Origin of the sequence: Roseivirga sp., assembly GCF_034669765.1 — a bacterium.
GTDB lineage: Bacteria > Bacteroidota > Bacteroidia > Cytophagales > Cyclobacteriaceae > Roseivirga.
The window spans coordinates 346,030-403,700 of sequence record NZ_JAXMOQ010000002.1 but is presented as its reverse complement, the minus strand read 5'-3'; the positions used below and the strand labels follow the sequence as shown (position 1 = coordinate 403,700).

Here is a 57,671-nt window from a genome sequence, read left to right as displayed (position 1 = left end):
ATACACCATGGTTAATTTCGTGATCGAAAAGGTATTGGCTGATGCGCTCGATGGAATCTTTAAAGTTGCAGAACACAATGCCCGGCTGGTCGCCAAGGCGGTTGAGGGTATCTACTAAAGTTTCTAGCTTATCTCTATCGGGCGAAAGCACCAGTTGAATTTCAAGCGAAGAATCGCCTTTATCTGCGAAATCAAGAATTTGGGGTGACTTAAGTTTTACAAAGTTAGGGATCTCAGTTTCGTTGGTGGCCGAAGTCAAGATCTTCTTCTGTACATGCGTAAGCGAAGCGATGATCTCCAACATTTCCAGTTCAAAGCCCACTTCTAAAGACTTATCGAATTCATCTAACACCAATGTTTTGATGTCTTTTACAGGGAAAACTTCACGTCTTAAATGGTCAGCTACACGGCCGGGAGTTCCCACAAGGATAGCGGGCCTGTGTTTCAGCTCCATTCTGTCTTTCGAAGCAGGTCTGCCGCCATACACGGCATTGGCTTTAAAGCCCGTTCCCATTTCTCTAATCACTTGTTCAATCTGAATGGCCAATTCTCTTGAGGGCACCAAGATCAAAGCCTGTATTTCTGTGCAGTTGATATCTAAGGATTGAAGGATAGGAAGCAAAAAGGCCAAGGTTTTCCCTGTGCCCGTAGGGGAAAGCAACACTACATCCGGATGCTGATGAATGGCTTCTTGGGCCGCTTCTTGCATCGGGTTGAGTTTTTCTATACGAAGCTTGGCGAGGATTTCCTCTTGGTTTTTAGGGGCAGTTTGCATGGTGCAAAACTACTTGTATTTCAGGTATAAATAGAAAAGTGAGACGCTTTTACGCTTTTATATTTTTCTAAATTGCCGAAATGAAAAAAGAATGTCCTTCATGCGCCATGCAAATCGATAAAGCAGCCAAAGTTTGCCCTATCTGTGCTTATGAATTTCCTGCGCAACCCAAAGCACTGAGTTGGATAGCGGTAGTCTTAATTGTAGCCTTGTTGTTATGGCTGGTAATCTAGGTTAGCTGGCTTCCTTTACTTTTTCCTGGTCTTTTCGGGTTAAGAATTGCTCTAGTAGAATCAGGCCAGTACCAATCATTACTGATACATCGGCAGCATTAAAAATTCCTGTTCTAAAAACTCCACCTAAATCTATATGCACCATATCGGTGACCGAACCATATAGAATACGGTCATACAGGTTGCCAATACCACCACCAACGATAAAAGAAAGTCCCACAATCGCCAATTTGGTCAGGTCTTTCTTAATAAGTAAAAACACTAAAAGGCCAAGCATGACCAGGCCTGGTAAACCAAGCAAGAGAATGTTTTTGAAAATAGGAGACAGGTCAGAGCCCATACCCAAAAACGCACCTGAGTTTTCAACCTTGGTAAGAATAAGGGTATCACCGATTACCTCAATACGCTCATTGTATTGAATTTGCTCGCGTGCCATTTCTTTGGTGACTTGATCGCAGCCTATATTGACAATGATAATGGCGAGAATAGCGATGATACGGTTAACGTTTGACTTCATGGGATTCTTTTCAGGCTGCTAAACTAATCAATAGCTTATAAAATGAGGGATGGTAGTGATGAAAATTATTGGTTAAGACGATTTTGGTGAGGGGGGAGGTGCTTATGAAGTTGAAGTGAGAGACTGTACGGTTTAGCTAAACTGTGATTTAATGAAGTTTAGGTTTAATGTTGTTAGTTAAATATTCTAGTCAGTTTGGATTCAATTATCGGAAAATCTACCTCATATTTTTTAATTGTCTGTTTAACATTTGACTTGTGCCAATCACTAGCTTGTGGATGAAAGATTAATTCAAAGGGCATATTTTTGAAATTCTCAAATAGAATATAAATGATGTGCTGGTCTAATTTCCTATTTAAGTCTTCAATTTGTTCATCTAAAATCATTGGCTTTTTCTCTGCTCTCTTTCTTTCATTTTCTTCTACAGAGAGAATAACTCTGAACTCGGATTCATGACTAAAGCTTTTGTCTTTTAAGAATCCTTGAATATTTTCATTTGTTACAAGTTGACTAAGTGAGCCTATATCATCAAATCTATAATACTTTACTGAGCCATATCTGATTTTCTTGTGGTTATAGCCAGTTAAATCAAAACGTTTGGAATCAAGTTCACCTAAAAATGAGTTGACAGGAATTTTAATAGCTATACTATCAGGGCTTGAATATAGTTGCCACATGGCTACAGATTCATGATCGTTAACAAACCAGCAGCTTGCAAAATTGTATTTCTGAAAATCTAACTTTTGTCTTCTTAATGAGTTCCTTTTTATTGGATTAATATTCAATGTAATGTGATTAACAATTTCACCAATCCAAGGAGCTATTTCTTTACCAATTTTATCGCTTGCTAGGTTTAATGATAAATTTTGGGGTGTAATGCCTTCCAGCTTATCTTCAAATAAGTTTAGGCGAGTGAGGGGAAACCTTTTATTCAACAGACAATCCATCAACTTGTCAATCGTGATATATCGATATAAAAATAATTTGTCACTTGGGACAATATCTAACTTTTCTATTTCTATTGACGATTTCATTTAATCCTAATTAACAGCAGCGTTAGCGACCAAATACGGTGCGCTATACGCACCTATTAACAAGTTATAAGTTTAGCGAAATTAATTTTAGAACAGTAACATTCGTTGGCTATTTAGTATTTAACAACTAATAAAGCTTAAGTGAGTAATCAACCAATCTAAGGTGTTCGTTATCTGGACGGTGAGATTGCTTCACGTCAATATTATCACTCCGAAAAACTGTAGCAGGTTCGCAATGACGGTTAAATCATCCTTGTTTCACTACGCTCAAACTCTTCCAGCCACCTTAATCGTAAACTCAGTAGTGCCCTTGCTTTGATCTACAGTAAAGCCGATTTCTCCTTTATGGGCTTGCACGATTTGTTTGACTAAACTAAGCCCAACCCCAGAACCACTGGACTTTGTGGTGTAGAAAGGAATGAAAATATTTTCCTGAATTTCCTCTGGAATGCCACCACCATTATCGGTAATAGAAATTTGAAAGCTGCCTAACTTTTCTTCTAATAGGCTTGGCTTTTTCACGGCCAAGCGGACGGTACCCGTATTGGCTTCAACGGCTTCTTTTGCATTTTTTAATATGTTAATCAGTGCTTGCTCCATCAAATCCGGGTCAATGTGTAAGATGAATGCTTCTTTGGGCAGCTCCATATGGAATTGAATGTTGCTTTGGGCCAGCGTAGGCTTAAAAAGCGAAGCAATGCGCTGGAAATACAGCAGACCCTCAATAGGCTTAAGGTTTGGCAAAGGCACACGCGTTAAGCTTCTGTAGGCTTCAGTAAAGGTCATGAGCCCTGCACTGCGGTGCTGTATGGCATCGAGTCCTTCTTGTAGAGATTGGAGTTGAGCTTCAGTCAATTCATTTCCGGACTTTCTTGATTGACTAACAAAATGGTTGAGCGTTGAAGAAAGGGAAGTAATCGGAGCCACTGAATTCATGATTTCATGGGTCAGCACACGAATCAACTTTTGCCAAGCCAGCATTTCATTATTGTCCAGTTCGGTATGGATGTCGTGAATAGAGACCAAGGTGAATTTTATTCCCCTCAATTTGAAAACAGAAGCCTTGATGGAAAGCTGAAACTCCTTGCCATGAATAGTCACTTTCAGTAATTCACTTTGCCCACTTTCTAGTTGAAGTATTGTATCGTAAATTATTGAACTAATTGTTTTTATACTGTTCAATGTGATCAGTTCTTCTTTGCCCAATAACTGCTTTAGGGCTTTGTTCGCTAAATGAATTCTTTCCTTATCATCGTAAGAAAGTACACCAATTTCGAGCTGCTGCACCAATAACGAGAGGTACTGATATTCGTTGGCTTCGCGCTGAGATACCTCAATGAATTTTTGATTTACTTGATTGAAACTGTCGTAGAGCCTGCCAAAACTCTTGCCTTTATGATCGGCAGAATACTTCAGGGTGAAATCATTATGAAGAATGGCTTCAAGAAAGTTCTTGGTGTCCTTGTTCGCTCGATTGATGTAATAAAAAAGCTCAATAAGTGCCGACAGGATAAAAATGACAATAAAGAACAAGCGGATGTAATTGCGGTCTTCAAAGAAGTAGAACAGCAAAAAGCCCAAACCCACCGTGATGAGGAGCAGTCTTACGATGATCTGAATCTGGAAATTTTTAGAGTTCATATTTCTCCATTCTACGGTACAAGGCGCCACGGCTCAGCCCTAATTCTCCAGCCGCATTACTAATGTTTCCTTGGTGCTTTTTGATACAGGTCTCTATCGCCCATTTTTCCAACTCTTCTAGGTTATAGCTCTCCACCTGTGCATTATCACTGGTGTTTTGGCTGCTTAAGTTGAAATCCTGAACATGGAGTTGCTTGCCATCACTCATGATTACCGCACGTTCAATACTGTGCTGAAGTTCCCTGATGTTGCCGGGCCAGTCGTATTTTTCTAGTTTGGCAATGACGTATTCGGGTACAAAAAGCCCTTTCTTTCCATATTTAGTTTTATACAAATGGATGAAGTGCTCGGCCAATACCGCAATGTCTTCTTTGCGTTCGCGCAGGGGAGGAAGGTGGATTTCGATGGTGTTAATTCGAAACAGTAAATCTTGCCTGAATTCACCTTCATTCACCATTTCGGGAAGATTGGCGTTGGTTGCGCAAATCAAACGAACATCAATGGTCCTGGAATCATTTGACCCAACAGGCACAATTTGACGGTCTTGAATCACCCGTAACATTTTGGCCTGAAGTGGTTTGATCAGGTTGCCGATTTCATCCAAAAATAAAGTGCCTTCATTGGCGGCCTCAAACTTCCCTATGCGGTCGGTTTTAGCATCGGTAAAGGCGCCTTTTTTATGTCCGAAGAGTTCGCTCTCAAAAAGAGTTTCGGTAATAGCACCCATATCAACATTCACAAAAATGGATTTAGAGCGGTTGGAAGCCCGATGAATCGCCCTAGCGACCAATTCCTTTCCCGTACCATTTTCGCCAGTAATGAGAATATTGGCATCCGTATGGGCTACCTTTTCAATTTGTTGAAAAACCTGCTTGATCTTTTCCGATTCACCAATAATTTCAGCGAATGGCGCATCAAGCATGTCATTCAATACCCTTTGTTTCGAACTAAGTTCTTTGACCTTATGGTTCGACTTATTCAGTTGAAAAGCAGCCGAAACAGTACTCAGTAGCTTTTCGTTTTGCCATGGCTTGGTAATGAAATCGAAGGCGCCCAATTTGATCGCTTCCACGGCCAAATTGATTTCACCATAAGCCGTAATCAACACAATAGAAGTTTCTGGGGAAATGGTCTTAATCTGATTGAGGTAGTATAAACCGTCCTTTCCAGAGCTTTCGCCTGCCTTAAAATTCATGTCCAGAATAACAAGGTCATAATCGTTTTCGGCCAAGGCCGTTTCAATTTGAAGCGGATTGTTAATGCCCCGGACATCGTTATAATGCTGCTCCAACAAAATGCGGATGGAAAGCATTACATAATTGTCATCGTCTACAATCAGAATTCGACCTTTGTTTTTCATAATCGTTAAAGCACCAAATTTATACCAAGCTCACAATATGCTGATTCATTTACTTTTAGTAATATGAATGTATTGAAAAGTGCCCAATTTTGGGCACTCCTGTTTTACTGATGGACAATTGAAGTCGATTAAATACGAGATAGAGTTGCTAACTTACTGATATACAATGAACTGTGATGTTGGTTCAAAATTGGCCAGTAGAACATTGTCAAATACTCAAGATATGATTAAGAATTACTTCAAACTCGCTACTCGGAATCTCTGGAAAAATAAACTGGTAACGGGCACTAACCTCATTGGTCTTACTTTAGGTATTTCTTGCAGTCTGCTTTTATTGCTTTATGTGCAGTATGAGTACGCAATTGATGATTTCATTCCAGAGAAAGAAAACACTTATTTTCTATATGGGGCTCAAACGGGTGCCAATGAAAGAATGGTTGGTCTTTCAATAGAGGATGACTTTAAAGATTTGTCGAGCAATTACGCAGGAGTTAAAGAAGCTGCGATTATCAGAAATAATAGCGGTGATTTTTATCCAGACGATAATTCAGTCAAAAAACTAAGCATCGACTATTGGTATGCTAGCAGTAACTTCTTCGAGTTTTTTGGCTTCCCTTTAATAGAAGGAAATGCAGCGCAAGTACTGAGTGATCCTTCTTCCATAGTCATTACTGAAAGTACGGCCATCGCCTTATTTGGTACTTCCAATGCCATTGGAAAAACAGTAACCATGGCTGGGGTTTCGTCTGACAAAGCATTGGTAGTGAGGGGTATTGCTGCTGATGTAAAGAACTCACACATCAAATTTCAAGCAATTATTCCTTGGGAAATGACTTTTCCTAGTGGTTCTCAGCCTGCCAAAGGTTATGCCTACTCACTTTATACCTATTTAAAAACCACAGCAGGTGCTAGTATTGACGAAATTCGGACTTTAAAGAATGAAAAATTAGCGAAGGATCCAGACTTTGATGGCAATATGAGCTATGAGTTTCTTCCTGTAACGGACATGTACTTAAAATCTGGAGATATACAGTTTATGTCTTTCTCTTCGGGCAGTGCTTCGGCCATTCAAACACTCTTGTTTATTGCCATTATAATTTTGGTGGTGGCTTGTATCAACTACATCAATTTACAGACTGCAAAAGGGGCAAGACGCTCTTTGGAGGTTGGAGTAAGAAAAGTAATGGGGGCGCACCGAGGTCAATTGATCCGCCAGTTCTTAGGCGAAGCCATTCTGATTACGGTCATCTCCGCAATCTTCTCCATTTTGTTGATCGATTTAGGCTTATCGTCTTTCAACCAACTTACGGGGAAAGAATTCACCACAGCTGCCTTAATGAATGAAGGTTTGATTCCGGTTCTACTAGGGATTGTGCTCTTTACTTCCCTGTTCTCAGGGCTTTATCCTGCTTTGGTGCTGTCGTCATTTCAGCCTTCTCAGGCATTGAAGGCATCTGCACGTGAATCTTTAAAAGGAGGAAGGGCGCGTAAAACATTGATGTTTGTTCAGTTTGTGATCTCGCTCTTTTTAATTGCTGTTACGGTGATTGCTATTAAGCAAAACCAATTTCTGCATCAGAAAGATTTAGGTTTTAACAAAGACCAAGTCATCACTTTTAGTGTTTCCACCAAGAACTTAAGTAGAAATTATAGATCGTTTAAAAGTGAAATTGATGCCTATCCCGGCATTGTGGCATCGTCTGTAAGCACAGATGTTTTGGGAAACGGTTATACCAACAATTCAGGTCCAATGATGTCCAAGACGAACCCCGACTTGAGTGCAGTAACTACGATTTTTGGAGTCGACTTCGACTTTATCAAAACCTATGATTTGAAGCTTGTAGACGGTAGGGATTTCGATATGCAATCTTCATCCGATTCGAGCGCACTGATTGTTAACGAAGCTTTTGTTAGCCAACTCGGTATAGATAACCCAATGGAAGAAGAAGTAACGCTTTACAATCCTAATAATAGAGGAATGAAGATTATAGGCGTGGTAAAAGACTTCCACTTTCAAAAGCTTCATCAAAAAATTAGTCCTGTAGCTTTTAGAATTGCCAACAGAAATCTATGGAACCTATCAGTGAACATGAAGGCTGAAAATATCACAGAAACGCTCGCATTCTTAGAGAGCAAATGGGCGGAGTTTGAACCAGATCAACAGTTTGCCTACAGCTTTGTGAATGATGACTTTGCGAGGTTCTATGCCAATGAAACTAAACTATTAAAAGCAATTAGCTTCTTTTCTATTATCAGCATCGTGCTCACTGCTTTAGGCTTATTCGGAATGGTCACTTTCGTGATCGAGCGAAAATTAAAAGAGATCGGTATTCGTAAAGTGTTGGGAGCTTCTGGCACCAACATCAATTTCATTATTCTTAAAGAGTTTTTAATGGTTTTGGCCATTGCTGCGGTCATCTCGATTCCATTGGCACTTGGCGCGGGAAAAGAATGGCTCTCCAATTTTGCTTATAGTACCAATATTGGTGTAATGCCTTTTGTGGTTGCCTTGGTCATTTCTCTAGCAATTATACTATTTACCGTTGGTTTTCAGGCGATTAAAGCGGCTAAGGCCAACCCTATAAACGCTTTGAAAAGCGAATAACTCAAAACAAAAACAACACAACATGCTTAGAAACTATTTCAAAATTGCCTTTCGTACCCTTGCCAGAAGTAAGGGCTACGCATTTATTAATATCCTTGGCTTGGCCATTGGTATTACTGGGGCTACACTTTTGCTTACTTATGTAAAAGACGAAACTTCCTTTGATCAGTTCCACAGTAAGGCGGATGATATTGTACGGATAATTGCTGTAGATAAAACGGGAGAAGCTCCAAGAAAATTTGCGGTTAACGCTGCTATTTTCGCTTCTACTTTGGTGGAAGAATTACCAGAAGTAACCAATGCGACCACCTTGTTTATGCGTGGGGGACATATGAATTTCACTATTGATGGGGTTCGTTTTGCTCAACGGAATTACTTTATCACCGATCCCTCTTTTTTCGAAGTCTTTGATTTTGAATTTTTGGAAGGGGATAAGGCTACCGCATTGGCTGAACCTAACTCCGTGATTTTAAGTGAAAATGAAGCCATTCGATACTTTGGTAAAATGGATGTGATTGGTGAAATCATAACCTCTCCATTTGCTGGTGACTTTAAAGTAACTGGCATTACTAAAAACACTTCCGCCAATTCGCACATTAAATTTGATGTGCTGATTTCGCAGAACTATTCTGATCCACAGTGGCAGCAGATGCTGAACAGTTGGGAACAAATTGGCCCTAGTTCATACCTAGTCTTGGCCAAAGGAGCAGATATGGACGAAGTTCAAAAGAAAGCTGAAGCCATTGCTAACGAAAGAATGGGAGCGCCTATGGCCGATATGGTAGACTATGAATTTCAAGCCCTCACTGACATTCATTTTAACTCTGCCAATATTGAGCGAAGTATAGCGCAAACGAGTGGTGACAAGAGTTATATATTGATTTTCATTTCCATTGCGGTGTTCTTGGTGGTCATCGCCTCAGTGAATTATATGAATTTGGCGACTTCCAGGGCCGTTTTTAGGGCCAAAGAAATTGGAATTAGAAAGGTAGTAGGAGCCGTTAAAAAACAGTTGGTCACTCAGTTTTTAATGGAATCGCTGTTGATTACCACAATCTCACTCATCATTTCAATAGGTCTTACAGATTTAAGCATGCCATTCTTCAACCAGCTTACGCAGAAGGATTTCGATTTTAGCTGGGCCACCTTGGGAGAATATTTACCGATGCTCCTTGGGCTTACCGCTGTTATCGCATTGCTTTCTGGGGTGTATCCTTCCTTTTTCATGACCCGCTTTAAAACGGTGGATGTACTGAAAGGGGAGCGTAACACGAGTAGTCCATTTGCCTTGCGTAAGGTACTAGTCATCGCACAATTTGCCCTTTCTATTATCATGATTATTTCCACCATTGTGGTGACCCAGCAAATGGATTATATCAAAGACAAAAATCTTGGTTTTGACGATAGCAATTTAGTAGTGATTGATATTAACAACGCGAATGTTAGGACAAACTTTAAAGCCATGCGTACCGAATTGGCCAATGTACCCGGAGTCGAGTCGGTATCAGTTTCAAGCCGAGTGCCTGGTGAATGGAAAACCATCAATGAAATTACTGCTGTGACCAACAATGTAAAGCAACAAACCCGCGATTCGGTCGATGTGTTTTTTATGGGCTTTGACGAAAATCTGATTGAGACTTTCGGTTTTAAATTAAAGGATGGAGTCAGTTTTACAGGCATTGATGCTACAGACAGCACTAAAATATTACTGAATGAGGCAGCTGTGGCTACTTTTGGTTTAGAAAACCCAATAGGGGAAACCATAGAATTGACTTCACGTGGTAGAAGTTTACGTGTGCAGATTATTGGTGTGGTTGAAGATTTTAACTTTCAATCACTGCACAACAAAGTAGCCCCTATCATATTGGGGTACTGGAATAACCCTGCAGCCTCTATAGATTACTTTACGGTAAAGGCTTCAGGTAACATGGCGAATGTGGTGGCTGGCCTCACAGAAGTGCACAATAAGTTCGATCAAGCTACGGCCATGGAATCACACTTTTTAGATAGCCAGTTGGCTAATTTTTATCAAGCAGAACAACAGGCCAGCGTGATTTATAAGGTAGGAGCAGGACTCAGTATTTTCGTGGCTTGTTTGGGCCTATTTGGTTTGGCTTCCTTTACGGTTGAAAAACGAATCAAGGAATTAGGCATTCGTAAAGTGCTAGGCGCAAGCCAATGGAGCTTGTTCTATTTGCTTTCATCCACTTTCGCGAAGCAAGTACTCGTGGCTTTTGTGATTGCCAGCCCCTTTGCCTTTTGGATTATGCGAAACTGGCTCAATGGATTTGTGTACCATGTGAATATCAGTCCTGTCGCATTTATAGCAGCCGGTTTGGTAACTGTAATCATTGCCTTATTGACGGTAAGTTACCGTTCAATTATAGCCACCAGATCTAATCCAGTGGATTCCCTAAGGAGCGAATAAAAAAAGAAGAGGTATTTGAAAACAGCCATTTAATGATGATTCATTAAATGGCTGTTTTTTTAATTGAAGTTAGAACTACCAATCTATTGGTCTGTAGTCTTTTAAGAATTTTCCGCACCAGTGTTTTCCTGTGTTGATTCCGTCAAATAAAGGATCCATTACACGGGCTGCACCATCAACAATATCCAATGGAGGTTGAAAGTCGTGTACCTCTTGCTTCGCTTTAGAAAGCTCTGCAGGATCTTCATCAGTCACCCAGCCCGTATCCACAGCATTCATATAAATACCATCCTTTGCAAAGTCAGAAGCCGAAGTGTGCGTCATCATGTTCAGGGCAGCTTTGGCCATGTTCGTATGCGGATGTCGGTCTTCTTTATGGAAGCGATGGAACTTGCCTTCCATGGCCGAAACGTTAATGATGTGCTTTATGCCCGTGTTTTCTTTTCGCATTAAATTTGAAAGGCGATTACACAATACAAAGGGCGCTACGGCATTTACCAGTTGCACTTCCACCATTTCAGGTGTTTCAATTTGACCCAACTTTAAACGCCAGCTATTGGTCTTCCTTAAGTCAACTTGCTGCAAATCAGCATCTAATTGACCTTCAGGGAATACTTCTTTGGTAGGAAGCGAATTATCGAAACTGTATGGAATCTGGGATAATTGCGCAGAGGCCCTAATTCCAATACCCGGTTCTGGTGCGTGCCAAGTGACCGAAAGGGCGTTGTTCTTCTTGTCCGAAGCACCTGAAGAAAGTGTTCTCAATTCTTGCAAACAGTAATGGTGTTCGGCCAAAAGGTCTTTCACATAAGGCGTGAGTTTCTCGATAGGTTTCTCCTCGTTCTCCATCAGGTGATGGTAAAAACCAGAAGGTCTTCTTACGGTTTGTGCTGCGTTATTAATCAGAATATCAAGTCGGTCGTATTTCTGTTCAATGTAATTGCAGAAGATCTCCACGCTGGGAATGTGTCTTAAATCTAAACCGTGAATCTTCAAACGATCACCCCAGTCGGTATAATCTGCCTCTTTTGAAAAGCGAATGGCAGAATCAACGGGGAATCGGGTGGTGGCCACTACAGTAGCGCCCGCCCTTAAGAGCATTAAAGTAATGTGGTAGCCAATCTTCAACCTAGAACCAGTAACCAAGGCTACTTGACCTGTAAGATCAGCGGTTTGAAATCGTTTGGCATAATTGAAGTCACCGCAATCGGTGCACATGGTATCATAGAAATGGTGCACTTTAGTGTATACCGCTTTGCATACGTAGCAGTTTCTTGGCGACTCTAGTTCAGGTGTGTCCAGCTTTTCTGGTTCAACCAATGAAATTAATTTTGGCGCTTCGAAAATAATTTGCTCTCTCGCACTTCTAATCCCAGTGGTTTTTCGAGCGTGTTTATCGCGCTCAATCATTTTACGTTTAGCGGCCTTTTTAGCGTCCTTTCTGCGCCTGGCAAACTCCTCTCGGTCGGGACGAGTTAATTTTCCTGCAGCCATAAATAAGGCCACACGTTGCTCTTCTGGCATTTCAAAGAGTTGGTTGGTGTCGCCAATAAGGCTTTCCATTACTTCAATACAGCGCTGAATTTCTTCTGGACTTAGCTGTTTATCGGCCTCTTCTTTCATAAAACAAAGGATTGAAAATTATGGCTGCAAAGGTATGCATTAAACCTGATTTCAACTTTATAAAGAAGGAACTCCCTAATGCGCTATGCATGAAATTATAAAAAATTGCGTCCTTGTGTAAGAAACCCATTGCCTATTGGTACTAGTAGTTTGAGAATAAGGCAAAATGACGGAAAGCGAAATCAATCACATTTTTCAAACCTGGTTAAAGCAGCATAAAGCTTTACTATTTAAGATAGTAAGGTCTTATGCCTTTAACGAAGAAGACAGAGATGATCTTTTTCAAGAAATCGCGATTCAGGTTTGGAGATCGGTGACGAGTTTTAAGCAACAATCAGCGGTAACCACTTGGCTCTATCGCGTTGCACTAAACACGGCCATTAAATGGACTACCAAGGAGCGAAAGCACCAAGATAGACATGAGTCGATTGATATTAGTCAGCACATCATTGAAAGTCATCAACCGCCAGACGATCGGCTGGCTTGGTTGTATGAAGAAATTGCCAAACTCAATGAGGTAGATCGTTCACTCACCCTCTTATTATTGGATGGGTTCAGCTATAAAGAGATGTCCAAGATTTTGGGGATTTCCGAAAGTAACGTAGGAGTGAAGATCAACCGGATCAAGAAACATTTAACCACTAAATCAGAAAAATCATGATCGCCATGGAATTTAAGGAAATGAAAAAAATATGGGATACGCAGAACGATGAGGCACTTTATGTGATCAATGAAGATGCCTTACACAGAAGGATTAAAGCCAAGAAAATGGGCACAAAGAGAACAACCACTTTTGCAGAAATCATACTTATCGCCTCTAATCTTATTGGAGGAGGAGTAGTAATTATATCGCACCTACTGAAAAATAGCGGCAATGTAGCTTCGCTTACTATGGGGGTTTTAATGATGATGGTAGGGGTTTACATTTTGTTCATACGTTCACAAAGAATTAGAAGAGATCAGCAAACGGACGTTTCAATTTTGGGAGATTTAGAGAATGCGATTGAAAATATCAATTATCGCATTAAGCTATCTCAATCCATGATTTGGTTCTGCCTAATTGTTATTGGGTTTAGTATGTACACAGTGCTTAACAGCGAAAGATCTGTATTCAACATTATTTTAATCTCTGCTTTCTTTATTGTAGGCTTTATTATGAGCCGCTGGGAGCATAAGCACTTTAATCTTGGGAAAAGGAAACAATTGCTGGACCTAAAGGAAAAATTGATCAACGAATTTGAGATGTAATCTCAATCATTCTATGAATAAAAAGGCTTCTCTATTCAATAGAGAAGCCTTTTGTGTGTGATTACGAACTATTTGAAAAATTCCACTGAAAGGATTGAAGTGTTTTATATCCAGCCACTTCAGGGCTAATAGGTAGAGTGATTTCTATTTTAGATTTAATGCGTTTCACCACAAAAAAGCCCCAACGGGGCGGAATATCATAGGAATGGGTGCACCCCATTCCTATGTCCAACATATAATTAATAAGCCCTGAAGGGGCGTTATAACAAGTGATTAGCTTCTTATATCAAGAAAGGGTGATCAGTTAAACCAGGTTATCCTTAAAGAACTTGATGGTTCGAGACCAAGCTAAAGTAGCAGCAGCTTCATCATAACGAGGTGTGGTATTGTTATGGAAGCCATGATTTGCATCCTCATAAATAAATACCTCATACTTCACATTATTTGCTTTTAATACTTCCTCGTATGCAGGCCATCCCGCATTCACTCTCGTATCTAAACCGCCATACTGTAACATTAGTGGTGCTTTAACTTTAGCAGCATCTTCTGCCGAAGGCTGTCCACCATAGAAAGGAACTGCTGCGCCTAAAGTAGGTACTTTTACCGCCATCATATTGGCAATCCAACCTCCGAAACAGAAGCCGACAACGCCAATTTTACCATTACAATCTGGGTGATTACGCAAATGATCATAAGCTGCAATAAAGTCTTCAAGCATTTCATCGCGGTCACGTTTGCTTTGCATTGCTCTTCCTTCATCATCATTGCCAGGATAACCACCCAGCGGGGTGAGGGCATCTGGCGCCAAGGTAATAAAACCATCTACAGCGGCTCTACGGCCTACATCTTCGATATAAGGATTTAGTCCACGGTTTTCATGAACTACGATAATTCCCGGAAGTTTTCCAGAAGCATTATTTGGCTTAGATAGCAGTCCTTTAATGGTTCCACCACCTTTTGGCGATTCATAATTGATATAATCAGAACTGATTCTTTCATCATCTGGCGCTACCAACATGGTGTCTTTATAATTGGGCATCATAAAGCCCATAAGTGAGGTTATCGTGATACCACCAATCGCATAAATGGAAAGCTTCTCCATAAACTGCCTTCGATCAATTTTACTATGGGCATAATCATCATACAGATCATAGATTTCTGGATTGACTTCTTCTTTGGTGAGCTTTTTCATGAGATTATAGATTTGATAATTTAATTTTATTCCTTGTTCAAGATAGTTGAAAATGAGAGTTGAGACAAGTGGCTTAGGACAATCGGTTGAGCAGCTTCAGGTTATTCATCAAAAACCATTTAATCAACTCAGATTTATGCCTTATCTTCATTCCGAATAAAAGACCCCAATGATGAAGAAATTGATAGCCCTCCTTTTTGTGACTTTCTTAAGCATTAACCTTGTTGCCCAAAAGGTCGAGGTTGAAAAAGCATATACAAAAGAAATTAAGAACCTTACTTTGGAAAAGCAGCTTGAAAAGGCTTTTCAGGTCATAGATGAACTTGAGGCTCTATCTCAAAGTGATTTGGTGTTATTGACAGAAATTGAAGCGCCTCCATTTAAGGAAACCAAACGTGCCTTAAAGTATAAGGAAATGCTAGAAGAAGCGGGTGCTGATCGGGTGTGGATTGATGAAGTCGGCAATGTATTGGCTTTAAAGAAAGGCAACAAAGGAGGTAGGACTGTCGCTTTAGATGCACATTTAGACACTGTTTTCCCTGAAGGAACGGATGTAAAAGTAAAATACAAAGGCGACACCATGTATGCACCCGGAATCGGTGATGATACTCGAGGTTTGATTGTAGTGTTAACCACTTTAAGGGCTTTGAATAAAGCTGAAATCCAAACTGAAGCGGACTTGCTTTTTGTAGGCACTGTAGGCGAAGAAGGCTTGGGCGATTTAAGAGGCGTTCGTCATTTATTCGAATCAGGCGAAGTAAAAATTGACTCATGGATTTCGATTGATGGAGGTTCTATTGGTCGTGTCAATAATCAAGGTTTAGGCTCAAAAAGATACAAAGCAATTTTCAAAGGGCCAGGCGGACACTCTTGGGGTGCTTTTGGTTTGGGGAATCCTCATCATGCCATTGGAAAGGCGATTGATTACTTCACGCAAGATGCTTCTAAATTCACAGCAGATGGGCCAAGAACAAGCTTTAATGTAGGCCGAATGGGCGGAGGAACTTCGGTGAACTCTATTCCTTTCGAATCATGGATGGAAGTAGATATGCGTTCGGTAAGTCCTGATCGATTAGATCAAATTGATAAAATCTTTAAAGACGCCATGAACCGTGCCTTAGTAGATTACAATAACAGCGGTATCAAAGGCGAGAAACTTACTTTGGTGTTAGAGCAAATCGGAGATAGGCCAAGTGGCGAATTGGCAACAAGCCTTGCTTTGGTACAACGCTCTATGGCAGCTACTCAGTTCTTTGGTGAAGAACCTTCCTTGACCAGAGGTTCTACCAACTCTAATATCCCAATCGCCTTGGGGATTCCAGCGGTTACTTTGGGGCGTGGTGGTGTAGGGTCAGACGGACATGCATTGACCGAATGGTGGTTAAACAAAAATGGCGCTGATGCTATCAAGTTGGCCTTATTAGTGACTGTAGCCGAAGCTGGCTTGGATAAAAATAGAAAGATCAGTAATAAGTAAACACATTGCTTAAGGAGTTACTGTCACCATTCTCGATTGTATTGAGTTTTTAACTCCGAGCCTTCCTAAGAAGCATATATTACCCTGAAGCTTCTGGGTTTCTTTATCTGATCCTGTAGTTCAGGAAGAAATGTATACCTGTTAATTGTAATTTCTTCCTCCGAAGTCTCAGGATCAGGGTAAAAACTATAGATCAGTTTGATTAGATAATCAATCGGTTGGCAACTAAGCACATGCTATCATAAATAGATCATTCAGACTACTTTAACCCACTCGCGGTGTGCGGGTTGCTAAGCAAGCTCTTAAAGATTGCCCATCGTTGTTCAGGATGGTCTGCGGTTCCTCCTTGGGCTTTGATATATTCATCAACTAGGTCTCTACCGAGGTTGTAATTGATTACATAGCTTCTGTATTGATCGAAAAAACGAGTGCGTTGCAAAGCACGTTCTGGTTCGTAGAGCAAATATTTTTCAAGCCATATGGCTGCTTCTTCTCTACTGATTTCTTTGTTCAAGTATTTTCTAGCCGCTTCGTTTCCTGCATAGTCTAGCTTAGAACGCAACTCTTGAATTTCGTAATATTGTTCTGCCATGTTAGGATCAATGCCTGCTAATGGAAAAAGCACTTCCTTTTCAAAATTGATTCTTTCTTCGCCCGGAAAAGCCACGTCAATTCCGTAGTTGGCACTTCCCTCTGCAATTAGTGACTGTGGAGAAAAAAGTGGATACACTGAAAACTCTATCCATCCTTTACCATTCACTAAGTTTTGTTCTAGCAGGGCGTTAAAAACATGATGACCAGGGTAGCCTTCATGGCAAGCCAAATCGATGGCTCTTTCAATATAAATAGGTAGATCGGTGTTTAGTTGAATCAAACTCTTGCCTTGGCCCTGATAATAATTGTAACCTGACCAAGACTTATCGTTCACATATTCCAGAGCAAAATTCTCATTTTCAGGGAGGTTGAAGTGCAAATCGGTACGTTTACGAGCTTCCGTAATGGCTGCTTTAAATACAGCATCTAATTTATTCCTTGGTATAATAAAATGACTGGAGTACGCTACAAATCGCTCAGAAATAGAGCCTTCCCCCTCAAGTGCATGGTCTAGGTAGTTTAATAAACTATCGAAATGAGATTGAGTATAGTGGGGTGGTTCTGCATCGTATAATAGTTTTGCTTCTTCATCAAAGGTTAAGGATTTTCCGGCCAACATTTCCACTTTGGTTTTTACAGATACCAACTGCTTATTCATCATGTTCAGTCGAGACTGTTCAAGCTCACCAAAACCATCACTATTTATCATTTCCAACTGATATAATAGAGCAGAGGCCCTCTCAATAAAATCTTCTGAAGGAAGTTTTGCTAATCTTTCGCCTTTTGGTTTCCAATCTTCTGGGCCATGGTAGGCATCCACAAAGTCTGAATCGTATTGACCAATTTCCAACACCAGCTTTACATAGGCTTCGGCAATGGAGTTCATTTCAAGTGTAGGTGTACTTGTTTTCTCGCAAGAAAGACAGAGGAAAATTGAAATGGTAAGTAAAAAAGCTTGCTTTTTCATGGTTTCGTTGTTATTCAGGGAATCAAAGATAATAGATTCATAAAAGTGGTTTAAAATTGGCCATAAAAAAAACGCCTTATTTTTAATATATAAATATAAGGCGTTCCTAGCAAATTTGTGGCATTCTAAACTTTAAAGGTTTTCCATTTTCCTTTTTTGAACCAATACCATGAAACCGCTGCAATTAGGGTCTCAGAAAGGGTAATGGCCAAGTAAACTCCCAATGGGCCCCAGCCAAGCACCAGTGCGGCAATATAAGCCACCGGGATTTGGAATAACCAAAAGCAGAAGAAATTAATTACCGTAGGTACTTTCGTATTTCCGGCCCCATTAAAGGACTGTGTAAGCACCATGCCATAAGCATAGAATACATAACCAGCCGCGATTACTTGTAAACTTAAGGCTCCAGCTTCTACAACGGCAATATCACCTTTAAACCAACCCACAATGGTTTTAGCGAAGAGCAGGTAGATCACAGAAATACTGACCATAAAAATGGCATTGTATTTTGCTGTTGTCCAAACTGACTTCTCCGCCCTTTCGGGTTGGCCTGCTCCTAAATTTTGACCAACCAGTGTTGCCGCAGCGTTGCTCATTCCCCAAGCGGGCATCATGGTAAACATCATTACACGAATGGAAATACCGTATCCTGCCAATACATCATTTCCAAATTCAGAAATTATTCTGGTGAGAATTACCCAAGAAGAGGTGCCGATAATGAACTGACCAATGCCTCCTAGGGAAACTTTGATCAAACCCCACATGATTTTACCACGAAAGACCAAATCTTTAAGACCGACTTTAATGCGACTGCCCCCCATAAAGAGTACCACGAGCTGCCCAACTACGGCTACTCCACGACCTATATTGGTGGCAATGGCTGCACCTTCCACACCATAGGCTGGAATAGGGCCAAAGCCGAAAATGAACATTGGATCGAGAATAATATTGATACCGTTGGAGAGCACTAAGGTCCACATAGCGATAGAGGCATTTCCTGCGCCACGAAAAACCGCATTAATTAAGAATAGGAGTACTACCGTTATATTTCCGCCAATCATAATTTGGGTATAACGATAGCCTTCTTGTATCAAATCGGGTTCTCCGCCCATTAAACCAAGAATTTCCTTAGGATAAATAATACCAAAGGCCCCAATAAGAATGGCGATAAACGTTCCTAGAAATATGGCTTGTACTGCTGTTTTGGAAGCACCCTCCATGTCTTTTTCGCCAGTTCTGCGCGCGACTACTGCTGTGGCCGCCATGCTTAAACCAATCGCTAAAGCATAAACCAAAGTGATTACTGACTCTGTGAGCACTACCGTGGCAATGGCATTAGTGCTTACTTGCGACACAAAAATCATGTCGACCAAAGCGAATGTTGACTCCATCAACATTTCCAAAATCATAGGAATGGAAAGGATGAAGATGGCTTTGCGAATACTACCCGTAGTGAATTCTTCTTCTTTACCGGTGATCGCTATTTTGAAATAGTGTATAAACTTCTTAATAGAAGATTTTGTAAAATCTGTCATTGTTGTCTTGAAAAAAGTAGTGTAAAAATATGAGTAATAGGGGTACGAGCTTTTTTACTTGCTCGCTTCTGCGACCAGTGCACTGACGGCTACTATGGTAAACACAATTCTCATAACTTCATGATGACGTAAAAGTGTGAGTTTTTTTTCTTTTTACAAAACTCAAATGTGATCCTTCAGCAAAATTTCTTTCAAACGCCCCATTCCAGTAGTGGCTTTTTCCTGAATAAAATGGTGATTTGATCTTCGGCTGATTTCTGGTTGATGTGGGTCTATAATAAATATAGGCACATGATTGCCCACATAATGCACCAAACTGGCGGCAGGGTACACCACGAGCGATGTGCCTACAATCACGAGGATATTGGCTTGTTGGGTAATTTCGGCTGCTATGTCCATCATGGGAACTGCTTCACCAAACCATACAATGTTCGGACGCAACTGATGGCCTTTTTCGCAAAGATCCCCGAGTTTCAATTCCCAATGATCCATATCATAAATCAATGATTCATCGGCCACGCTACGGCTCTGAAAAAGCTGACCGTGCAAGTGAATCACCTCGCTTGAACCCGCCTGTTCATGGAAATTATCTACGTTTTGAGTAATGATGCTTACTTCGAAATGAGCTTCTAATTCTTTGAGGACTTCATGCGCTTTGTTGGGCTTGGCTTCCAAAGCCTGCTTTCTGCGTTGGTTGTAAAACTCCATCACCAGTGCTGGGTTGTTGCACCAACCTTCAGGGGTGGCTACTTCGGTTACAGAATGGCCTTCCCAAAGTCCATCTGCATCGCGAAAGGTTTTTAAACCGCTTTCGGCACTTATGCCTGCCCCTGAGAGTACAATTAGCTTTTTCATTAAATATTCAGCTCTTTTCTATTCTCTTCCAACACCTTGATAATGAATTCAATGTGCTCGTTGAGGTCAATACCTAAGAGTTCCACGCCTTTTTCTATTTCATCGCGCTCTACCTTGGCAGCAAAGCTTTTTTGCTTGAGTTTTTTCTTTACCGATTTAGCCGTTAAACCCTCAATGCTTTCTGGTCTAACCTGACAACAGGCAATAGTAAACCCTGTCAGTTCATCGCAGGCGAGTAAGGCTTTGTCGAGTTTGGTTTCGTATGGGACATTCCACTTGGTATAGTGGGCAGAAATGGCATGTGCTATTTTCTCTTCCCCCATTTCCCTAAGCATGTTTACAATTCGGTTAGGGTGTTCTTCGGGATAGGCTTCATAATCGGCATCGTGTAACATGCCAGTAATGGCCCATTCTTCAGGGTCTTCCCCAAAATGCTTTCCGTATGCTTCCATTACCAATTCTACACTTCGGGCATGACGTAAAAGGCTGTCACCTTTGGTCATTGATGCTAGAATATTTCGTGCTTCTTCTCTGGTCATGGGGTTAAAATACGAGCAAAAGCCTGATTTTAAAAATGAGAAGGCAAATAACTAACCCTTATTAAACCACAAAGAACGCGGAGAAACGCAAAGTCCTACAACCTTGCGTCACTCTGAGGTTGAGTTTGAAAAACCATGCCGAATGAGTCCGGCTGGTTGAAGGGGGAGTGCTAAGTACTGACACTCCTAGGTATCAGAGCTCGCACTCGTTCACCTTGTGTAACTATAAATGAATTCCCTCAGGATCCGTTTGCTAATATAAAATAGCTGAGGAAAAAGTTAGTATGTATTCTGATTTTGGTTACAGAAGAAAGTGGACTGAGTCCTTTGTTAATAGTTATTCGCAGTTTGGGAGAACCTGTGGTAGTGGTTTTAATAAGGAAGGCAACTAAGTTCTATTAAACAGTAAAGCAAGGAGGATTTAGATTGGTCTGACCACTTCAAGTGGTCAGACCAATAGATATGAAGTTGCGAACCCCCAACAAGGATCGAGGTTTTCTGCTCGCTATTTCTTTTTCAAAATCTTCCCTAATACAAGGTCTTTGTCAAGCTTCTTGGTACAGAAGAACCAGTCTTTACAATCAATATCACTGTCTTCCATTCTGTCTTTTGCTGTACCGCAAGAACCAGCAGGACCAATAATCACATCGTCACCAGGATACCAGTCGGCAGGAGTTGCAACTTCAAATGCATCTGCGGTTTGCAAAGCAATGATTACTCTGTACAATTCATCAAAATTTCTACCCAGACTAAGTGGATAGTATATGATAGTTCTTATGATTCCTTTTGGGTCAATAAAGAATACGGCCCTAACGGCTTTTGTTGAATCTTCATTGGGCTGAATCATTCCGTATTTCTTGGCAACATCCATTGTGATGTCCTCAATCAAAGGGAAGTTTACTTCTACGTTCTTCATTCCCTTGTATTCTATCTTTTCTTTGATGGTTCTTAACCAAGCAATGTGGCTGTATAAGCCATCAATTGAGAGACCCACTAGTTTACAATTCGCTTCAGCAAATTTGTCTTCCATTGACGCAAAAGTCATAAATTCTGAAGTACATACCGGTGTAAAGTCGGCAGGGTGACTAAATAGAATAACCCAGTCTCCAGCGTAATCAGCAGGAAAATTGATGTCCCCTTGTGTGGTCACAGCTTTAAACTCTGGTGCGGCATCGCCAATTCTTGGCATGCTAATGATTTCTTGTTCTTGAATTTGTTCCATGATTCTCTGTCTATGATTATGGAATAAAGGTAACTCCCCAGTTTTGGCTTTTTTGTGACTAATGTTACACATTGTGCTAATCAAGAAGGGTTTTTACTAGCATAAGAACTTATTGAATAGCATGACGCTCCGATGAGGCTCTATTGAACCCGTCACCCTGTAAGGGGCTTTTTCAGAAACACAGAGGGGGAGAACGCTGCGAATTGGCTTCATCACATGATCAAAAACACTAAGTCGCCTAGGGTAAGTGTCTGCAAAACGAAAATTAGTGCACTCATTCTTTTTCCATGCTGATAAGCGAGCCCCATAACCAAGAGCACAAGCAATGGAAGGATAAGGCCAGAATACCGCCTAAAAGAATCCGTGTGAATGCTTTCAGTTGCGCTTAGGTGATAGCGATTGACCTCTTTGAATATGCGCGAAAGACGGTAATTGACTGTATCACCTTCATTGACTGTTTCTGCAAATTCTTCCGATACAGAAAAATCGTGTTGGCCAGTAGTTAGCTTGTATGAATAGTGGTAGTTCTGAGCTGCGTTAAAATACTGTTGACGCTCCGATTGAACCTTTATCACTTCATCGGTATAGGCTCTTCCGGGTAGCGAAAAATCAGCAATAATCACCAAGGCAATCAATATGAATAAACTGTATAAAAACGGGCGGAGCTTAAATGTAGACTTGTTCATTGGCAAGCACTAAATTAATAAAGCTAGCTGGTCTTTGTGGTATATCAAGTGGATTGGTTTCTTTACCGCAAACAACACGTAGTCCTACAATTTATCGTCACTCTGAGGTTGAGTTTGAAAAACGAAACCGCGAGAGTCTGTTGGTTTGCAGGGAAAATGCTTATTACAGACGGATTCTCGCGGTCATTCACATTGTGTACCCACAAGTGAATTCCCTCAGAATGACGTTAAAATTAATCGTCACTCTGAGGTTGAGTTTGAAAAAGGAGACTGCGAGAGTCTGTTGGTTTGCAGGGTAAGTGCTTATTACTGATGGATTCTCGCGGTCATTCACATTGTGTGCCCACAAGTGAATTCCCTCAGAATGACGCCAAAAATAACCGTCACTCTGAGGTTAAAGTTTGAAAAACGAAACCGTGAGAGTCTGTCTGTTCGGAGAGGGAGTGCCAAGAACCATGGGGCAGGGGGCTACAATTCAATCAACCACAAAAAAAGCCCAATTCTTACGAATCGGGCTTTCTGTATTTTAGGGTTTGAAGGGAAATTACTTTCTCTTCATTACTCTTTTAACAGCTTTCACAATGTTTTCAGCATCGATACCGTATTTCTTCATCAATTGCTCTGGCGTTCCGCTTTCACCGAAAGAATCATTCACCGCTACCATTTCTAATGGGGTAGGGAGGTTAAGCGCTAAAGTCTGTGCTACGCTATCGCCCAAACCACCATTCATTTGGTGCTCTTCGGCAGTCACTACACAACCCGTTTTCTTAGCTGATTCAATAATCGCTTGAACGTCTAAAGGCTTAATGGTGTGAATGTTAATCACTTCCACGCTAATGCCTTCTTTGGCCAAAACCGCTTCTGCTTCAATAGCTTCCCATACCAAATGACCCGTAGCAAAGATGGTTACATCATTTCCTTCAATCATTTTAAGGGCTTTGCCAATTTCGAATTTCTGATCGGCTGGCGTAAATACAGGCACTTTTGGTCTTCCAAAACGCAAGTATACCGGGCCTTCAAATTCAGCAATGGCAATGGTAGCCGCTTTGGTTTGGTTGTAATCACATGGATTGATCACCGTCATGTGCGGTAACATTTTCATCAAACCGATGTCTTCCAAAATCTGGTGTGTTGCACCATCTTCACCCAAAGTTAAACCTGCGTGAGAAGCACAAATCTTTACGTTTTTACCAGAATAAGCAATCGACTGGCGGATTTGATCGTAAACACGACCCGTAGAGAAGTTGGCGAAAGTACCTGTGAAAGGAATTTTACCGCCAATGGTTAAACCAGCAGCCACGCCCATCATGTTCGCTTCAGCAATACCTATTTGAAAGAATCTTTCAGGAAATTCATCGATGAAATCCTGCATTTTCAAAGAACCCACTAGGTCGGCACAAAGCGCCACTACTTCAGGGTTGGTACGTCCTAATTCCAATAAACCAGCACCGAAGCCAGAACGCGTATCTTTTTTTTCTGTGTATGTTAATTTCGTCATTGCTGCTTATTAATAGTCTCCAAGGGTTTCTTCTAACTGGGCCAAAGCGGTAGCCAATTGTTCATCGTTTGGCGCTACACCATGCCATTTGTGCGAACCCATCATAAAGTCTACACCAGCACCCATTTCGGTTTTCATCAGGTTCACTACTGGCTTTCCTTTACCAGAAAGTGATTTGGCTAAACTCATGGCATTGATTACCGACTTCATGTCATTACCATCGCTTTCAATCACATCCCAACCAAAGGCTTGCCATTTGGCTTTCAAATCCATCAGGTCCATTACTTCAGAAGTAGGCCCGTCAATTTGCTGACCGTTGTAATCTACTGTAGCAATAAGGTTATCGATTTTGCAGTGAGCAGCATACATGGCCGCTTCCCATACCTGACCTTCATCAAGTTCTCCATCGCCCATCAAAACATACACACGCTTGTCGTCCTTGTTCAGTTTTTTAGCTTGAGCAGCACCACAGGCTACAGATAGGCCTTGACCCAATGAGCCTGAAGCTACACGAATTCCGGGTAAACCTTCTTCGGTAGCAGGGTGGCCTTGAAGCCTAGAATCTAACTTTCGGAAAGTGGCAAGTTCGGCCACAGGGAAGTAACCGCTGCGGGCCAAAATGCTGTACCAAACCGGAGAAATGTGCCCGTTCGATAAAAAGAACATGTCTTCGTCTCTTCCATCTGGATCAAATGGTTTTTTGATGTCCATGATGTTGAAGTACAAAGCAGTAAGGAAATCGGTGCATCCTAAAGAGCCTCCTGGGTGACCAGAGTTCACGGCATGTACCATTCGTACAATATCACGCCTTACCTGAGAAGCTGTTTTCTCTAGGGTTTCAATACTAGGTTTATTCACGCTGTATTAATGATTGGTTAAAAATTATTTCAATATCTGAGCGGTGTGGTCTTTGGTTTTTACTTTCGCAATCACCTCTTCAATCACTCCGTTTTCATCAATAATAAATGTTGTGCGGGCAGTTCCCATATAAGTTCTACCATACATCGATTTCTCTACCCAGGTTCCAAACTGCTCATGAATACTCTTGTCTTCATCGGCAATTAGCGGAAATGGTAGTGCGAATTTATTAATAAAATTTTGATGCTTCTTTGCCGAATCGGAACTAATCCCAACAATCGCGTATCCAGCCTCTAAAAGGGCATTATAATTATCTCTAAGGTTGCATGCTTCTGCGGTGCAGCCGGGGGTATTGTCTTTTGGGTAGAAGAATAGGGCTAATTTCTTTCCAGCAAAGTCCGAAAGCTTAATGGGGTTACTGTCTTGATCGATTCCTTCAAAATTTGGGGCTTTATCGCCTGCTTGTAATGCCATAATTAAAGTTTTAACGTTAGGGTTTTCTTGTTTCCAGCGTAATCTGTTACTGTTAAAGCAAAATCTCCCTTCAATGGTTTGCTCTTATCTAAAGTTTCTGACCAAATTAATTTTCTCTTGGAGTCGTAGTTCATCAAAAGCCATTCTCCGTTAATGGTAGCTTCGTAATCTTTAATGCCCGAAAGCTCATCGTCAATATTGAAATATAGAATGCCGTTCGTTGATGCGCGTTGTTTGATGGTAGGAGAGATCAAATCTTTCATCAGCGTAAAATTGCCTAAAGATGATGTAGCGAACCTAATTTTTCCTTCCTGCCAAGTGCCCCCTACATAACTAGCACTGCCTGAATTACTCAGTGCATAGGCCTGAAATTGCTCTAGCGAATCGTATTGCGACAGTGGTACAAGCTCAATTTCGACAATTCCCCTTAAAGCCGAAACCTCATCACCTACCTGTAATACTTCGATCTTTTTGTCTTCATCAATGTAATGTCTGGCCTTCAAATAGAGGGTATCGAATAAGGTGTTTTTGCCAAAAGCAGCCGAAAAGGACTCGGAGAGATAAGAGTGTTCTTTTTCGGAAGGAATCATATCAATAAAATCGATGGCTTCCTGATCGTCTCCATAATCAATGGATGTTGGCAAACCTTTATTCAAATTCACCAAATAAACGTTTTCCTCACCATCGGAATAAGCGGGTTCTAAAATGTGCGAGCCTTGCTGGGTATATACAGTGATGTTATTAAGTTCTCCTTTACGCTTTCTGTTAATTTGTAGCGTATTGTCTAATAAATAAGAATGATCCCTGCGGTCTACTAGCGCGAGTTCAGTAGGAGAGACCTTTGTACCTTTTACATTGAATGAAACCCTACGCTGGTTGCCATAGGCATCGGCCATTATAATCTGGAAAAGGTAAATGGAGTCTTGCTTTGGGTAGAAGAAGCCCTTGTTTTTGATGCCATTATAAAAACCTAAGCCATTGCCATCATCCACATAGAGTTTATTGTAGCGTCTGTTGGTTTCTTGTTCAGCCTTGTAATTGGTGTGGACTTTAATGTTGTTTTGTAAAGAGAAGTTGACAGAATCAATTCTTTGACTGAAGAGTAATTCTTGGTTTTGATATACATCAATTTCTGGAACTCCATTTCTGTTGGCTGCTCCATCCAGTTTGTCATGAGCCCAAATCTCAAAGCCAATTTTCCCTGCTGCGCGAATGGTGTCAGTGATCACGTATTCGTTTCCTCGCTTTTCAAGGTTGAATTCGAATCTACCAAACTGCCCATTAACCCTAGAATTAATGTCCATCGTTTTCAAGGCAACTCTTTCGGCAATAGGCGCGATTTTGTCTTTGATTTCGGTGAAGCCAATTCGAAGCGGATCGAGCACTTCCTGTTTGGCATCTCTAATTTCGAAATGAAGGTGTGGGCCTGTTGAAGATCCCGAGTTTCCTGAGTAGCCCAATACTTCGCCTTTTTTCAACTTAAACCTACCACGGTCGGGAAATAGATTTACCCCGAAAGACTTTTGTTTGTACTGACTTTCCAGCACGTATTTAGCCAGTTCTTTATTGAAGCGCTGTAAGTGAGCGTACACGGTTGTGGTGCCATTGGGGTGAACCACGTAAATGGCATTGCCATAACCTCCAGTAGACACCGCTATACGGCTTACATAACCTTCGGCCGCGGAATACACATCCAAGCCTTCCACACCATTGGTTTTAATGTCAAGTCCAGCATGGAAATGAGAGGCCCGCAATTCACCCATATTTCCCGCCAAATAGTTAGTGCGTTCTGGCTGAATGGGGAATTGATAATAGCCTTTTTCAATCTTGCTGTATTGAGCAAAGGTCGAAACGGTAATAAACAAAAGGGGAATAAAATAAAATCTACTTAACCTCAACTTCCAACATTTTCTCATTCTCTATATAAGCAGTAAGTGTGTCGCCAATGACCGTTTTACCAACACCCGCAGGCGTACCGGTAAAAATGATGTCTCCCTTCTTCAACGTAAAGTATTTCGAAATATGCTCAATGATGTCGTCAAAACTGAAAAGCATCATCTTGGTATTTCCGTCTTGTTTTACTTCACTGTTTTGTTGCAAGCTAAAGTTGATGTTATTCAAATCAAACTTGTCTTTGCTCACAAATTCAGAAATAGGGGCTGAGCCATTAAAAGCCTTGGCTTTTTCCCAAGGTAATCCTTTTTCTTTGCAGCGCTGCTGAACGTCTCTGGCCGTAAAATCAATTCCCACGCCAATTTCATCATAGTATTTGTGGGCGAATTTCTTCTCGATGTGTTTTCCTTCTCTACTTATTTTTAAAAGTATTTCTACCTCGAAATGGACGTCATTAGAGAAGTCTGGGTGATAGAAAGGCGCGTTATTTCTTAATACGGCCGTATCTGGCTTTAGAAAAACCACTGGTTCTGTCGGGCGTTCATTGTTTAATTCAGCAATATGCTCTGCATAATTACGGCCAATAGCAACAATCTTCATTCGGATAAGTTTAGTTAGGGTTGGATAACCAAAAGGCAACCTCAGCACAAAATTAAAATTTCGATCTGATTTGACAACCTGTCATTTATGATCATTTTTGTGAAACGAAGGAATATAGCAATAGACCTTGTTATTCAGGAAGATACATTTTTAATAATAGAGAACTTTTAGTGATGAGAAAAATAATAGCACTTGGTTTTATAGTAGCCTTAGTGATTGGGTGTACTACTGTGCCAATTACAGGCAGAAGACAACTTACCGGAGTGGTGAGTAGTGAAGAAGTGATTGCGATGAGTGCTGATGCTTACAAGCAAGTAATTGATTCTGTAAAGCTTTCGGATAATCAAGAGCAAGTGGCCATGATTAAACGTGTGGGCAACAGAATTCAAAAAGCGGTAGAGCAATACATGAATAACAATGGTTATGAAGGGCTTTTGGATGGTTTCGATTGGGAGTTCAACCTGATTGAAAGTGAGCAAGTAAACGCTTGGGCGATGCCAGGCGGTAAAGTGGCTTTCTATACAGGAATCATTCCTATTTGTAAAGATGATTTGGGTGTAGCCGTAGTAATGGGACACGAAGTGGCCCATGCTGTAGCTAAACATGGTCAAGAGCGAATGAATCAGAGTTATGCTAAACAGGTGGGTTTAAGCATAGGTGCAGTGGCATTAGGTCAAGACCCAACTTTGGCACAACAAATGGTATTTCAGGCGGTAGGTATAGGGACGGATATTGGGCTTTTGAAATTCTCAAGAACCCATGAGTCAGAGGCTGATGAATTGGGCTTGACTTTTATGGCCATTGCGGGTTACGACCCAAGTGAAGCGCCTAAGTTTTGGGAAAGAATGTCGGAAGGAAGTAGTGGTCAAGCACCACCAGAGTTTCTTTCAACACACCCAAGCCATGAAACTAGGATTGAAAGACTGAACGCTGCATTGCCAAAGGCGATGGAGTACTATAATAAGAGTACATTGAAGTAATTAATATTCCGTCTTTCGGGGCGATTGAATATGTCAGGTAGTTATGCGGAGGGTTTTTGCCCTCCGTTTTTTTTGTCGGCAGTGATAGACTTAGTCCTTACAGGACTGGATTAGAATAGGGGGGTGGGTTCCGAAGGGTTACACCCTTCGTTTTGATATATAGCCCTTTCAGGGCTGAGGGAGGTTAATCGCTGACCTTGTTGGTGTTCTTTACTATAGCGGTTACTTGAATCTGTTTCTTGTGTTACTGAAAAGGATGCTTACAGCATGACTTAATTTTTAAGTTTCTGCCGATGATTTTCGCTGCCCTTGTTGGTGTTCTTCACCAACAAGCATCCAATGTCTGCTTTTCCTCACTACCCCTTCATCAATGCCCAAAGTAAAGTAATTAGGCTTTGCAGCCTGTTGGTGAAAACACCAAACAGGGGCAGGGTAGAGGTAGAATTACTTATTTCTTTTCGCTCACAAACTCTAGAATGTCCGCTGGTTGGCAGTCTAGCACTTCGCAGATTCCTTCCAGTGTACTGAACCGAATGGCTTTTGCTTTCCCTGTTTTTAGGATGGAAAGGTTAGACAGGGTTAAACCTACTTTTTCGGAAAGTTCGTTGAGCGACATCTTCCGCTTTGCCATCATAACATCTAAGTTTACTATTATGGGCATAGGTTATACGGTTAAATCGTGTTCACTTTGAATCTCGATTCCTCTTTTAACCACTTGCACGATTACAAAAAGTATAACTACCATAAAGAGCCATACATCGGCTCCTGCAATGTGCAATGACTCTAGGTTGGCCATCGGAAGCCCTTGTTCAGTCAGCCATATGGCATATTTGGATCCAAAATAAGAAAACAGGCCAATGCCCAAAGCGAGGTAGGACTGCTTTACAATGAACTGTCTTAATGCTATGTTGAAAGGCTGAGCAATGGTCAGCTTTTTTTCAATAAACAGTTTTATGATAAGGTAAAACATGAAGGCTTTCAATACCGCGACAATGGTCATGATTAGTGTGATGGCAAAAAAGTGTCCTTGGTCAAAGTTGTAAAGACTTGATAGATAATCTGCGCCTTCCCAAAAGTTCTCAACGCCCTGTGGGTTGATGAACATTGTGATGATCGTATTGATAGCTGTGCCGCCAGCTTCAATACATAAGCCAATAAAAATGACCCAAGAAAGTACCTGCAACACTTTCAAAACTTGGCTAGTGGTGATTTTAATTTCCATGATTAACTCCCTGTTTAAAATGATTACGCAATTATCAACAATAATTTATTGATAAACAATAAAAATGTAACGATAAAGAAAAAAATAAGCCTACATATCAGGAGCCATAAGGAGTTACACCCTTTGTTTTGATGTGATTTCAGGGCTGTGTCAGGTAAATCCTCGTTACAAACGAGGATTAGTGAGTCGTTTCTTATGTTACTGAAAAAGATGCTTATAGCATGACTTAGTTTTGAAGTTTCTGCCAATGATTTTATTGAAATGATAAAGCCAGCTATTGAGTCATCCCTGTAGGGATCCTTTCACGAAACGTAGATAGCCTATTGGTAAAATTGAGGAGAGGGCTTAACGTTTTTTATACTTTGAACTTTAGAATATCCTCATATTTGATCAATACAACAGAAATCGCGGAGTCTTTGTCATAGGTTTCATCAATAACCTCATCATGATAAACCCTGTAGAGCTTTCCATTTGGTCCGTCATCACTATTGATGAAATATGGGTCTCCACTTCCTACACAACAGTTTCCGATGGGGATATAGTTTTGATGTTTTACTATGATACTTGGATAGAAATTTAACATTTCATCAATACTCTCCTTCTCATTCATAATTTTGAACGAAGCGCCAAGTTCACTTAGGTCTTTACTTTCTGGTATTTCGATTTCCAATCCATTTAAACCATTGGTTTTCAAAAAGTCAAGCCAGTGTTTCGGATGTGTATTCATTTAATGTTTGTAAATGTTAAGTATGTAATCTTTAAATGGTGCCCATATTCCACATAATTTATTGAAAATTTTTTATTGGTAGAATTCACCCTCATCTGTAACAATTGTAGTTAATTCAACGGTATGGCCATCGGGGTCTTTGGTATAAATAGAATGAAAATAGTGATGGTCTTGAATACTGAATTCGAGCTTCAATTCAGCAAATCTCTTTTTTGCTTTCTCAAAGTTCTCATTGGTGACGTTGAAAGCAAAGTGATCTATTTTTACATTTTTTGAAGCTATATCAAGCTGCGGATCAGTGAGCTTTGCTGGGAACAAAGCTACTCCTGACTTACCTGAAAGCATGAAAATGGGGTATTCTCCCCATTCTGGTAATTGGCATTTCCTTAAATTAAGTACTTTCTGATACCATTCAACAGATTGGTTTAAGTCCCTTACACGAATAGCCACGTGGTCTAAAAACTGAATCTCTATTTCATTACTATCCTCACTCATTTTTCAGTTTGGGTAAAAGATGATCACCCTAAGGGTTTAGTAATTTATTGAAAAGTTATGAAAAGGCACGAGCGAAAGAATTTAACGTAATGCCATTCCATAATTAAATATAAAAAAATATGAGTTCATTTTGAATGTTGGGCTTCAGAAGGGACGAAGTTTTGATGTGAAGCCCTTTCAGGGCTGTGTAAGGTAAATCCTCGTTACAAACGAGGATTAGTGAGTTCTGCGCCACCCCTTAATCCCTAGAAATCTGCGATCACTCACTATTTTCACCGCAATTAATCGCAACAAAACTCTTATCCCCCCTGTTTCCTTCGTATTATTGCACCCAAATTCGAAAAAATGGCGGTTGTACCTTACAAAGAGAACCAAGCGAGTAAAAAAGAGCAAGTGGCCGAAATGTTCAATAACATTAGCCACAAGTATGATTTCTTGAATCATTTTTTAAGCCTAGGTATCGATATTCTTTGGCGTAAAAAAGCCATTAGAATGCTAAAATCACATCAGCCGAAGCAGATTTTGGACATTGCTACTGGCACTGGAGATTTTGCCATAGAAGCTTTGGCCCTTAAGCCCGACAGGGTAGTAGGGGTTGATATTTCTGCGGGAATGCTGGAAATCGGTAAGCAGAAAATGAAGAAAAAAGGGCTCGATCATATCATTGATATGCAGATGGGCGATTCAGAGAAGTTGCTCTTCGAAGACAATACCTTTGATGCCGTCATCGTTTCATTTGGCGTAAGGAATTTCGAGAACTTAAAGAAAGGTTTGAGCGATATGCACCGCGTATTGAAGCCAGGAGGGAAAGTAGTGATTGTGGAGTTTTCGCAGCCAAGAACTTTCCCAATGAAGCAGCTCTACAATTTTTATTTTAAGTCGATATTACCTGTCATTGGAAAAATGGTATCTAAAGATCAGTCGGCTTATACGTATTTGCCAGAATCGGTAGCCGCTTTTCCCAATGGTGAAAGATTTTTGAATATTTTAGGGGAAGTAGGATTTAACAAAACTGAATGCAAGCCACTAACTTTTGGTATCAGCTCAATTTACATCGGTCAAAAATAGTTTTCTGTTTAGCATTATTCATTTGTAATGTAGCGCTGGGGCAAAGAGCACCTGTAAAGTTCAATCGCATTGGTAGTGATGCCAAAAAAATCAATTACGGTTTCTTTTTAGGCTACCATCAAAACTATTACGGAATAAAGTACTCCGATGCTTTTGAGGGACCCGATTACGATGATGTAACCTCCATTGTTTCCAAGAAAAATGCTGGCTTCAACCTTGGGTTTATGGTCAATTTTAGGCTTGACGACCAGCTCATCTTGAGGTTTGTTCCTGTGAAGATTGGTTTGTACCAACAAATCGTGCAATACAATATGACCGATGGCACTGTGGATGAGCAGCTGATTGAAAGCACCCGAATAGAACCGGGGATATTTCTGAAATATCGCTCTATCAGACGCGATAACCTTAGAATGTATGTGGTTGCAGGTGTAAGTGCTTCTATGCGTTCGGGCAAAGCCGAAGATATAGGTGGTGTGGATAAACTCGAAATAAGGAAAGCAAACTTGAAAGCTGAAATTGGCTTTGGTTTCGAAAATTACTTTGAGTTTTTCAAGCTTGAACCTGAAATTAGATACTCTAGAGGTTTAACCAATGTGCTTAATCCTTCGAACAACTTCTATTCCAACGGCATAGGCCAAATTACTACACATAACTTTTCCATCTATTTCCACTTTACGGATTAATTTGGACTGAGCAAAAGCCTGTTCCAGATCAAGGCAAGCTTATACTCCATTGATTCCCCATTAGATGGCGTATCTAAGGATTATGCCGCATGAATGTTAGTACGAACACTCCTCCTTGGAGAAGGAGGTTGGGAGGATTGGCCTTTAGTATTAGTGAAATTGTATTTCTAATCCCCCTAGCCCCCTTTTCAAAAAAGGGGGAGTAGTCAGTGCCAGACTACATATTTAATTGCTGACGAGTAAGATTTAATCAGTTTGATAAAGACCAACTGAAAACAAGTCACACCCCACCTCATAAATAATACCTTCTTACTTCCCCATATTTCTTCTAAATTCGAACATTAAGAATTTAGAATGGGAATGAGCAAAATAGCAATGGTTACCGGAGCCTCTTCTGGTATTGGATGGGCTACTGCCGAAGCGCTGGCCAAAGAAGGATATCAACTGATTATCTGCGGAAGACGAAAGGAACGACTGCAAGAATTATCTGCAAAAGTGGACGTAAAAACTTTAGAACTGATATTTGATGTGAGGGATAAAGTTGCGGTGGCAGAAGCCCTTAATTCGCTTCCAACAGCATGGAAAAACATCGATGTATTGATCAACAATGCTGGAAATGCCCATGGTTTGGGTAAAATTCACGAAGGAAATGTGGATGATTGGGATGCCATGATTGATATTAACGTTAAAGGACTTTTGTATGTCACCAAAGCCATTGTGCCAAATATGGTGGAGCGTGGAGCTGGCCATGTGGTCAATATTGGATCGATAGCTGGTAAAGAAGCCTATCCAGGCGGAAATGTGTATTGCGGCTCTAAGCATGCAGTAGACGCTATTAATACGGGCATGCGAATGGACTTGAACGGAACAGGAGTGAAGGTATCTCAGGTTTGCCCAGGTTTGGTAGAAACTGAGTTTTCATTGGTACGCTTTAAAGGCGATAAAGACAGAGCGAAAATGGCTTATGAGGGCTTTGATGCGCTTCGAGCAGAAGATATCGCTGACCTCATCCGCTTTATAGTCACCCGACCAGCGCATGTAAATATTGCTGATACGCTTATTTTACCTGCTGCACAGGCTTCCTCTACTTTAGTAGTGAAAAACTAGCTTTAAATTTCTCAGAAAGAACAAGAAACAAAATGTACGAAGAAGAATTCAATGAGGAAGTACCGCAAGAAGGCCTTCCCATTCCAGAAATATTTAGAAATTCTGACACCAAAGGTTATATCACGCATTGCATTCAGTGCGATTATGAATTGCTAAAAGGCGATCGGTCTTATATGATCGAAAAGGTGTTTAAAAGATATCCACACCTTGATTCCACCCAAGTGCTTTTTGAATACGGCATGTGCAGCGTTTGCTATGAAAAAATGAAGGACAGCCTTTCTGTGGAAAGTATGCAGAACCTGTCCAATTACATGATGAACAATATGGATTTTTCAGCCATGCAGCAACGCATTGAGGAAAACCCAGAAGATCCTGAAAAGTGGATGTCGCATTGCATGATTCATGGCACTCCAAAAGAAGAAATGACGGAATTCCAAGTGGCCGCTTCTTTTAAGGGCGATCGTTTGATGACGAATTTTATGCCACCTTACATGATTGGCGGCTTAGCCTTGGAAGAACTGAATGGCTTGCTTTCCAAAGAAACCAAAGAAGACATGGACGGATTTGTTGACCAACATTTTGGTATTCCGCCCGAACTGAGAAAAGACTTTATTCTGATATGAAAAAACTACTCTTCATCTGCCTGCTTCCCTTTTTAATCTTTTCCTGTAATAGCAAAGATGAATTTGAGGGTGTCGAAAATGGCGTTTCGTTGGCCTTGGCCAAATCTAGAAAGGCTATTGTTTCCAATATCAATTATAAGCTTGAATTCAGAGTACCTGAGGTCCTCACTCAATCCATTCAGTCGCTAGAAACATTGAGTTTCAACCTGAGTGACAATTCTGAAGATTTGCTTTTAGATTTTAGAGAGTCTGCCGACAAACTCAAGGGCATTATTGTCAATGATCAATCCGCGGAAATCAATTTCAAGAACGAGCACATCGTTATCAATAAGGATTTGCTGCGTAGAGGGAAGAACATCATTGAGATCAATTTCTTTGCGGGAGAAACTTCACTCAACCGCAAGGAAGAGTTCATGTACACATTATTGGTTCCTGATAGAGCCCGCACACTTTTTCCCGTATTCGATCAGCCCAACTTAAAGGCCACTTACGACCTGACTTTGGATTTACCTGAAAGCTGGACGGCCATCGCCAATGGGCCAGTAGCGCTTTTGAGTATAAAAGACGGCCGAAAAAACATTCAATTTGAAAAGTCTGATTTGATCAGTACTTACTTGTTTTCCTTTGTAGCGGGAAAGTTTAAATCTGAAACCAGAAATATAAGAGGCAGGGAAATGACCATGCTTCACAGAGAAACGGACAGTGCAAAAGTGGCCAGGAATGTAGATTTAATTTTTCGCCTCCATGGTGCTTCAATTCAATGGTTGGAAGAATACACAGGTATTCCTTATCCTTTCAAAAAATTCGATTTTGCCCTGATTCCTAGCTTTCAATATGGTGGAATGGAACACGTAGGAGCCATTCAGTACCAAGCCAATAGCCTTTTGTTGGATGAAGATCCTTCCCAGTCTCAATTACTGAGCAGGGCAAGTTTGATTGGACACGAAACCGCGCATATGTGGTTTGGCGATTTGGTCACCATGGACTGGTTTAATGATGTTTGGACCAAAGAGGTATTTGCAAATTTTATGGCCGCCAAAATGGTAAATCCGAGCTTTCCCGAAATTGACCATGAGTTGAATTTTGTGGTGCGTCATTATCCTTCGGCTTATGGGGTGGATAGAACGGAAGGCGCCAACCCAATTCGCCAAGAATTAAATAACCTAAATGAAGCAGGTCAGATGTATGGGGCTATTATTTATAATAAAGCACCTATTATGATGCGTCAGTTGGAAATGCTGATTGGCGAACAATTGTTCCAAGAAGGCATGCAGGAGTACTTAAAAACCTATGCGCATGCCAATGCCACATGGCCCGATTTGATCAATATTTTGGACAAGAAGACACCCGAAGATTTGAAAACTTGGAGTGAGGTTTGGGTGAATACCCCCGGTCGTCCTGAGTTTCAAATGGAGATTGTTCGTCAGCAGGGAGCGTTGAATGAGATGACCTTAGGTCAGGTCGATCCTTTAGGAAAGAACCGTGTTTGGCCACAGGTATTTAGCGCGGCCGCTTGGCTCGATCAAACCAAAGTGTATAAGAAAATAGTGTCTAAAGAGGCTGTTTTAGATGTTGACCTTCCTATTCTAAGGTTAGGAGATCTTGTTTTGAACGCGAACGGAAGAGGTTATGGCCTTTTTGAAGTGGACATGAACATGGTTACTCAGCGCTATGCGCGCATGACCGATGTGGAAAAAGGATCTACTTTTGTTAATCTTTATGAGAATTTCCTTGATGGGAAAGTGCCTCGCATTGGCTACATCGAAATGGTAAAATGGGTGATTGCCAAAGAGGAAAATGAGCTTATCTTGAATTTGGTTTTAGGTCAGATGAACAATATTTACTGGTCTTTTTTAACCGAAGATGAAAGGGCCAGCGTAGCACCAGATTTGGAGCGGACTTTATATTCCTTAATGGAAACCAAGGCAGAAAAGCCAAGTGTAAAGAAAATCTACTTTAATGCGTTCCGAAATGTGACCATTACTGACAGCAACACTGACCGTTTGTATGACATCTGGAATGGTGCTAAAGTGGAAGGCTTGAATTTATCTGAAAACGATAAGGTGGGCTTGGCTTCGCAATTGGCCATTCGATTACCCGATAGGGCAGATGCCATTTTAAAACAGCAGCTGGATTCGATTAAAAACCCAGATACGAAATTGAGGTTTGAATTCGTGATGCCTGCGCTTTCCAATTCACAAGAAGTGCGCGATGCATTTTTTGAGTCCTTGAAGGATGAGAAAAACAGACAAACCGAGTCCTGGGTGCTTTCTGCTTTGGGTGCTTTACACCATCCATTGAGAAAAGAGTCTTCTGAAAAGTACATTCTGCCAAGCATTGAATTGCTGAAGGAGATCCAAGAAACGGGAGATATCTTCTTCCCAACCCGTTGGACAGACCAAACTTTGGGCAATTATAATTCAGCTTCAGCCGTGAAAATTGTGCGTGATTTCCTTAAGGACAATCCTGATTACAATGCACAATTGAAGATGAAGATCTTGCAGGGCGCAGACAACCTGTTCCGTTCAGAAAGAATATTAGGGGGGAAGCAGAGTTTGCAGCAGAAGTGATATAGGAGTATTGGGTAAAGAGTATTTGGTAGTGAGTACAGCGTATTGGGTAATTTAAGGCAGCGGATAATCTCCATTATTAACAGGTCGCACCTACGGAGCTCAATGCGCAGTGAATGTGATTCACTGCTACCAACAGGTCATCCCTACGGGATTTGTGGTTGCAGATAGAAGTGATTGATTACCTGTTAGATATAAAGGATTAATTGATGCAGAAATCCTGATGAGAGCTCTTTGTCTTTTTTCGGGCACCTATTTTCTAATCATTACCACAGTTAAAGCCCCATCGAGGTCATACGTTTATAGCGTAAAGGTCAACAAAACACCCTTCAAGACGACCCCAGCGGGGGCATACATTTGTAAAAAAATTAATGCAGTGCAAAACCCGACCCTAGCAGGGTCGCACCTCCCACCAAACCACAAGCCTAAAGCCCCATCGGGGCGAACTGTTTGTAAAAACGTATAAAGTTAAGATTGAGCTCCGTAGGAGCGACCCGAATTCTGCTCCCCGTAAAATGCTTAGCTACTTATAAATCTCAATGATGATACCCGCCAAACGAACACCTGCTATGCGATTTTAGCAGTGGGTAACTCATCATTATTATCGGGTCGCACCTACGGTGCTTAATTCTGTGAATGTGACTCACTGCTACCAACAGGTCATCCCTACGGGATTTGTGGTTACTGATAGAAGTGATTGATTACCTGTTAGATATAAAGGGTTAATTGATGCATAAATCCTGATGAGAGCTCTTTGTCTATTTTTGAGCACCTATTTTCTAATCATTACCACAGTTAAAGCCCCAACGAGGTCATGCGTTTAGAGAGTAGAATATCAACAAAACACCCTTCGACCCCAGCGGGGTCATACATTTGTAAAGTATAACATAATGCAAAACCCGACCCTAGCAGGGTCGCACCTTCCACTAAACCAACAGAAATATGCAAGCCCAAAGCCCCATCGGGGCGAACTGTTTGTAAAAAAGTATACGCATGAGGTTAAGCTCCGTAGGAGCGACCCGTATTCTTCTCTCTGAAAGGTGATTATCTATAAATCTCATTGATAATCCCAGCCAAACGAACACCGGCTTGGGCAATTCTTAGCTCAACGATATCGAAGTAGTTGTAAGAGTATTGGTAGCTCAGTCTACCGTTTTCAGGAATATCATACACCTTATCGCGGTAGCTCATAGATTCCATCGCCCAATCGCGAACCGTGGCGGCCTGCCATTCCTTTACTTGCGCTTTCGTAGGGTGGTTTACGATATCCGCAAACTCAGTATAGCTGTATTGCTTTCCTTCAATCATACGGCTGTCCCAAACAGAGTGTAAATTGGTGTTGCTGCCAAACCATTCTACTTTCGTATCATTTCCGCCTCTGTCTTCTCCATTGCCTACGTGCATCGGCTGATGAATATCACCCACAAGGTGCACTAGGAACTTCAGGTTAGTGGCTTCTTGCTCAGGCGTAAGTCCACCCGCTTTTAATTCTTTAATCACCTTTTCAATCGCCCAAACCACATCACCACCTTCTTGTGTTGGTGCAGTTTCATAGGTCATGCCTTCAGGAATGGTGCAGTAATGCCAAGGACCGGCATAGCTATAAGAACGATCAGATTTGATATCGTCCATCCAAGTACTTACTACGGCCAAGGTTTCTGTTCCCAAAACTCGTGTCACATTTTTCTGTGCCTTTTTCGTCAACATACCATCAGCAATATGACCGACAGCACGGTGCCCAATTTGTCCCCAAAAAACCGTTTCGTCCTTAAGAGTATGGCTACTAAAAATGAATAGTGTTGCGAGTAATAATATCTTCTTCATAAACATGGATGTAATTCAAGTGCAAGATTATAAAAATTCAATCGCTTCTACATTATTGAATCATCATGACTAGATCAATAAAATTTGAAATAGTCGAATTATCTAATAAATTCGATAATAATTACTTTTATGAAAACACTTTTCAACTCCACGCTCTGTTTTATTGGTTTACTACTTTTTGGTCTCATTCACCCTTCTAATGCACAGGAACTGAAAATCGACTACCGAGCCTATCAATCGCCTGTTAAAGATCAAGGATACCGAGGTACATGTACCGCTTTTGCGGTGGCCGCGGCTTTGGAGGTTTTGCCCGGTGCCCCGAAAGACATCAGTGAAAAGTACATTTACGCCATCCGTAAAATGGTGGAGTGGGATATGGGCGAAGGGAAAGTTTCCGCTGGTGATTTTGTGAAGAACTACGCCTTGGGTTTGGCCAAATACGGTGTACTCAACGAATATGAATTGCCTTATAGCCCAATGTATACCGAATGGTCTGACTTTGACGCTAACCTGAGGAAAGTGATTTTAGAAGGAGATATCGGGCCTGTTTCTTTAATGGCGCAGTATGTTCCGAGGGCGCAAACATTTGTGTCAGAAAGCCAGGTGAAAATCTTTAACGGCACTGAAATGCGAAATATTGACCTGATTCGACAACTTCTGCTACAAGGCCATAAGGCCATTCCTGTTGGCTACACTGTTTACGCCCCACAATGGAAGGATCACTCAGGAAAACCAGCGGACAGACTTAGCCTTGAGGGTTCAGGTTTTGCCATTAAAGGGCTTAATTCCAATATCACCATGGCTGCTGCAAAACTGCTGTATGGCGATAACCTGATTCCCAAAATCGCAAAAGGCGAATTGAAAGTGGTGCGTGCAGACACCAATCCAAAAGCTTATGGCGGACACGAAGTGGTGATTGTAGGCTTTGATAAAGACGGTTTTATCCTGAAAAACTCATGGGGAACCGACTGGGGCGATGGCGGCTACTTCTATGTCAGCAATGAGTTTCACCAGCTTTTTGTTAACGAAATGGCCGTTTTTTATGGGGTGACGAGTAAGTAGGAGCCTTAACCCATTTCCATTATGATAATGCCATTTTTAAACAAGCGCAATGATTTAATAGTTGATCGATCAAACAGATAAAGCCATCAAATGAAAAAGACATACGCCATCCTCAATACCCTAGTCATCTTCGCTATAATTTTTTGGAACTACTGGAGCAATACTGCGGGCATCAATGGAAATACAGTAGGAGGCTTAAGTGCTGAGTATGTCAATCTATTTACGCCAGCCGGTTATGCCTTTTCTATTTGGGGAATCATCTTTATAGGCCTTATCGTTTTGGGGATCCATCAGATCAAACTGGCTTTTACCAACTCCGACCACAGTGACAGCATTTTGAAAATGGGGCCTTGGCTCATCATTGCCAACCTTGGTAATGCGGCATGGCTCTGGTTTTGGTTGAATGAACAAACAGGAATCAGCGTGATGGTAATGCTGGTGATCTTGTTTTCCCTGGTTCAGATTATTCTGAGGTTGAACATGGAGCGATGGGATGCCCCTTTAAAAGTAATCGCTTGGGTGTGGTGGCCCATCTGCGCCTATAGTGGCTGGATAGCCGTGGCTACCATTGCCAACATTGCGGCTTATTTAGCTAAAATAGGATGGGAAGCTGTTTTTGGCGAACTCACATGGACCCTAATTATGATTTCTGTGGCCGGACTGCTCAATCTTTTTATGGTCTATACCCGCAATATGCGTGAGTTTGCTTTGGTAGGCATCTGGGCCATCACCGCCATAGCCGTAAGACATTGGGGTGAAATGCCGAGCATACAATGGACGGCTGTTTTCTGGATTGTAGTGCTCACCATTGCCGTAACTGCCCATGCCTATAAAAATCGCGAAACCAATCCTTTTAGAAAGTTGGTAAGTAAGTGATTGGGGTTTAAACTTCAGATACCATTAAGCCAACCTTTCTTTAGAAGGATTGGCTTTTTTTGTGAGAATTAGGAATAGCTAATCTAGCATGTTTTGCTAGAGCATGTGTATTGGGTATCAGTGCTTGGTAAATTGGTGTTGTGCAATGGAAATGTAGCTTTAGTTAAGTGCTATTTTTATGATTTTTCATCAAATAGTCTGAATAATTAGATGTATATTCACACATGGCTGAATCCATTTTAAGTAACAAACTTATTTTAGAATTTAATAGAGTATTTGAAGAAGACTCTAAGGAGCTATCGGAATATTTGACTGGGATTAGTAAAGAAACTCTCTTAAAGATTGGGGCTCATTTCCTTGGACTAAAAAGAAACAACTCTGAGTTTCAAACACCTGCTAAGTTTCTTGGAATGTTCTTCAGGAAAGAAAATAATGAGTTTGCTCAAAATGTTTTGGATAAGATTTTACTTCTTGAAAAGGAAACCAATAGACAAGTAGCTATACCAATTGCTCAATCAAGCCTTCAATTATTCGAATATACTTTTGACAACTTGAATGATATTCAGACACAAACAGAGGCGGAGTCAGAGATAAGCATTTTCAAGGCTTATCTAGTATTAAACCAACAGAATACTGGTAAAGACGATGTTGCATCTCAATCGGTCGAAGATCTTCCTAAAGAGGAAGTATTCCCTAATTTAATTTTAGCACAAACGTTTCCCTATTTCGACTTGGTAAACTATTCTTCTAGAGAAATCTTTACCTGTCAGTTGATTAAAGCAATTTTTCTTTTTGAATTCTTAGAAAGAAACGAACAAACTCAATCATTACTTAAAGCGTTTTTGGCTAATGTGGAATGTCCAAATTGGAGAGATTATTTAAGGCGCCTACTCCCAATATGTGGGTCTATCATTACTAAGGAGAAAGAAGGCAAGCTTGAAATAACTCTTACTGCAGAGAACTTCAATCAAAACGAAGTTTTTTTGGATAAATTGATCTTGGGCGATATCCTAATTGAAGATATGGACTTTCGTACAATTAGATCAAGTCCTTTGGTTAAACTTTCTAGAGGTAAGTACTTGGTGATCTATGATTTATTTATGTTTGAGAAAGTCTTTAAAGGACTTTATTTTACTCTAAATAACTTAAATAAAGAGCTAAATAAAGAGGGGAGAATTAAAGACTTTAGAGGTTTCTACTGTGATGAATTTTCTGAAAGGACATTACTTTATAACGTTCTTGAAAGGGCCTATGGAACTAGGTATATCCAATATTCAGGAACGGAAATGAAACAATATGGAATAGAGGCCGAGGCTGATTATTACATCAGAAATGGTAATAATGTTCTCATGTTTGAGTCAAAAGACTTCTTAATAAATGTCGATGTCAAGGTTTCTGCTGACTACAAGAAGATTGAACCTGAGTTAGCTAAGAAATTATATAAAGATTCAGATGGAAACAAAGCTGTACTACAACTTATGAATAACATTCGAAGGCTCTTAAACAAAGAGTTTCCCTTTGATACGAACTACAAAGTCAATAGCTTAAAAATCTATCCTATAATCGTTGTTCACGACAGGCAGTGTATAATTCCAGGGATAAATCACCTGCTGAATACTTGGTTTAAAGCTGAATTGAAGGTTTTAACTGAAAATGGCATTAATACTAAAAGTGTTCGTCCAGTAACGCTAATGAATGTTGATTCTCTAGTATTCCATCAAGATTTAATTAAGTCAAGAAAACTTCATTTGAATAAAATAATTGACAGGTATCATAAAATGGCTCAGTTAAATAAAAAGGTATATAAAGATCAAAGTGAATTGGAAAGACTCATTTATAGTTCGCAAATATCTTTTGATCATTTTCTTAGTGTGGAATTATCTAGAGCTAAGTTCCTGAATACCCCTTCGCTCTTGAGAGAAAAGGGGTTTACACTATTCGAAGAAGGAAATTCCGCCTCATAATTAAAGCGAATACATAATAATAGTATTATCTCTTCAACCTTTTCCTCCTCGCTAAAACCACCGTGCCAATAATCATCAAAAGGGCACCAATGCTGAAGAGCATAATCAAATAGGACATATTGCGCTGGATCACTACAAAGTCGGCAATGCCAGCGGCTTCAAATAACCATTCTTCTGCTAGGGTGGAAGCAATGTTTGGGCTGCCCATTTCCATAATGATAATGCCGTTTTTAGTCATTAAATCAATGCGAGCCGCTGTGTTTACCGTGGGTCTATTGCTGTTGCCGTCATGCCCAATCACATAAGAATCTTCAGCGTTTTGGCTGTACAAATGAGGCCCCATGCCATAGACGCCCAAATTACCAATAAAGGTTTCCGCCTTGGTCATCTGTGTGATGGTTTCAGACTTCAATACTGGGTTCGGGTTGATATTGGCCAATAAGAATTTGGTTAAATCTGCTGCTGAAGTATACAGCGAGGCCGCAGCCAATGAAGTGAACTTGTAAGGAGCAGAAACAGAGCCATCAGATTTATAAAGCGTGGCCAATTCAAGGTCAGTACGCAGGGCTAAGTCGAAGGTAGAGTTGTACATGCCCAGTGGTTTAAAAACCGTTTCCGTCATGTAGTCTTGGAAAGACTGGCCTGAGACTTCTTCAATAAGTAATTGCAGTATAGTATAGCCGCCTCCGGAATACATGTATTGTGTTCCGGGTGCTACACCCACTTTGGTCACGCCATCTGAATAACCCGCATCAGATGCTTTGGTGAGTGACTCTTCTAGGCTTTGCACTTCTTCATCGGGGCCAAAACCTTCATAGCCCAAATCGTCCACCAAACCAGCAGAGTGGGAGAGGATTCTGCGCACAGTAACTTTATTATTGTCAAAGTCGCTGGCAGGCAAATGCCAACGGGTTAAATACTCATCCACTGGTCGGTCTAAATCCAGTTGACCGTTTTGCACCAGTGCCATAATTCCCCAAGAAGTGACCCATTTACTGACAGATGCCATTTGAAATACCGTGTTTTCATCCACTGGCTTGTCCTCAGAATGAAAGAATTGCTGGGCTACTTTTCCATCTTCAAGCAGCACCATAGCCATATTTCCTACAAACTCTTGGTCGATTTTCGCTTTGGTGGCTTCTACAAAAGCTTCTGGGCTTTCGTCTTTTGAAAGGCTTTTTAAAATGAACCCATCGGAAATACCATAAATGATAAAAACGGCCCAGAGGATAATGGCAAGTAAGGTTAGCGCAATGTATTTGAAGGTTTTCATGCGTGGCGTTTGTGGTAGTTTTTCGATTGAGTTGGGAAATAGCAGAAAACATTCCGATCAAACAACTAAATTAATAGTTAATTAAGATTTGTTTGATGCTGCAAATACAAGTCACACGTCCGACCACTTTCAGAGGTCTGACGAGTTTGCTTCATCACACCCCAACACTTCAACACTTTGCCACTTCCACACATTAAACACTAAACCCTGAGAACCGAGCACCGAGCACAAATCCCCACTTCAACACCTCCACACATACACACTTCAACACATATATTCCACAGTTCACTACAGCCCCAGTGTTAATCTGCGTTAATTAGTTGTACATAAGTGAAAGATATATTTCTTTTATATTTGTGTAAGTAATAACACAAGATCAATACACATGAAAGGAACATACCTCGGAGAATTTGAAGAACTGGTGCTGCTTACGGTAGGTGCACTTTACCCAGAAGCCTATGGGGTAGGCATTATGGATGAGATTGGCAAAGAGACAGGTCGCAAAGTAAATATCAGTGCCATCCATTCTGCCTTAAGACGCTTGGATGAAAAGGGTTTTGTAAAATCTGAAATGGGCGAGTCCACCAATGAAAGGGGAGGCCGCAGAAAACGCCTTTTTGAACTCACGGCTTTCGGTAAAAAGGCATTGGACGAAGTACAAGAGCAGCGTATGAACTTGTACAATCGCATTCCCAATATCTCATACGGCAGTTAATGAAGGAACAACAGTCCATAAAGCCACCGCGCTGGGTATTTCGGTTCCTGACTTTCTTCTGCAAAGAAGAGTTTCTGGAAGAAATCAGTGGCGACTTGGAAGAGATCTATCAGGTCAATTGCCAAGCCCATGGAAAACGAAGGGCAAATTGGCGCTATGCCTGGAATGTGCTGCGCTTTTTCAAATGGTCTAATATCAAGAAAACAACAAGGTTTAACTCAAATATTGTAACAATGACACGCAACAACTTTAAAATTGCCGCAAGGGTACTTTGGCGGCAAAAGGTAAATACCCTCTTAAATGTGACAGGAATATCGATTGGCATCGCCTGCTTTGTACTGATCTCACTGTATGTGAAGCGCGAACTCAGCTTTGATAAATTCCATGAAAAAGGAGATCGGATTTACCGCACCTGGACTTTAGAAGATTACGGTGGTGACCAAAAGTTCTTTTACACCAACTCGCCACTTCCTTTAGAAAAGGCCCTTGAAGACAATATTCCTGACATAGAAATGGCGGTGCAATACAATCACAATAACTTTTTAGTGGGGGAAGAAGGCGCAAGAATCAATGAGGACATTGCCGTAGCCAGTCCGGAGTTCTTTGAGATGTTTTCATTCCCTATTGTGAATGGCAATCAAGAAAGCCCATTAGCCGATAGAACTTCCATCGTGATCAGCGAGGCCTATGCGACTAAATACTTTGGCAGTAAAACGTCCATTGGTGAACCGATTTCGGTACAGATCAATGGGGAGAACCGTGTATTCAACGTGTCGGCCATTATGCAAGACTTGCCCAAGAATACAGGCTTCAGTTTTGATATGATGATTTCGAACAAGAATGATGATATTCTCTATCGAAAAGAAGCACTGCAAGCTTGGTTCAATGTTTCTCCAGAAACCTTTGTGCTGATTAGAGAGAATTCTACGCTCGCTGCTACGGAAGAAAAACTTCCTGCCATGGTCAAAACCGCTTTGGGCGACAGGGTAGTAGAAGGAGAGTATACTTTGGGCTTGCAACCCTTGACCGACATCCACCTGAATCCGGAGTTTCCATTAGCAAATATGCCTGTTGGGAATCCTAAATATGTATATGTACTCGGAGCCATTGGTTTGCTGGTGCTGCTCATTGCTTGTATCAATTACACCACGCTTTCTATGGGGCAGTCCATGAAGCGCGCCAAAGAAGTTGGGGTAAGAAAAGTAGTAGGCGCCCAGAAGTCGGGTTTGATTTGGCAGTATTTATCCGAAAGTGTTCTGATCACCTTTATCGCCATGGTCATTGGTTTGGTGGTGGCCTATTTGCTCTTGCCGCTCTTCAATACTTTGGCCAATACAGATTTGGTGATGCCGCTGGACTTTGAATCGCTTTGGGTGTACGTGGTGCTGGCTTTGGCCATTGGTTTGGCTACGGGCGCTTATCCGGCTTTAGTGCTTTCCAGCCTTAAGTTGACCAATGTACTTCGTGGTGGTCAATCCAGCTTGGGCGGAAAGAACGTTTTGCGAAAATCATTGCTGGTCTTTCAGTTATTGCTCACAGTATTTCTGATTTCGAGCACCTTGATTATGAAAAAACAGCTCAACTATATTCAGAATGAAGATTTGGGTTTCAATCGTGATGCCATGGTGTCGGTGGTTTTGTACCCAGCCCCTGAAGCACAGGGTTTAGGTGATAATTTCACCTCTGGCTTTAAAAACGGTCAGTTATTGAAGACCAAGCTTGAGGCAAACCCTGATGTTTCGGACGTGGCCATGGGAAGCCATATTTTCGGTTCGAATGGATGGATGCAAGTGGGCTTTAATGATAACAATGATGCCTTTAAGCAATTCAACCTGTTGGTGATTGATCCTTATTACATTTCGAGTTTTGGCATTCAGATGAAGGAGGGCAGAGACTTTGACCCTGCATTGGATTTAGACAAGCGAGAATCCATTATTCTGAACCAAGCCGCAGTGGATTATTTCGGTTTAACCGACCCAATCGGGAAGAAGCTACCGGGGAAGGATTTTGGTAACAATACCATTATTGGCGTTACTGAAGATTTCAATTTTGAGTCGCTGCATAGCGAGGTTCGTCCCTTGGTGATTACGCAAAACGATCAAACCATATTTTCTGGCATCAATGATATTAGTATATCCGATTCGCCCACCCCAAAATTGGTGTTCAAGTATACTGGAACCAGCCTTTTGGAAGTGAAATCCATCTTGGATGAAGCTTGGGCTTCCACTTTCCCTAATGAAGAATTAAGGTTCGATTTTGTAGACGAGAAGCTACGCTTAATGTATCAAGATGAAGCAAGGGTAAATAAAATTGTGGGCATAGCTACCGTATTAAGTGTGTTGATTGCCAGTATAGGGCTATTAGGGCTGACCATCCTTATTGTGAATACTAAGGTCAAAGAGATCGGAATCCGGAAAATCTTGGGCGCTTCACCACTCAAAATCTTCGCCATGCTGTTCGGTGATTTTTCATGGCAGTTGTTGGTTGCGATTTTATTATCAGTGCCACTTACTTGGTACCTGATGAGCAACTGGCTCAAAGACTTTGCTTATCAAATCGATATAGGAGTGGACATGTTTCTACTCAGTGGGGTACTGGCTTTTGGGCTAACAACATTGGTAATTAGCTATCATGCCATTCGGGCAGCCAAATCGAACCCTGTGAAGGCGTTGAGAACGGAATAACTAAAAAATATATTTGGAACATGATAATGGACTACCCTTTCTGGGTAGTCCATTATTTTTTCACCCTCTTTCAGGGGCGATGTAATAGATTTCCGTTGTTAAAATTAGAAATGTGCTATTGAGTGCCTAAGCTTGATATGCCATATTTTATTTTCCATTGATGTAAATTGGACTTATAAATGACTGGCAAATTTTAGATTTGTATAATGTTGAAAATACCTTTAGCCCTATTTCTATTTTTTATAGGGCTTTCATCTTTCGCTCAAGAATTAGAAATTAGAAGAACTACAGGCCAAATCGTACTTGATGGAGTTTTAGACGATGCCGCATGGGCTTTTGCCGATTCGGCTTATAACTTCAAACAATACTTCCCCTACGATTCTTCTTTGGCGGTTGCTCAAACTACGGCTAGAATACTGTATGATGATGAATTCATCTATGTTTCAGGTATAATGAGAAACCCAAATGGGGACAGAGATTACATTACGCCATCGTTGAGAAGGGATTTTAGGGGAGAGGCAAACGATTCATTCTCGGTAATTTTTGACCCATTTCAGGACAATACCAATGCGGTGCTTTTTGGCATCAATCCATTTGGGGTGCGTAGGGAAGGTTTAATTACCAATGGAGGAGCCGGAGATGGTGCTTTTAGTTTAGACTGGGACAATAAATGGCAAGGAGTTGTCAAACAATATGATGGTTATTGGGTGGCTGAAATGGCCATTCCTTTTAAGACTTTGCGCTTTGCTGAAGATCAAAGTCAATGGAATGTTAATTTCTACCGAATCGACAGCGAATACACAGAGCGATCTACTTGGTCGCCCATTAACCGTAATTTTTCTATCGTTAATTTGGGTACCATGCGCACCCTGAATTGGGATGAACCCACCAAGAAGCCGGGCTCGAATATTTCCTTTATACCTTATTTAGCGGCTGGAACGAAGAAAAACTACCTGAATGAAAATCTTTCGGAAAACAGCATTGATGCGGGTTTCGATTTGAAATTTGCTGTAACACCAAGTTTAAACCTCGATGTTACCGTGAATCCCGACTTCTCACAAGTGGAAGTAGATCAGCAGGTAACTAATTTAGACCGCTTTGAGATTTTCTTTCCCGAAAGGCGTCAGTTCTTTCTAGAAAACGCTGACCTCTTTGCCGCCTATGGAACCAGTAGTACCCGGCCATTTTTCTCTAGAAGAATAGGGGTGGCACGTGATGAAAATACAGGTCAGAACGTTCAGAACCCAATTCCAGTGGGCACACGTTTGAGCGGCAAAGTAAATGATGACTTACGCCTTGGTTTTCTTTCTATGCAGGCAGGGAGTGATGAAAGCATTGGTTTGCCCTCTTATAATTTCTCTGTGCTATCGCTTCAGCAAAAAGTTTTTGATCGGTCTAATATTTCATTTTTGTTGGTCAACAAACAGACTTTTCAGCACGAAGAGGACTATGACGCTGCCAATTTTTCGGAATGGAATAGAACGGTGGGTATGGATTACAACTTGGCTTCTGCCAATAACAAATGGTCGGGAAAAGCATTCTACCATCAATCTATAGACCAGGTGCAGCCCGATGAGGCCTATGCTACTGGATTTAACCTGGCCTATGGGGTACCCAAGTTTACAGCGAACTTGTTTTCTCAAAAAGTAGGCGCCAACTATAACCCAGAAGTAGGCTTTGTAAGAAGACGAAACGTGAAGCAGCTCAATGGCACTGCACGGTATTCCTTTTTTCCAGCCAATAGCGGAGTTCAGCGACATGGCCCAGGTATTGATTTTGATATGGTAGGAAATTCTGAGTACGGCTTTCTGGATTGGGATGCCAACTTATTGTATGATGTCAATTGGAAAAATTCTGCTTCCCTCAGTTTCCGCCTAAGAAAACAATATACCTACCTCTTTAACGGTTTCGACCCAAGTGGTTCGGGTGGATTAGCCCTTCCTAGCGATACAGATTACACCACTTACCTTTTTATTGCCAGCTTCCGGTCCGACCAGAGAAAGGCTGTTTCTTATTCTCTAAGCACCAGGTCGGGTGAGTATTACAATGGAACACGTGTGAATTTGGAAGGAAGTGTATCCCTAAGGTATCAGCCGCTGGGCTTTACCAGCATAAACTTTGCGTACAACCGCATTCGCTTACCAGACCCCTATAATGATACAAATTTGATTCTCATAGGACCTCGTTTTGATTTTACATTCACAAAAAAGCTATTCTGGACCACCTTTGTACAGTACAATAGCCAAATTGATAACCTAAATATTAATTCAAGAATTCAATGGCGATTTGCCCCAGTATCTGATTTCTTCTTGGTGTACACCGATAATTATTCAGCAACAGAAGAGGGTGGATTTGTCGATATTGGAAGGTCAAAATTTAGGGCGCTAGTTTTCAAATTGACTTATTGGCTAAATCTATAATCTAAAAAAACATGAAAAAGCAACTCACACTCATCATTGCCATATGCTCTGTATTGGCAATTTCAGTAGGCTGTAAAACCAACGAGTATGGTTTTACAAAAAGAGATGTTCGTAGTAGCCAGAAATTAATGGGCATGAACTTCGAGAAGGCTGCTATTGATACCATGTACCAATATTTAGGCAGAAATAAGCGTGGTTACGACACACTTAGGAAATACGAAACCAACACTGAAACTTTCCCATCCATGATCTTCGATCCGCATCCTGCGGGCTTTGAATTTCCAGAAGCGGCTGTAAATGCCCCATTTGAGATACCAGAAAATGTGGAATTGCCAGCCAATAGAGAGGAGATTGCTTTTTATAGTCTTCCGCAACTGGCTTCGCTCTTAAAGCATAGAAAGATTACATCAGTAGCGCTTACTGAACTTTATATCAACCGTATTAAGCGCTATGACAGTCAGCTTGAAAGTGTAATCAACTTAACTGAGGATTTGGGCATGGCGCAAGCCAGAAAAGCAGATCTAGAAATTGCTGCAGGGAATTACAAAGGCATATTGCATGGTATTCCTTATGGCGTAAAGGATTTGATGGCTGTTGAAGGTTACCCAACCACTTGGGGTGCGGCTCCTTATGAGCATCAAATGATCGATCATACATCGAGTGTAGTAAAGAAATTAGAAGCCCAAGGAGCGGTGCTCATTGCTAAACTGGTTTCTGGTTCATTGGCCAGGGGAGATGTTTGGTTTGGTGGGAAGACCAAAAATCCATGGGATTTAAGTCAAGGTGCAAGCGGGTCGTCTGCTGGCCCAGGTTCTGCTACCTCAGCTGGTTTAGTGGCCTTTTCACTGGGCACAGAAACCTTAGGGTCAATTACTTCGCCATCGTCTAGAAATGGCATTACCGGCTTAAGACCTACTTATGGTCGCGTCAGTCGCTATGGTGTAATGAGCTTAAGTTGGTCGATGGATAAAATTGGTCCAATGTGTCGTTCTGCCGAAGATTGCGAAATCGTTTTCAATGCCATATATGGCAAAGACCCAAAAGACCCGACCACCAATAATGTGCCTTTTAATCGCTCCACCAAAAAGCCGAGCGAACTGAGAGTGGCCTATTTAAGAAAAGACATCGATCGAGATTCTTCTGCTACAGGAAATAACCTTCGTTCCGCTTTGGCAGTGTTCATGGACATGGGAATAACGCCTACTGCCATTGAGCTACCAAGCGAATATCCATTCAATGTCTTCGATATTATTCTTCGTTCTGAAGCGGGTGCCTTTTTCGATGACCTCGTTCGTTCTGGTGAAGTGGATGCGATGGTGGAACAAGCCTCAGGTTCTAGGGCCAATTCCTTACGACAAGCCCGTTTTATCCCTGCTGTAGAGTATTTACAGGCCAATCGTCAAAGAAGACAGCTGATTGAAGAAGTGAATGCTTTGTTCATGGATTATGATGTGATCATTTCACAGACTTCTCGCGGCAGCCAGTTGCTGACGACCAACTTAACAGGACATCCCGTTATCGCCATTCCAACAGGTTTTGATCAACGTAACAGACCTACGAGTTTAACCCTTATTGGTAATTTATACGATGAAGGGGTGATTTTGGCGCTGGCCAGAGCGTATCAAAATGTAACAGACTTCGATGAGCAACATCCTCCATTATTTTCAACAAAAAAGTAAAAATGAAATCTAAAGCATTATCCATCGTCTTGATTGCCGCCTTTTTAATGGGCTGTAGTAATGCAGAAAAGTTCAGTAAGGAGTTGGGGAGTTTAACTGCCTTTGCTGAAATGGTGGACAGCGGGGCAAAGCAAATTGCTTTCAGTGAACCGATGACCACTGCCGAAATGAATGAATTTTATCCTCAGGCAGAAGCCATAGCGGACCAGTATAGTGTTAAGCTCGTTCGTGAAACAGAGCTGATCAAAACCGACTTGTTCGATGCAGGAATTGCCGAAGGAAAAGAAGTACTCATTTTGTACAAGGGCAACAGTTATGAGGCTTATGTTCAATTAAAGGCAGACAGAAATAGCTTAGAGAAGTCTGGCTTATATGAAGGTTCAGAAAAACAAGAAATCGCTAGAAGACTTGGCCGTTTGCTAGGCTATTCGGCCAAAGGAATTAATGATAAAATTGCTACCAATACCAATTACCGCAGATTAACGGATTTTGGCGTAAAGGCAAGTAATGTATTTCTATATTACAAGGATGTACAAAAGGCCACTGAGTTTTACACCGAAGTGATGGGCTTGGCAATTGTAGCAGAATACGACAATGCTAATATCTTAAAGATCTCTAATACTTCATTTATTACACTGGTTGATGCCGCCAAAGGCATGCATTCAGCCGATGAACCCAAATCTGTAGCTGTAGCTTTTCTCACCCGTCAGTTGGCCCATTGGTATGATTACTTACAAGAAAAAAAGGTAGAGATTAAATACACTTATAAGCCAAAAGAGGGAGGTCCACATGATGGCTTTGTGGCCATTGATCCAGAGGGCTATTTGCTTGAATTCGAAGTATTTAAACAAGATCAAGAGAATGAAAACTTCATTCCTTATTTAGCCAAAACTGATGATGTATTGACGTCTGCGAATCATAATGGAACAAGTTTGGGCTTTCATGCTTCAATTACTTGGTTGTATTACAAAGACTTACTGACACTCCAGAATTTCTATGAAAATGTGATGGGCTTTGAATTGGCTGCAGATCAGGTTTGGACAAAGATTTACAGGACTACTGACGACAGTTATATAGGTTTAGTAGACGTGAGCAGGGGAATGCATTCTTATGCGAAAGAAAACGCTGTAAACGTAGGATTCATCGTGAATGACTTAGAAGGATGGTTTAACTATGCGCAAGGTCAAAAACCTTTCGTCTTGAGAGATAATACTATCTCTCAAGACGAAGAAGGTAAGTATTCAGGCTTTGTCGGCTTCGATCCAGGGAACTACTTCTTGGAGTTTGACAGTTTTAATGATCATCCTGCAAACAAGCTATTGCTTAAGGAACTAGAAACCATTAAGTGATTCCTTATTCCTGAACCTCAGGAATTACCCACAGATAACTATACCAATGCCAGTTGCCCTTTGAGTCCCGTATCGTGATTGTGAATAGGGTTCTCCTTCTTTTCAAATCTGTTTCTGGGTGAATTGAAAGTGCTATTTTTCCATCTGATGTAATCTCCATGGTCTTAGCACATGTGCTACCCTGAACAAAACACTGCATTGATTCTATCAGTAGGTCATTTTTGATAATTTCTAGACTGACTTTGGGTTTTCTTAGGCCAAAACCATTTCCCGCAGTTGTAGCCTCTGCTTTATCGACTGCTAGCCCCTTCATGTTCATTTTTTCCTTGAACTGATCTAAATCACCATACGATTCTGACATAGGGAATCTAGGGAACTGAAAGCTATCTGAATACTCCGTTATTACTCCAGAGTTTTGAGCCACCGCACCTTTAAAACCCATTTCTGATAGCCTTATCTTCATTTCCTCATCATGCTCTCCATAAGGATATGCAAAAACCTGTGGAGTGAAGTTGAGGTTGGCTTTCATTAGGTCTTGGCTCTCTTGCAGTTCTTGTTTGAAAAAGTCGCTTCTAGTACTTTCAGAAACACTTAAAAAGAAAGGATGACTATGACTGTGATTACCAATTTCTACACCTGCTTTCTGGGCTTCGGCTATTTCTGACCAAGTCATGTAATCAGCATAGCCAATGGACGCTGTGTTGACAAATAATGTGGCTTTAAAGCCATATTTCTTAAGTAATGGTAGCCCGTTTTCAAAAAAGCTCTTATAGCCATCATCAATCGTTATGGCCACTAGCTTTCTTTTGATGGCTTTGCTGTTGTTAATTTCATCCACTACTTCTGAAATAGTAAGAGAGGAATAACCTTCAGCCTTCAAGTACTTTAAGTGCTCTTCAAAAGTTTGGGTACCTATATTGGTCGAGGGGAATCGATCATCTCCAAACCTATGGTAGACTAGAGAAGTGATTTCGTGCTGAACAGCTTGTGCCACAGCATTGGCGTTAGTAAATAAAACAAGGAAGATGAGGTATAGAGCCTTTTTCATTGAATAGTACCACTTAAATTGATGTAAGAAGGGTCGATGATATACCTATCGAATTGTGTTAACTCATTGAATCGTATCATTGCGGAAAGCTCAATAACATACTCTTCTCGTCTTTCCGAGTAATGAGATAGATGGGTGATTAGCTTAAATGGATCTGTGGTAACTAGTCTTGCCGCTCTGAATTCACGGTAGACATTTACTCGTGCAACCGTTTTTAGATAATCTTCAATAGAATCTGCAAAATCATCATACTTACGCAAATAGATGGTTTCACCATCCCTTTGAAATTTTGCTGCTATTCTTGGCTCATTGAGGCTATATGACCAAACGCCAAACATATTATTGGCTTCTTGAAAAACCCTTGAACTGCCCCAGCCACTTTCAATAATGGCTTGTGCCAAAATAATACTGTTAGGATGCACAATCATTCGATTGAGTAAAACGGTTTGGTTGTCGGTGCCGTATTCCGAGCAAAGGTGATTATAAAAGGTACTGTCTTGAGCGGTCCAGTTTTCTTCCTTTATTAGCTTTTTAACCTTATTTCTATTTTGTTCAATTCTGTATTTCGCAACCAAAATTGCTGGAAGAATTGCGGAAATGAATTTGTTTTTCTTTTCGTTAACCTCCAGCGTATCGATTCCTTTGATGTGGGAATATAACAGGGGAGCCACCAATGAATCTTTTAGGGGGATAATATCTTCAGGACTCTGCAACTCAATGTGTTTTACTTCTAGCGTAACAGTATTAGAAGCCTCTGGTTCTGAGCAGGATAAAATCAAAAAATAGAACAAAGTGCCAAGGAAAAATGGGGTCTTCAAATTAAACCTTGTGTCGCTTTGAGGCATAGGCCAAATATATTAAATATTAGTTTGAATACTTTACTTTTAAAAAATGGGCAATGCTTATCAGATTAGTACATCACAAATTGCTTAACCTACAATTGAGGTAAATGTTTGATAACGCAAATCAATTTGCTTTGATTCAGAAATTGCCTTTAAACATATCTGATTTAAATTAGCCCCTTCAAAGGAGAAGATGTGAATAAAAGGAACTTAAAGATATTACGTGATTACATCATTGGTTGGATCGTTGCTATTATTTTTTGGGTAATCATGCGTAGCTATGGAGTTACATTAAATACACCGGCAACTCCTGAGCCAGTTCATGCCTTACGCTTAATCATTATTTTCGGGCCTTTGGCTGGGGTGCTGTTCGGATTAACCCAAATTAAGATCGAACGCTACTTATATAGACGAATCCCGCTTTGGAGATTAGAGCTTTTTGGCTTGGTTAGTAATGTGGTCATTATGTCCATAATGTTTGTACTGGCATTTTTCATGATCAAGTATACGTTTGGCTTTAATGAACCCATTGACTTTTGGCAATTCTTAAGTAACCCTTCTGCGATCTTGGTCTTCTTCTACTCCATCTTTGTCAATTTTGTGATGGCGCTTTTAAGACAGATCAACTTATCATTAGGCGATGGGAATTTATGGCGTTTGTTAAGAGGTGATTTTTATACGCCACGGGTAGAAAATAGGGTGTTTATGTTTATCGACCTCAAAAGTTCTACTAGCATAGCCGAAACGTTAGGTCATATTCGATACAGTCAGTTTATACAAGATTGTTTCTTTGATTTGCAGGCCGTTCAGCAGTATGGTGCCGAAGTATATCAATATGTAGGGGATGAGGTAGTATTGAGTTGGAAGTCCCGACTAGACATGGATTTCAGCATCTGTTTAAAAGCCTTTTGGGCCTTTCAAGATCAATTGAATAAGCGTAAGAACCACTATATTACAAAGTATGGACTGATTCCTGTTTTTAAAGCTGGTATCAATGAAGGCGTAGTAACCGTGGCCGAAGTGGGCGAAATTAAAAGGGAAATTGCCTATCACGGTGATACCATGAATATTACTTCCCGAATTCAAGAAAAATGCAACCATTATGACCGCCTTTTACTTGTATCCGAATGCTACTACGACAAAATCAGTCATCAAAAAGGGCATGTACAAGAACTGCTGGGCGAAGAAGAGTTAAGAGGTAAAAACGAACTGATAAAGATATACGCCATAGAAAGGGCTTAATCATATAATCGATCAATTTATGAAAAACACAAAGGTCAATATTTCAGAAAAATTCTCTAAGTTTTCTGCCCAATGGACACCCAAAATAATAGGCGAGCTTAACGGTCAATTGGTCAAGCTGGCGAAATTGAAAGATGATTTCGTGTGGCATAGTCATGAAAATGAAGACGAAATGTTTTTGGTTTGGAAGGGCACGTTAATCATGGAGTTTAGAGACAGAACCGAAACAATTAGGGAAGGAGAAATGATTATTGTTCCGAAAGGTGTGGAGCACAATCCCAGAACAGAAAACGGGGAAGAGGTTTGGGTAATGCTCTTTGAGCCGGCCGCTACACTGCATACAGGTGAAGTGGTGGATGAACGCACACACAATGATCAAGAATGGATTTGAACCATTTTCAGTCTCTTAACGTCCTGTTAGGTATTCAAGATTGAAAGCATTTATTTTGCAAACAGAAAAATACACTATGAAGCTATCTGTAGTTGTTACGGTTTACAACGAAGAAGACAACGTTATTCCCCTTTGTCAGAAAGAATACGAGGCCTTAGAAGGCATTGATTATGAGTTGATTTTGGTAGACGATGGTTCTACTGACGATACGGTAAAAAATGTCAAATCCTTTGCGAACAACCGCACCAAGCTTTTGATTTTCAATAAGAACCATGGGCAAAGTACCGCCATGTCTGCCGGTATTGATATGGCACAAGGTGAGTATATTGTCACCATGGACGGTGACTTACAAAATGACCCTGCCGATATTCCTGCAATGCTTGCTAAGTTAGAGGAAGGCGAGTTTGATGTAGTGGCTGGTGTTCGTGCCAACCGTCAAGATGGTTTTGTCCTGCGTAAGTTTCCAAGTAAAATTGCCAACTGGATGATCCGAAATCTGACAGACGTTCGTTTGACAGATTATGGTTGCTCATTAAGAATTTACAAAAAAGACATTGCCAAAAACCTTGGGCTTTATGGCGAGTTGCACCGCTTTATCCCCGTTTTAGCCAAGCTTCAAGGTGCAAAAATGACCGAGGTAGATGTAAATCATCATGCCCGAATTCACGGAGAATCTAAATACGGTATCAATCGAACATTCAAGGTAATGGCCGATTTAATGCTGATGATTTTCTTCCAAAAGTATTTCAGAAAGCCAATGCACCTTTTTGGAGGTTTGGGCATTTTGACTTTTAGCATAGGAATGATGATCAATATTTACCTTTTGGTGGTAAAGTTTGGTTACGGAGAAGACATCTGGGGCAGGCCATTATTGCTTTTAGGAGCTATTATGCTGCTTGGTGGAATCCAGTTCATTACCGTTGGAATTATTGCCGAACTCATGATGCGTACTTACTATGAGTCGCAAGACAAG

Annotated in this window: 49 protein-coding genes (2 of these 49 only partly in view); 23 read left to right on the top strand and 26 right to left on the bottom strand. The window is 41.0% G+C overall.

Annotation, left to right across the window (positions count from 1 at the left end):
- Positions 1-775: the 5' portion of a DEAD/DEAH box helicase gene (locus VOI17_RS04750; RefSeq protein WP_323756097.1), read on the bottom strand. The gene continues 551 nt to the left of window position 1, outside the view; 775 of the gene's 1,326 nt are visible here — the first part of the coding sequence; its start codon is at positions 773-775; the stop codon falls past the left edge of the window.
- An 80-nt stretch (positions 776-855) separates the two neighbouring features.
- Between VOI17_RS04750 and VOI17_RS04745 the strand changes: the two genes are divergently transcribed.
- Positions 856-1,008 carry a zinc ribbon domain-containing protein gene (locus VOI17_RS04745; protein ID WP_323756096.1) on the top strand — a complete coding sequence of 51 codons (153 nt, stop codon included), beginning with the start codon at positions 856-858 and terminating at the stop codon, positions 1,006-1,008.
- A gap of 1 nt (position 1,009) precedes the next feature.
- Here the strand turns inward: VOI17_RS04745 and lspA are convergent, their stop codons facing one another.
- The 4 genes from lspA to VOI17_RS04725 form a co-directional block, all read right to left on the bottom strand.
- Entirely contained in the window at positions 1,010-1,525 is a 516-nt protein-coding gene (gene lspA / locus VOI17_RS04740; RefSeq protein ID WP_323756095.1) for a signal peptidase II, read from the bottom strand.
- 173 nt (positions 1,526-1,698) lie between these two features.
- Complete coding sequence (locus tag VOI17_RS04735) at positions 1,699-2,559, bottom strand: hypothetical protein (protein WP_323756094.1); 861 nt, start codon at positions 2,557-2,559, stop codon at positions 1,699-1,701.
- A 267-nt stretch (positions 2,560-2,826) separates the two neighbouring features.
- Positions 2,827-4,200, bottom strand: a complete 1,374-nt coding sequence (locus tag VOI17_RS04730) for a sensor histidine kinase (protein ID WP_323756093.1) — start codon at positions 4,198-4,200, stop codon at positions 2,827-2,829.
- Positions 4,190-5,560, bottom strand: a complete 1,371-nt coding sequence (locus tag VOI17_RS04725; protein WP_323756092.1) for a sigma-54 dependent transcriptional regulator — start codon at positions 5,558-5,560, stop codon at positions 4,190-4,192. The genes VOI17_RS04730 and VOI17_RS04725 overlap by 11 nt, the downstream gene beginning before the upstream one ends.
- A 223-nt stretch (positions 5,561-5,783) precedes the next feature.
- Between VOI17_RS04725 and VOI17_RS04720 the strand changes: the two genes are divergently transcribed.
- The gene (locus VOI17_RS04720) at positions 5,784-8,165 is read left to right on the top strand and encodes an ABC transporter permease (protein ID WP_323756091.1); all 2,382 of its coding nucleotides are present in this window, start codon (positions 5,784-5,786) and stop codon (positions 8,163-8,165) included.
- A 22-nt stretch (positions 8,166-8,187) separates the two neighbouring features.
- The gene (locus VOI17_RS04715) at positions 8,188-10,593 is read left to right on the top strand and encodes an ABC transporter permease (RefSeq protein ID WP_323756090.1); all 2,406 of its coding nucleotides are present in this window, start codon (positions 8,188-8,190) and stop codon (positions 10,591-10,593) included.
- 75 nt (positions 10,594-10,668) lie between these two features.
- On the opposite strand, the gene VOI17_RS04710 is transcribed toward VOI17_RS04715, so the two are convergent.
- Positions 10,669-12,216, bottom strand: coding sequence for an SDR family oxidoreductase (locus VOI17_RS04710; protein WP_323756089.1), 1,548 nt, complete (start codon positions 12,214-12,216; stop codon positions 10,669-10,671).
- A gap of 166 nt (positions 12,217-12,382) precedes the next feature.
- On the opposite strand from VOI17_RS04710, the gene VOI17_RS04705 reads away from it, so the two are divergent.
- Together VOI17_RS04705 and VOI17_RS04700 are read left to right on the top strand one after the other, a co-directional pair.
- Positions 12,383-12,877: a sigma-70 family RNA polymerase sigma factor gene (locus tag VOI17_RS04705; protein ID WP_323756088.1), complete on the top strand. Its 495-nt coding sequence runs from the start codon at positions 12,383-12,385 to the stop codon at positions 12,875-12,877.
- Positions 12,874-13,464, top strand: a complete 591-nt coding sequence (locus VOI17_RS04700; RefSeq protein ID WP_323756087.1) for a hypothetical protein — start codon at positions 12,874-12,876, stop codon at positions 13,462-13,464. Before VOI17_RS04705 ends, VOI17_RS04700 begins: the two co-directional genes overlap by 4 nt.
- Positions 13,465-13,768: 304 nt before the next feature.
- On the opposite strand, the gene VOI17_RS04695 is transcribed toward VOI17_RS04700, so the two are convergent.
- Positions 13,769-14,656, bottom strand: a complete 888-nt coding sequence (locus tag VOI17_RS04695; RefSeq protein ID WP_323756086.1) for a dienelactone hydrolase family protein — start codon at positions 14,654-14,656, stop codon at positions 13,769-13,771.
- Between the two features lie 169 nt (positions 14,657-14,825).
- On the opposite strand from VOI17_RS04695, the gene VOI17_RS04690 reads away from it, so the two are divergent.
- Positions 14,826-16,133, top strand: a complete 1,308-nt coding sequence (locus VOI17_RS04690; protein WP_323756085.1) for a M20/M25/M40 family metallo-hydrolase — start codon at positions 14,826-14,828, stop codon at positions 16,131-16,133.
- Between the two features lie 259 nt (positions 16,134-16,392).
- Here the strand turns inward: VOI17_RS04690 and VOI17_RS04685 are convergent, their stop codons facing one another.
- The 11 genes from VOI17_RS04685 to VOI17_RS04635 all read right to left on the bottom strand — a co-directional run bounded on the left by VOI17_RS04685 (position 16,393) and on the right by VOI17_RS04635 (position 27,854).
- Positions 16,393-17,694 (bottom strand): hypothetical protein, encoded by a 1,302-nt coding sequence (locus VOI17_RS04685; protein ID WP_323756084.1) that lies wholly within the window; start codon positions 17,692-17,694, stop codon positions 16,393-16,395.
- Positions 17,695-17,819: 125 nt separating this feature from the next.
- Positions 17,820-19,229: an MATE family efflux transporter gene (locus tag VOI17_RS04680; RefSeq protein ID WP_323756083.1), complete on the bottom strand. Its 1,410-nt coding sequence runs from the start codon at positions 19,227-19,229 to the stop codon at positions 17,820-17,822.
- A gap of 162 nt (positions 19,230-19,391) precedes the next feature.
- Positions 19,392-20,084: an NAD-dependent deacylase gene (locus VOI17_RS04675; RefSeq protein ID WP_323756082.1), complete on the bottom strand. Its 693-nt coding sequence runs from the start codon at positions 20,082-20,084 to the stop codon at positions 19,392-19,394.
- Positions 20,084-20,623 carry an HD domain-containing protein gene (locus tag VOI17_RS04670; RefSeq protein ID WP_323756081.1) on the bottom strand — a complete coding sequence of 180 codons (540 nt, stop codon included), beginning with the start codon at positions 20,621-20,623 and terminating at the stop codon, positions 20,084-20,086. Before VOI17_RS04670 ends, VOI17_RS04675 begins: the two co-directional genes overlap by 1 nt.
- A gap of 505 nt (positions 20,624-21,128) precedes the next feature.
- Positions 21,129-21,845, bottom strand: coding sequence for a peroxiredoxin (locus VOI17_RS04665; RefSeq protein ID WP_323756080.1), 717 nt, complete (start codon positions 21,843-21,845; stop codon positions 21,129-21,131).
- A gap of 212 nt (positions 21,846-22,057) precedes the next feature.
- Complete coding sequence (locus VOI17_RS04660; RefSeq protein ID WP_323756079.1) at positions 22,058-22,531, bottom strand: hypothetical protein; 474 nt, start codon at positions 22,529-22,531, stop codon at positions 22,058-22,060.
- A 544-nt stretch (positions 22,532-23,075) separates the two neighbouring features.
- The gene (locus tag VOI17_RS04655; RefSeq protein WP_323756078.1) at positions 23,076-24,029 is read right to left on the bottom strand and encodes a transketolase family protein; all 954 of its coding nucleotides are present in this window, start codon (positions 24,027-24,029) and stop codon (positions 23,076-23,078) included.
- 9 nt (positions 24,030-24,038) lie between these two features.
- Positions 24,039-24,887: a transketolase gene (locus VOI17_RS04650; protein ID WP_068417464.1), complete on the bottom strand. Its 849-nt coding sequence runs from the start codon at positions 24,885-24,887 to the stop codon at positions 24,039-24,041.
- Positions 24,888-24,911: 24 nt separating this feature from the next.
- On the bottom strand, positions 24,912-25,361 hold the full coding sequence (bcp, locus tag VOI17_RS04645; protein WP_323756077.1) for a thioredoxin-dependent thiol peroxidase: 450 nt from the start codon (positions 25,359-25,361) through the stop codon (positions 24,912-24,914).
- A 2-nt stretch (positions 25,362-25,363) separates the two neighbouring features.
- Entirely contained in the window at positions 25,364-27,259 is a 1,896-nt protein-coding gene (locus tag VOI17_RS04640) for a M23 family metallopeptidase (RefSeq protein WP_323756076.1), read from the bottom strand.
- Positions 27,246-27,854, bottom strand: a complete 609-nt coding sequence (locus tag VOI17_RS04635) for a fumarylacetoacetate hydrolase family protein (RefSeq protein ID WP_323756075.1) — start codon at positions 27,852-27,854, stop codon at positions 27,246-27,248. Before VOI17_RS04635 ends, VOI17_RS04640 begins: the two co-directional genes overlap by 14 nt.
- Before the next feature lie 173 nt (positions 27,855-28,027).
- On the opposite strand from VOI17_RS04635, the gene VOI17_RS04630 reads away from it, so the two are divergent.
- Positions 28,028-28,834, top strand: a complete 807-nt coding sequence (locus VOI17_RS04630) for a M48 family metallopeptidase (protein ID WP_323756074.1) — start codon at positions 28,028-28,030, stop codon at positions 28,832-28,834.
- A gap of 448 nt (positions 28,835-29,282) precedes the next feature.
- Here VOI17_RS04630 and VOI17_RS04625 read toward each other — a convergent pair whose 3' ends face one another.
- The 4 genes from VOI17_RS04625 to VOI17_RS04610 form a co-directional block, all read right to left on the bottom strand.
- Positions 29,283-29,495: a helix-turn-helix transcriptional regulator gene (locus VOI17_RS04625; protein WP_323756073.1), complete on the bottom strand. Its 213-nt coding sequence runs from the start codon at positions 29,493-29,495 to the stop codon at positions 29,283-29,285.
- A gap of 3 nt (positions 29,496-29,498) precedes the next feature.
- Positions 29,499-30,056, bottom strand: coding sequence for a hypothetical protein (locus VOI17_RS04620; protein WP_323756072.1), 558 nt, complete (start codon positions 30,054-30,056; stop codon positions 29,499-29,501).
- Positions 30,057-30,411: 355 nt separating this feature from the next.
- Positions 30,412-30,783, bottom strand: a complete 372-nt coding sequence (locus VOI17_RS04615; protein WP_323756071.1) for a hypothetical protein — start codon at positions 30,781-30,783, stop codon at positions 30,412-30,414.
- A 72-nt stretch (positions 30,784-30,855) separates the two neighbouring features.
- Positions 30,856-31,278 carry a VOC family protein gene (locus VOI17_RS04610; protein ID WP_323756070.1) on the bottom strand — a complete coding sequence of 141 codons (423 nt, stop codon included), beginning with the start codon at positions 31,276-31,278 and terminating at the stop codon, positions 30,856-30,858.
- 345 nt (positions 31,279-31,623) lie between these two features.
- On the opposite strand from VOI17_RS04610, the gene ubiE reads away from it, so the two are divergent.
- The 5 genes from ubiE to VOI17_RS04585 all read left to right on the top strand — a co-directional run bounded on the left by ubiE (position 31,624) and on the right by VOI17_RS04585 (position 37,329).
- Positions 31,624-32,346 carry a bifunctional demethylmenaquinone methyltransferase/2-methoxy-6-polyprenyl-1,4-benzoquinol methylase UbiE gene (gene ubiE / locus VOI17_RS04605; protein WP_323756069.1) on the top strand — a complete coding sequence of 241 codons (723 nt, stop codon included), beginning with the start codon at positions 31,624-31,626 and terminating at the stop codon, positions 32,344-32,346.
- Entirely contained in the window at positions 32,295-33,029 is a 735-nt protein-coding gene (locus VOI17_RS04600; protein ID WP_323756068.1) for an outer membrane beta-barrel protein, read from the top strand. The genes ubiE and VOI17_RS04600 overlap by 52 nt, the downstream gene beginning before the upstream one ends.
- Before the next feature lie 360 nt (positions 33,030-33,389).
- Positions 33,390-34,136, top strand: a complete 747-nt coding sequence (locus VOI17_RS04595) for an SDR family NAD(P)-dependent oxidoreductase (RefSeq protein ID WP_323756067.1) — start codon at positions 33,390-33,392, stop codon at positions 34,134-34,136.
- A gap of 32 nt (positions 34,137-34,168) precedes the next feature.
- On the top strand, positions 34,169-34,759 hold the full coding sequence (locus VOI17_RS04590; RefSeq protein WP_323756066.1) for a hypothetical protein: 591 nt from the start codon (positions 34,169-34,171) through the stop codon (positions 34,757-34,759).
- A complete protein-coding gene (locus tag VOI17_RS04585; RefSeq protein WP_323756065.1) occupies positions 34,756-37,329 on the top strand; it encodes a M1 family aminopeptidase in 2,574 nt (857 codons plus the stop codon). Before VOI17_RS04590 ends, VOI17_RS04585 begins: the two co-directional genes overlap by 4 nt.
- Before the next feature lie 1,044 nt (positions 37,330-38,373).
- On the opposite strand, the gene VOI17_RS04580 is transcribed toward VOI17_RS04585, so the two are convergent.
- Complete coding sequence (locus tag VOI17_RS04580) at positions 38,374-39,153, bottom strand: S1/P1 nuclease (protein WP_323756064.1); 780 nt, start codon at positions 39,151-39,153, stop codon at positions 38,374-38,376.
- 129 nt (positions 39,154-39,282) lie between these two features.
- Between VOI17_RS04580 and VOI17_RS04575 the strand changes: the two genes are divergently transcribed.
- From VOI17_RS04575 to VOI17_RS04565, 3 genes are all read left to right on the top strand, one after another.
- Positions 39,283-40,215: a C1 family peptidase gene (locus VOI17_RS04575; protein ID WP_323756063.1), complete on the top strand. Its 933-nt coding sequence runs from the start codon at positions 39,283-39,285 to the stop codon at positions 40,213-40,215.
- A gap of 90 nt (positions 40,216-40,305) precedes the next feature.
- Entirely contained in the window at positions 40,306-41,091 is a 786-nt protein-coding gene (locus VOI17_RS04570) for a hypothetical protein (protein WP_323756062.1), read from the top strand.
- 224 nt (positions 41,092-41,315) lie between these two features.
- Entirely contained in the window at positions 41,316-43,055 is a 1,740-nt protein-coding gene (locus VOI17_RS04565; RefSeq protein WP_323756061.1) for a hypothetical protein, read from the top strand.
- A gap of 25 nt (positions 43,056-43,080) precedes the next feature.
- Here VOI17_RS04565 and VOI17_RS04560 read toward each other — a convergent pair whose 3' ends face one another.
- Positions 43,081-44,328, bottom strand: a complete 1,248-nt coding sequence (locus VOI17_RS04560) for a serine hydrolase domain-containing protein (RefSeq protein WP_323756060.1) — start codon at positions 44,326-44,328, stop codon at positions 43,081-43,083.
- 385 nt (positions 44,329-44,713) lie between these two features.
- On the opposite strand from VOI17_RS04560, the gene VOI17_RS04555 reads away from it, so the two are divergent.
- From VOI17_RS04555 to VOI17_RS04535, 5 genes are all read left to right on the top strand, one after another.
- Complete coding sequence (locus tag VOI17_RS04555) at positions 44,714-45,043, top strand: PadR family transcriptional regulator (RefSeq protein WP_323756059.1); 330 nt, start codon at positions 44,714-44,716, stop codon at positions 45,041-45,043.
- Entirely contained in the window at positions 45,043-47,727 is a 2,685-nt protein-coding gene (locus VOI17_RS04550) for an ABC transporter permease (protein WP_323756058.1), read from the top strand. Before VOI17_RS04555 ends, VOI17_RS04550 begins: the two co-directional genes overlap by 1 nt.
- A 206-nt stretch (positions 47,728-47,933) precedes the next feature.
- Positions 47,934-50,147, top strand: a complete 2,214-nt coding sequence (locus VOI17_RS04545) for a DUF5916 domain-containing protein (RefSeq protein WP_323756057.1) — start codon at positions 47,934-47,936, stop codon at positions 50,145-50,147.
- A gap of 11 nt (positions 50,148-50,158) precedes the next feature.
- On the top strand, positions 50,159-51,826 hold the full coding sequence (locus tag VOI17_RS04540; protein ID WP_323756056.1) for an amidase: 1,668 nt from the start codon (positions 50,159-50,161) through the stop codon (positions 51,824-51,826).
- 2 nt (positions 51,827-51,828) lie between these two features.
- Positions 51,829-53,175: a VOC family protein gene (locus VOI17_RS04535; protein WP_323756055.1), complete on the top strand. Its 1,347-nt coding sequence runs from the start codon at positions 51,829-51,831 to the stop codon at positions 53,173-53,175.
- Between the two features lie 4 nt (positions 53,176-53,179).
- Here the strand turns inward: VOI17_RS04535 and VOI17_RS04530 are convergent, their stop codons facing one another.
- Positions 53,180-54,223: a polysaccharide deacetylase family protein gene (locus tag VOI17_RS04530; RefSeq protein WP_323756054.1), complete on the bottom strand. Its 1,044-nt coding sequence runs from the start codon at positions 54,221-54,223 to the stop codon at positions 53,180-53,182.
- Positions 54,220-55,068, bottom strand: a complete 849-nt coding sequence (locus VOI17_RS04525; protein ID WP_323756053.1) for a glucosaminidase domain-containing protein — start codon at positions 55,066-55,068, stop codon at positions 54,220-54,222. Before VOI17_RS04525 ends, VOI17_RS04530 begins: the two co-directional genes overlap by 4 nt.
- A gap of 192 nt (positions 55,069-55,260) precedes the next feature.
- Between VOI17_RS04525 and VOI17_RS04520 the strand changes: the two genes are divergently transcribed.
- From VOI17_RS04520 to VOI17_RS04510, 3 genes are all read left to right on the top strand, one after another.
- Positions 55,261-56,307 (top strand): adenylate/guanylate cyclase domain-containing protein, encoded by a 1,047-nt coding sequence (locus tag VOI17_RS04520; protein WP_323756052.1) that lies wholly within the window; start codon positions 55,261-55,263, stop codon positions 56,305-56,307.
- A 19-nt stretch (positions 56,308-56,326) separates the two neighbouring features.
- The gene (locus VOI17_RS04515) at positions 56,327-56,698 is read left to right on the top strand and encodes a cupin domain-containing protein (RefSeq protein WP_323756051.1); all 372 of its coding nucleotides are present in this window, start codon (positions 56,327-56,329) and stop codon (positions 56,696-56,698) included.
- A gap of 76 nt (positions 56,699-56,774) precedes the next feature.
- Positions 56,775-57,671: the 5' portion of a glycosyltransferase family 2 protein gene (locus VOI17_RS04510; RefSeq protein WP_323756050.1), read on the top strand. The gene runs 48 nt beyond the window's last position; only the first 897 of its 945 coding nucleotides appear in the window; the start codon lies at positions 56,775-56,777; its stop codon lies off the right edge, out of view.

What these genes read in the sequence shown, in the direction of transcription:
- VOI17_RS04745 (WP_323756096.1), top strand. Translation starts at nt 856, where the DNA reads ATGAAAAAAGAATGTCCTTCATGCGCCATGCAAATCGATAAAGCAGCC.
- lspA (WP_323756095.1), bottom strand. Translation starts at nt 1,525, where the DNA reads ATGAAGTCAAACGTTAACCGTATCATCGCTATTCTCGCCATTATCATT.
- VOI17_RS04735 (WP_323756094.1), bottom strand. Translation starts at nt 2,559, where the DNA reads ATGAAATCGTCAATAGAAATAGAAAAGTTAGATATTGTCCCAAGTGAC.
- VOI17_RS04730 (WP_323756093.1), bottom strand. Translation starts at nt 4,200, where the DNA reads ATGAACTCTAAAAATTTCCAGATTCAGATCATCGTAAGACTGCTCCTC.
- VOI17_RS04725 (WP_323756092.1), bottom strand. Translation starts at nt 5,560, where the DNA reads ATGAAAAACAAAGGTCGAATTCTGATTGTAGACGATGACAATTATGTA.
- VOI17_RS04720 (WP_323756091.1), top strand. Translation starts at nt 5,784, where the DNA reads ATGATTAAGAATTACTTCAAACTCGCTACTCGGAATCTCTGGAAAAAT.
- VOI17_RS04715 (WP_323756090.1), top strand. Translation starts at nt 8,188, where the DNA reads ATGCTTAGAAACTATTTCAAAATTGCCTTTCGTACCCTTGCCAGAAGT.
- VOI17_RS04710 (WP_323756089.1), bottom strand. Translation starts at nt 12,216, where the DNA reads ATGAAAGAAGAGGCCGATAAACAGCTAAGTCCAGAAGAAATTCAGCGC.
- VOI17_RS04705 (WP_323756088.1), top strand. Translation starts at nt 12,383, where the DNA reads ATGACGGAAAGCGAAATCAATCACATTTTTCAAACCTGGTTAAAGCAG.
- VOI17_RS04700 (WP_323756087.1), top strand. Translation starts at nt 12,874, where the DNA reads ATGATCGCCATGGAATTTAAGGAAATGAAAAAAATATGGGATACGCAG.
- VOI17_RS04695 (WP_323756086.1), bottom strand. Translation starts at nt 14,656, where the DNA reads ATGAAAAAGCTCACCAAAGAAGAAGTCAATCCAGAAATCTATGATCTG.
- VOI17_RS04690 (WP_323756085.1), top strand. Translation starts at nt 14,826, where the DNA reads ATGATGAAGAAATTGATAGCCCTCCTTTTTGTGACTTTCTTAAGCATT.
- VOI17_RS04685 (WP_323756084.1), bottom strand. Translation starts at nt 17,694, where the DNA reads ATGAAAAAGCAAGCTTTTTTACTTACCATTTCAATTTTCCTCTGTCTT.
- VOI17_RS04680 (WP_323756083.1), bottom strand. Translation starts at nt 19,229, where the DNA reads ATGACAGATTTTACAAAATCTTCTATTAAGAAGTTTATACACTATTTC.
- VOI17_RS04675 (WP_323756082.1), bottom strand. Translation starts at nt 20,084, where the DNA reads ATGAAAAAGCTAATTGTACTCTCAGGGGCAGGCATAAGTGCCGAAAGC.
- VOI17_RS04670 (WP_323756081.1), bottom strand. Translation starts at nt 20,623, where the DNA reads ATGACCAGAGAAGAAGCACGAAATATTCTAGCATCAATGACCAAAGGT.
- VOI17_RS04665 (WP_323756080.1), bottom strand. Translation starts at nt 21,845, where the DNA reads ATGGAACAAATTCAAGAACAAGAAATCATTAGCATGCCAAGAATTGGC.
- VOI17_RS04660 (WP_323756079.1), bottom strand. Translation starts at nt 22,531, where the DNA reads ATGAACAAGTCTACATTTAAGCTCCGCCCGTTTTTATACAGTTTATTC.
- VOI17_RS04655 (WP_323756078.1), bottom strand. Translation starts at nt 24,029, where the DNA reads ATGACGAAATTAACATACACAGAAAAAAAAGATACGCGTTCTGGCTTC.
- bcp (WP_323756077.1), bottom strand. Translation starts at nt 25,361, where the DNA reads ATGGCATTACAAGCAGGCGATAAAGCCCCAAATTTTGAAGGAATCGAT.
- VOI17_RS04635 (WP_323756075.1), bottom strand. Translation starts at nt 27,854, where the DNA reads ATGAAGATTGTTGCTATTGGCCGTAATTATGCAGAGCATATTGCTGAA.
- VOI17_RS04630 (WP_323756074.1), top strand. Translation starts at nt 28,028, where the DNA reads ATGAGAAAAATAATAGCACTTGGTTTTATAGTAGCCTTAGTGATTGGG.
- VOI17_RS04625 (WP_323756073.1), bottom strand. Translation starts at nt 29,495, where the DNA reads ATGCCCATAATAGTAAACTTAGATGTTATGATGGCAAAGCGGAAGATG.
- VOI17_RS04620 (WP_323756072.1), bottom strand. Translation starts at nt 30,056, where the DNA reads ATGGAAATTAAAATCACCACTAGCCAAGTTTTGAAAGTGTTGCAGGTA.
- VOI17_RS04615 (WP_323756071.1), bottom strand. Translation starts at nt 30,783, where the DNA reads ATGAATACACATCCGAAACACTGGCTTGACTTTTTGAAAACCAATGGT.
- VOI17_RS04610 (WP_323756070.1), bottom strand. Translation starts at nt 31,278, where the DNA reads ATGAGTGAGGATAGTAATGAAATAGAGATTCAGTTTTTAGACCACGTG.
- ubiE (WP_323756069.1), top strand. Translation starts at nt 31,624, where the DNA reads ATGGCGGTTGTACCTTACAAAGAGAACCAAGCGAGTAAAAAAGAGCAA.
- VOI17_RS04600 (WP_323756068.1), top strand. Translation starts at nt 32,295, where the DNA reads ATGCAAGCCACTAACTTTTGGTATCAGCTCAATTTACATCGGTCAAAA.
- VOI17_RS04595 (WP_323756067.1), top strand. Translation starts at nt 33,390, where the DNA reads ATGAGCAAAATAGCAATGGTTACCGGAGCCTCTTCTGGTATTGGATGG.
- VOI17_RS04590 (WP_323756066.1), top strand. Translation starts at nt 34,169, where the DNA reads ATGTACGAAGAAGAATTCAATGAGGAAGTACCGCAAGAAGGCCTTCCC.
- VOI17_RS04585 (WP_323756065.1), top strand. Translation starts at nt 34,756, where the DNA reads ATGAAAAAACTACTCTTCATCTGCCTGCTTCCCTTTTTAATCTTTTCC.
- VOI17_RS04580 (WP_323756064.1), bottom strand. Translation starts at nt 39,153, where the DNA reads ATGAAGAAGATATTATTACTCGCAACACTATTCATTTTTAGTAGCCAT.
- VOI17_RS04575 (WP_323756063.1), top strand. Translation starts at nt 39,283, where the DNA reads ATGAAAACACTTTTCAACTCCACGCTCTGTTTTATTGGTTTACTACTT.
- VOI17_RS04570 (WP_323756062.1), top strand. Translation starts at nt 40,306, where the DNA reads ATGAAAAAGACATACGCCATCCTCAATACCCTAGTCATCTTCGCTATA.
- VOI17_RS04565 (WP_323756061.1), top strand. Translation starts at nt 41,316, where the DNA reads ATGGCTGAATCCATTTTAAGTAACAAACTTATTTTAGAATTTAATAGA.
- VOI17_RS04560 (WP_323756060.1), bottom strand. Translation starts at nt 44,328, where the DNA reads ATGAAAACCTTCAAATACATTGCGCTAACCTTACTTGCCATTATCCTC.
- VOI17_RS04555 (WP_323756059.1), top strand. Translation starts at nt 44,714, where the DNA reads ATGAAAGGAACATACCTCGGAGAATTTGAAGAACTGGTGCTGCTTACG.
- VOI17_RS04550 (WP_323756058.1), top strand. Translation starts at nt 45,043, where the DNA reads ATGAAGGAACAACAGTCCATAAAGCCACCGCGCTGGGTATTTCGGTTC.
- VOI17_RS04545 (WP_323756057.1), top strand. Translation starts at nt 47,934, where the DNA reads ATGTTGAAAATACCTTTAGCCCTATTTCTATTTTTTATAGGGCTTTCA.
- VOI17_RS04540 (WP_323756056.1), top strand. Translation starts at nt 50,159, where the DNA reads ATGAAAAAGCAACTCACACTCATCATTGCCATATGCTCTGTATTGGCA.
- VOI17_RS04535 (WP_323756055.1), top strand. Translation starts at nt 51,829, where the DNA reads ATGAAATCTAAAGCATTATCCATCGTCTTGATTGCCGCCTTTTTAATG.
- VOI17_RS04530 (WP_323756054.1), bottom strand. Translation starts at nt 54,223, where the DNA reads ATGAAAAAGGCTCTATACCTCATCTTCCTTGTTTTATTTACTAACGCC.
- VOI17_RS04525 (WP_323756053.1), bottom strand. Translation starts at nt 55,068, where the DNA reads ATGCCTCAAAGCGACACAAGGTTTAATTTGAAGACCCCATTTTTCCTT.
- VOI17_RS04515 (WP_323756051.1), top strand. Translation starts at nt 56,327, where the DNA reads ATGAAAAACACAAAGGTCAATATTTCAGAAAAATTCTCTAAGTTTTCT.